Source organism: Pseudoalteromonas aurantia (genome assembly GCF_005886875.1).
Taxonomy (GTDB): domain Bacteria; phylum Pseudomonadota; class Gammaproteobacteria; order Enterobacterales; family Alteromonadaceae; genus Pseudoalteromonas; species Pseudoalteromonas aurantia_A.
Window position 1 is genome coordinate 57672 of sequence record NZ_PNBY01000009.1, and the last position, 57671, is coordinate 115342.

The window sequence follows — 57671 nt, forward strand, 5'->3', positions numbered from 1 at the left end:
TTATTCACACTGCTATTTGCTAATTCTAATGCTCTGTCTAACGAAAGGCCTGCTTTTAACATTAAAGCTAACCCACTATTAAAACGAATTCGCTCTAAAGTTATTGCTGCACTAGATATAATTGGTAACTTTAGAGTTACTTTATCTTTGATTGGCTTCAAAGTACTGGCTTTTAAAGATACTACAACTAAAAATGGTAATACACACAAACATAAAAGTACCAAAACTTGATAATTCTGCATAAACTCACTGATGCTGAGCATTAACTCGGTATACCATGGCAACTCTTTAACTTGAGCAAACATATCAGCCATTTTAGGAATAATGACATTAAAGATAAACAAAACACTCAGCATGCATACAAAAAGAATAACCAGTGGGTACGTTAAAGAGCTAATAACCTTACTACGTAGCTCCCTTCTGAATTTAAGATCTTTTGCTAACCCTTTAAATACTGCAGATAAATCTCCAGTCGACTCTCCCAGTTCGACTAAGTTACAATATAAGTTATCAAATACTGTTTCATGCTTTCTCAATGCCTGAGACAATGTATTACCGTTCTGAATATCTTTACTAATGGTTCGAAGCATTGTTGCCAATATAGGTTTAGCTTTTGTTTTAGCTATTATTTCCAAACCTTTATCAACCCTCACTCCTGTGGTTAATAGTAAACTCAGCTCGGAGGTAAATAACTCTAAGTCACCAAGGGAAACCTTTTTAGTGCGGAAAAATAAACCGCTTCTTTCACTACTTACATTGATATTCGAAGGAATCAAATCCAATGCTGATAACTGATCAAATACACTATTCCGATCTTCAGCTTCAATAACCCCTTCTACTTTTGCCCCCGACTTATCATATGCTTTGTAATTAAAACTAGGCATTACCCTGCAACCCTAATAACTTCTTCAATTGTAGTTAAACCTAAAACAGCCTTGTACATACCATCTTGCATTAACGTACGGCGCCCCAAAGCAGCGTTATGTTCTTTCGCAACAGCAATAAAATTACTGTCCTTTGGAGTTGCCCTAACCTGCTCATCACATGCTAAGTACTCTGTGATTGCGACTCTGCCTTTATAGCCTGTATTTGCACAACTAGGGCAGCCAGCCCCTTTTTGTAAGTTGATACTCTGTAAATTATATTTGTCTGCGACTTCTCGTAAATTGTATTTATCGATTAACTCTAAAGCACCACTATCAGAAATAGAACAATCACTACATACTTTCCGAACAAGCCTTTGTGCAACAACAGAAACTAATGCAGCATTTAACAAAAACTCTTCAACTCCAAGGTCCAGTAGCCGAGTATACGCACCTGCAGCATCATTTGTATGTACTGTAGAAAACACTAAATGCCCTGTAAGTGCCGACTGCAAGGCTATTTGTGCTGTTTCTTTATCTCTTATCTCACCAAGCATAATAATATCAGGATCTTGCCTCACTATGGAGCGCAATCCAGCAGCAAAGTCAAACCCAATAGCTTTATTAATTTGTACTTGATTTATTCCAGGCAATTGATATTCGACCGGGTCTTCTAATGTAATTATTTTTACATCATCATTATTTAATGCATTCAAAAATGTATATAAAGTTGTTGTTTTTCCTGAGCCTGTAGGCCCTGTCAATAAAACAACTCCAGATGTTTTTTTTATATCGCATAATAATGATTCTTCAACGTCTTTCGAAAGTCCCAACACATCCATATTGTACTTTACATTGTCTTTCCGTAAAAAACGTAAAACCATAGACTCTCCATCGTTTAACGGTAAAGCCGAAACACGAATATCCAATTCTTCATTAGATATTTTCATTTCAATTTTTCCATCTTGCGGTCTACGCTTTTCGGCTATATCCATACCCGATAAAATTTTTAATCGAGTAATGATAGGTAGCTGCATTTGCGCTGCTATATATTCCGCATCATGTAGCACTCCATCGACCCGATAACGGGCACGATATCTCCCATCGAAAGGCTCTAAGTGCATATCTGATGCGCCTTGTCGCAACGCTCGGCTGATAAGTGAATTAAGTAAATTGACAACAGGCGCTTCTGATGCCAGCTCTTTCAAATTGACTTCATCTAAACTTTCTTGGATAGGAGAGCCTAAATTATCAACTCCTAGTTCTGACCTTAACCACTCAATATCTTCATCTTTCGCAATATACATGACCACATCGGTTTGTTGCTCAAGCCAATTGTTAAGTTCTAAATCTAGGGGATCTTTTGCAGCAATTAATAGTTCGTTGTCGCGTTTACCAAATAAAAAAGCATCTTTTTTAATTAAGAAGTCCAACATTTCAAGTTTTTCAGATGCATCATTCACTTGAAATAAAGTTCTTTCAAACAAAGGTATATTGAATATCTTACTGAGTAATAGTGGAACTTGATCTTCAGACAGACTTCCCATATTTATCAGTATCTGATCAAGCCTGCCACCGAATTTATCTTGGATAACCCTCGCCCTATCAAAGTCTACTTCAGAAATATTAAGCTCATCTAAAAAAAAAGAGTTCATATTAGAAATGTTCAATGTCTTCATTATTGCCTTCCCCCCCTTCCTTCCCATCACTTCCGTACGACTTTAGAGAATAAGGAGATGCACCAATTCCGGGTGTTGTATAAATATACGGTGTTCCCCATGGGTCTAGAGGAACAGCCTTTGGTAAATAAGGCCCATTCCAACGCGGGCTTTTACTTTCCGTAAGCTCTTCTAATTTATTTGGGTATTTTCCAACATCGAGTCTATAAGTGTCTAATGCAGTTTCAAATGCCGACATTTGAGCTGCAGCGATTTTTCTTTCTGATGAGCTTAATTGCGAAAAAAACTTTGGTGCTACTAAAGACATTAGCAACCCTAAAATAACGATAACAATCAATAGCTCCATCATCGTAAAGCCTGAATTCATACGACTATTTATTTTCATTTAGATCTACCTTACGTTTATTTGTTATAGATAAGTATTTACGAATAAACCTAGCGACTTTCCATGCATGTTGAATACACATAGAGTAACTAACAAAAAAAGCGATGAATAAAGCAAACATTATCCACTGTGGTACAAACAATAGCTCTCCGAGAACACCTATAGAAGCAAGCATTAACCCAAAAATACAAATGCTAATTAGCGCTTTGTGAGAGCTAAAGCCTATCCTCATGAATACATGATGCAAATGATCTCTATCAGCCTTAAAAGGTGATTGTCTTTTTTTCAGGCGACGAATAATAATTGCTAGCATATCCATTAATGGAACTGCAATTATCCATAATGCGGTAACTGGCCGGAAAGTACTGTTGTTCTCAGGCTGGGTCGATATCATGAGTAACCAGATGACACTCAAGCCAATAAACATTGAGCCAGCATCTCCCATAAATATCTTCTTTCCTTTATGCCCAGAAACACCCAAATTAAATGCTAAATAAGGCACAATTGTTGCTATGATGATTAGAGGTAAAACACTAAGTTCACCTCCATTGACGGCAATTAATAGTAAGATAGCAGAGAATGTAATGATGCTCATTGCTCCCGCCAACCCATCTATACCGTCAATCATATTAAATGCATTAATTGCTGCAATAACGGTAATCACAGTGAATGGGATGCCAAACCAACCTAACTCAATACTGCCAAGACCAAATATATTACCCAAATTATGGATATATAATTCAGATCCCCACATCATAATTAACGCTACAATACTCTGCACACATAACCTAATTTTCACACCTAATTGACGATAATCATCAACAACGCCTAATACAACAATGGCAGCCGCACACCCTAGATATATAAGTAACTTTTTTTCAAGTGGCACAAAAAACATTATTGAAATTAAAACAGCGCTAAAAATCGAGACCCCTCCAATCAATGGAATCGCGCCTACGTGCTTTTTTCGACTGTCAGGCAAATCGACTAAACCAATCTTTAATGCTAGCGGTTTAATCATAAAAATAGAACAATAAGATGCTAACAATGCAAAAACTATAACCATGTATCTAAACTCTACCCATCGGCTTTAAGTGTGAAACTTGAAATTATATCTGATCTCAAGCTAGGTTTATATAACACTACTGTAAACTATTACTTATTAAGCGTAGCAATTGACGCAGCAGCCAAACCTAATTGGTAAATAATCTGTGTCGCAGTGCTCCACAAGGTCAAGCTGTCTAAATGTTGAGAATCAAGCGGCACAACAATAGTATCGCCTGGTGAAAGCTGGCTGCCAACTTGGTTTACTGCAAACCATGAACCGCTGTCATTTGGTAACTCAACTGAGCCATTGGCTTTAATGATATAAATGCGGTCTTCATCTGCTTTTTGCTTAAATCCACCGCTGGCCTTGATATACCCATTCACATCTTTATTCGCATCATAAATATGGGTTGATGCGAGGTTCACTTCACCAATCACACTAACCGAATCTTGAATAGCAGGAATATAGAGCGCATCTTGACCTTCCAGTTGCAGGCTTTGTGACGAAGGGTTGTCTAAATCAATCACCAGTCGTCCTACGGCTTCAAGTTTTGATAAGTCTTTCAAAATTTGGTCTAAATTTTCATAAGGTAATTCTGCACTAGCGGTCTTGCTTTGACGTTGAAAGCTATTGGTGACAATATCTCGTCTTAGCTCTTGCGTTAATCTCTGGATTTGCGATTTTTCTTTACGCTTGATTGACTCACGCGTAAAAATTGCGGCTTCTTTATGGGCAAATTCACTGAAACCACCAGCTCGCTTGACTAAGCTCTCTAACGTTTCCCCTCTTTGAATTGTGTAAGTACCAGGGAACATCACTTCACCCACTACTTCTACTTCTAATCGCTCATGCCAATTTGGCTTAGGGAATATATTAACAGTATCTTTGCTTTGTAATGTGTGATTGGCAGCACTAAGCTCAGCACGTGCATTAAATTGGATATGCTCTACTTGCTTCAGATCATTGCCGTAAACCCGCGTAAGCTCTACCTTTTCTAGATAGGCTGATTCTAAAAAGCCCCCTCCGGCTGCAACAGCCATGGTAAAGTTGGCATTATTTGGTAAAGGGTACACACCCGGAAATTTAACCCTGCCATTTACGGCAAACAATTTTGCTGGATCTGAAGCAGTCGCTTGCTTTTGTAGCTTAGCAATAATCGGCTTCAAAAGGTTATGACGACTAAAAACGGCATACTCTTCTTCTTTGACTTCGTCATCTTCTTCAAACAACGCATTTATACTGCTAATGACTTCCTCTTCCTCTTCGGAAAAGTCAAATTCATCATCTTCTTTTACGCCAATGAACTTAAGGAACTCGTCACGTTCGTACTGCTCCCATAACTCTATGTTTTCTTTTAGCTTGAGCTGTTCTTGACTATAAGCCAAACTTTTCAACGTGGCTTCTTCATCAGCTTTTAGATCATATCGGCTAAATACAATGATCGTATCGTTACTTTTCAGTTCTAGATTAGATTCATTATCCACTAAGATGTTTTCTGGAGAAAACTGTAAAACCTCAACATCTCCTTCCAAGTTAACTTCACGAATAACCAACGCATACGAGAAGTCAGCTATTGGTAAAATGTCATCTCTTGGACTGGTAAATACGTCACGTACTGTTTTACCTTTATGCCACTCATAATTACCAGGGCTTGTTACTGCCCCAATTAACGTGATGGTATTTTTCATCCGTTGTGAAGCTGGATTAACAACAATCTCATCGCCATTCATTGGCTTATACTGTGTTGCATTATTAAAGTTCACATTCAATGTAACCCGAGAGCCAAACCCATTAAAACGCGATACAACCACTTTATTTTTGTTTGCACTGGCTTTAAAGCCGCCCGACATCGCAATGACACTTTGTGCGTCATCCGTCTCAACAAGCTCGAAAATAGCTTTACGCGTTACCTCGCCCTTAATTTTAATCTTTTTCGAAGCAGGTGGGATAAATACCACATCCCCTGGTTTTAAGCTTACGTCTTTTGAGCTGTCCCCAAACAACAATAAGTCATAGAGGTCAAATGTCGTGATCTCTTTACCTGCGCGCTTCACCTTAATCTTTCGCAAAGAACCCAATTCATTAACGCCACCGCCGACAAACAACGCATGAGTTACCGTTGCCAAAGGAGACACGGTGTAACTGCCAGGCTTATATGCTTCACCCACAACCATTATGCGCATGGCGTTAAGCTGCCCCATACTGACAAAGGCTCTAACACCTATCATTTCTTCAGATATTTTATTTTTAACGAGTTCTTTTAACTCACGAAATGATAGACCAATTACGTGTACAGGCGATAAATTTGGGATCGCTAAACGCCCTTCGCGATCAACCTGAACTTCATGCTCTTTACTGGTTTTACCATACAAATTAATTTTAACTTTGTCACCAACCCCAATTAAATAAGTATCTGGGATCGCGGCAAGCTCAGTCGGAATAAACGTGGTCGGCTCACCTTCAAAAAGCTCATAACCAAATGGTTTTAACTCATCTTCTTTTGGCTTAAACTTTTCTTCTAATTCATCCGCTTCAATTTCTTCTTTACTACGCGGTTCAATCGTAGACTCAGGAAGCTCAGTATTTTTATCATCGCTTTGCTTTCCTTTTAAATCCTTTAGATTAAAGCCATATTTTTTTGCAAGTGCCTCTTGCTGGGCTTTTGGTAGCTTTTTAAATTGCTCCATTTGCTGGGCGCTCGGAGTCGCAGCCACAGCTTCCTCCATGTTTATATAAATGAATGAAAATAACAGCGTCGCAATAACGACTAATTTACTGAACTTCACAAATATACCCTTATAAATTAAGTGCGTGAGTTAACCGACGCATCATACCGTATTTTCACTATAAAAAAAATGGGGCCAACGGCCCCGTTTATGTATGAAATTGTAATAATTAAAAGCTATAAACTAGGGTCAATGACATTTCTGTGTCGGTATTTTCTTTACTATCATCAACGTCTGAATTGTGGATGATGTTATAGGCAACCTTCATCTGTAAAGAACCGTTGATCTTAGTTAGCAACGCAGACTCCGAGATACTCTTCGTATTGGTGCTACCCGTTTCTACCGCAAACAATTGAGTAAACTTTGCATTATCTGAAATTTGCCAATCGTAATTTGCTTTAGCAACACCCACAAATTCACTGTCAGACTGGCCTTCAATTAAATTGCCTTTTTTATCTTTGGTGTCTCTGCCATGCTCAAACCACTTCATACCTGGGCCGATTTCAAAGCTCAAATTCATATTGTCACTATCAAGCAATGTAAGACCGTAACCAACCGATGCCAGTCCTTCGTTACGATATGCACCAAAATAGTCTGACACATAAGAGCCTAAAACAAATAAATGACTGCCTTTAGTGCCTAACTTGTAGTTACCTTGTAACGACAACCCATACTTTTCATTTGTACGTTTGTCTATTTTACGGCCGTCACTTTCAATTTCATCTTCTTTATAGATGCCATTAACTTTGTATTCGTTATGCCAATTCTCTAAGTGATGCTTAGCTTTTAATCCACCTTTTAACGTGGTGGTTTCCGTATTACCGCTGGTAATAATCGCACCAACTTCACTGGTCACATCCCATGTTTTTTGCTCTTTTGTATCCGCAGCTTGTGCCGATGTCACAATGGCCGCACAAACACACAGAGATAACAATTTAACTTTCATTACTAAATAACCTTACTGTTGAGAATCTTTATGAAGATGAACATCCATTTGCGGAAATGGAATGGCAATACCCGCATCATCAAGGGCGAGTTTAATATTTTCCACCAAACTGAAATACGTTGGCCAATAATCCGATGTATTAACCCAAGGGCGTACCACAAAATTAACACTTGAATCGGCAAGTTCTGATACGGCTACGGTATAAGCGGGGGTTTTCAGTAGTCTAGGCTCTTCATCTAATACATTTTGCAGAACCTGTTTCGCTTGTTTCAGATCAGCCTCGTAACTCACACCAATAACTAAATCGATACGACGCGTTTTCTCTCTAGAGTAATTTACAATGGCACCAGACATAATGGCTGAATTAGGCATGATGATCACTTTGTTATCTGGTGTACGTAATTCAGTTGAGAATATCTCTATCTTTTCAACACTGCCTGATTTACCGCCAGCCTCAATAAAATCCCCTGACTTAAACGGTCGCAGCATAATGATTAATACGCCTGAAGCAAAGTTCGATAGTGAACCTTGTAATGCTAAGCCTACGGCTAAACCCGCAGCACCCAAAATAGCAATAAATGAGGTAGTTTGAATTCCTACTTGAGAAAGCGCCATCAATATGGTTGCAGCGAATACCAACGCATAAATGATATTGGCAACAAAGCCGCCCACAGCTTTATCAATGTTGCGTTTTGCGAAAGCCTTTTCAGTGAGGCCCGAACAGAACTTAGCAACTTTCACACCGATTAGTAGAATGATAACTGCGAGAATAATTTGGATCCCGTAGTGTACCAACACATCAGAATTTTCATTTATCCAGTTGACGATGGTTTCCATAGAGCCTCCTTAAGAGCGCTTATAATAGTTTTGATTGATCTTACATAGCCTATATGAATATTTGCTGTATGGGATGACTTTTTTGGTTTTTTCCTTTTTTGGAAAAAATTGCATTTTTCTCTTTGCAAGACTCAAAATATTATGTATTATGCGCGCCACACCAAACGAGGTGTGTTGTGGCGGCTGTAGCTCAGTTGGTAGAGCCCTGGATTGTGATTCCGGTTGTCGTGGGTTCGAGCCCCATCAGTCGCCCCATCTTTTCTTTTTATTAGAATCCACTCTAATAGCAATTATAAAATAAAATTCCTTTCTATACCTTCATGAGTTCTCTATCAATTACCAAAAAAACACTGATTTTGTTAGTTTTATTCTCCTGCGTATTTATTTTTTATAATATTACTCCATTGTGAACACCTTAGGCTGCGATAGATGCGTTTTTGCTTCGTGAAAAGCTAAACAACGGTTCAATAAGCTAAGTAACAACAACTCTATTAATTTTGTGTCCTAATTGCACCACCTTGCTTCTTTTTATAAAAAGCGCGTAACTCCCCTTAAAATGCAAAAGCTCAGACACATTGGTTTTAAATCTCTGCTCGCTAAAGGGCACATACTCGAATACACCTAAGCCTAAAGGCATTAAAACAGGTTAAGTAAAGAGCAAATAAAAGACAGTCGTTCACTATTTTTATGCTATTCGTCATACGGTTAAATCGATCAGCATAACAAATAGTGTAGTCCGATTACGCTGGCTCCTAACCTGCCTGAGGAAGACAAAAGTAAAAAGGATAGAGGGCGCAGCTACGCTAGTTCATGACCTACATCACGAAGATAAGAATAACGAACCTAAAAAGATAAAGATGAAAAGTAGAGAGTATAGTTGCTCTTGTTCCTACCCCAGATCAGAAAGACAAAAATGAAAACAGTGAAGAATGGAAGGATTAAAAAAACGGTGAGCGCAGCTGCACAAGCTCTAGACTTACATCAGAAGCTTAAGCAAGTGAGCAATATCTCATTTAAGTCGTTTCGGGTAAAAATAGCTCCCTCTGATAGCGGTATCTGAGCCTGTAACAAAGACTGAGCCTGTAACAATCCCTGTATGACTGCCATTTAAATAAATCTCATACCTAAATAAATACACCGTCTCCCTGAACTGGTTTCAGGGTCCATAGCTTTCACACCAATTCCATACATCTAAACTCACTGTTATTTGAACAGTAAGCGTCAGACACTTGCCAATAGCAGCCTTAAAGCCTTTAACCCTGTGATTGAGAGCAACAACCAAACTTGGAATAAATTAATTGAAAGAATTAATAGCATTAAAAGTCTACACGCGAAAAGATGCCTCAAAGGTAGGTTAAATTAGTATAGTTGGTATCAAGCAAGGATGCACAAAATACACTCTCTTTTTAATTTAATCCTTTGTCTTAATTAAAAAGAGAGACCATCGTTACCTCAGCAAGACCGACTTGAATAATAACTTTGTATTTGTCAAAAAAAATGCCACCTAAAAGGTGGCATTACACACGGGATTATTTCTATTTACAGATAGAAATTCAGTTATTTCCAGCTCGTCATTTTATGACCTTTAAGAGCATAGAATAAAATAAATAGGTAACTAGGTATCATTAAGCTATATGCGCCTTGTGCGCCTAAGCCTGCAACATTACCTAGACCAATCAATAATGGACCTAGCGCACCACCGGCAATACCCATGATCAGTAAACCAGATGCGGTGCCTGTTAAGCGGCCTAATCCATTTAGCGCCAGTGGCCAAATTGCAGGCCAAACCATCGCATTAGCAAAACCAAGTAGTGCTATACACAATAACGGATCTGGTAATTGAGGTCCACCAAATGGTACAAGTAATATGTTTGAAATTGCAAATGACTCGTTACTTCCCGTAACGACAGCTAATACTGTAACGATACCTGCGATCCCAGACATAACCAATGCATTTTGTTGCGACATGAAACGTGGAATAAGTGCAATACCTATAGCATAACCAATAAGCATACATGCCATCGTATAAGAGGTCATCACAGAGTAATCCGCAATACCAAGCTGTAATGCATAAGATCCAATGGTATCGGCAGCAATAACTTCAACCGCAACATACAATGCGATACCAATAACACCCAACACCAAATGTGGGTGACTCAGTGCTTCTTTTAATTCACCTTTACCATTACCGCCTGACTCTTCAAAAACCAAGTCAGGAAGAGGAGCTACTTTAGCAAAAACTGCAAATAAGAAAATAAGACCCGCTACACCGATGTAAGGCATAATCAAGCTATTCGCCATCACATCTTTTTGCTCTTGAGATAATTGCGCACCTGGCTCTACTACACCACTTACCACAACCGCCGCAAAGATAATTGGTACAATTACACCCGCAGACTTATTAAGCAGCCCCATAATACATACACGCACTGCAGCTGACTTTTCTGAGCCCATTTTAACAACATATGGATTAACTGCCGTTTGCAAAATAGTTTGCCCAACACCAATCATCAGCTGCGCGAACAAAAATATTTCTATCATCTGCAATTTTGCAGCAGGAATATACATAAGTGCTGATGCCGCCATCACAATACACCCAAGCGCCATACCATTTTTATAGCCTACGCGCTTAATTAGCATCGCCGAAGGAATACCAGCCACAGTCACAGCAATATAAAAAGAGGAAATGATGAAAGAAGCCTGTAACGGCGTTAATTCAAGCATTTGCTGTAAAAATGGGGTGATCGCACCGTTAAGCCAGGTAATACACCCTAGAATAAAAAACATTGACCCAGCGAGCACCATAGGGAGCCAGATACTCTGCTTCACTTTATCTTCAATTTCCACTGTCGCTTCCATAAGTTTCTTCTTGTTGCTAATTAATATACTACAGATCTACCTTGTGGCAGATCTAGGAATAAGTTCAGAATATTTTCTGTATAGTTATTAGGCACCCATATTTCAGTCAATCAAAATTGAGGCTTTTTAAGGCTGCCACAAAAATGACAGCGCTGACATTTAACTTTACGTTAAAATTTAACTTTTTACTAGCTAGAATTTAACCACTCAGTTCACTAAAAAAGGACCAAACGGTCCTTTTTTAGTGTTCATCAGCGTAAATTTAATTTAACTCTGTGATTCTACTTGTATTTTTATCATCTAATCGGGTTCTTAATAACACGGCAGCGTTATTGCTTACACTGATCGGATCTGCATAATTTACCCAAGTCGCCCCGTTATCTAGGCTATATTCGATGCTTAAGTAAGGAAATGCACTATTCGCATAGACTGTATTACCTTTTCGAATGGCACCCGGGACAGGTAAGTTCACATCAACCCCAGCTGAAACTAACTTTGGGATTTCTTTCACAGCTAACGCCGTAGAAAAACTCAACCAATCCTTCGCAAAAGGTTTTACAGCGATTTTACCTCCTTCCCAACTCGCTTTATGCCAAGCACGCTCCGCCACTGAGAGAATACGCGGGAAGATCATCGCTAACACCTGCTCTTCAGTACGAATGGTTTCACTCCATACTTGGCCTTGCATACCCAAAATATTTTCTGGTTTTTCAAGCTTTGGCATGGCTCTGCCAACTAGCGCTTCAAGGTTCACAATAGGCTCTCGTGTACGGGTAAAATCTGCATTGGCGTATACGTCATCTGGCATGTAACTAAATGCTTTTTTAGTGTCGATAAAACGCGTTGCCCAGTAATAACCGCGCTCTTCAGGGTGAGCCTCGTAAGGGTGATCAAAATAAAGGTGTGTGCCGTGTGACAAAATAACCTGATAACCATCATTAGCTAAACGGTAAGCGCGATCAGCAACGCCCCATTCCCAAATATTGTCCCAAACGTTTGCTGTAAAAGTTTGATTTGGAAACTCATCTCGTTTGAATGGATTAACTCTGTCGTACATTAAGCCATCTTCCCAAGCCCCAGGAGAGATCCCGCGCTTGGCTAAGATATGCGCCACTTTTTGTGTAAAGTAAGGTTTTAAGTCTGCCGCGCCTGCTATGCCGTTATTTGCATCGCTAAATAAGGTCTCGCACGCAGGAGATTTTGTCCACGACCCACTGCCAACTTCATCACCACCAAAGTGTAAATTAGTCAGGCGTGTGCCGGCATCACGGTACATTGCTTGTAATTCATAGGTCACTTTTTCAATAAAGGCATAGGTCGAATCGAGGCACACATTAAATGAATTATCAGTGTAATTTTGCACCGTGATATATTCTGACTCATCATTCGGATCGGTTAATAGATATGCTTTGGCCTGTTCAAGTTTACCTTGCGCCTTTAATGTATTATAACGAGCCTCCATAGATTTAATGGCAGCACGCGCATGGCCTGGGCCTTCAATTTCAGGAATGATCTGAATATGGCGTGCATGCGCAAACTTAATCAATTCGACAAAATCTTCTCGAGACAAGTAGCCATTACCTGAACCAGATTTGAACGGACCCGTGCCAAGTTGGGTGAGTAAGCATCGCTGCTCCTCTAAGTCAAAACAACGATGAGCGCCAATTTCCGTCAACTCTGGTAAGCCAGGGATCTCAACACGCCAGCCTTCATCATCTGAAAAGTGCCAATGAAACTTGTTCAGCTTATAGCGTGCCATTTGCTCTACTAATTTAAACAGCGCATCTTTGCCATGATAATTACGTGCGTTGTCATAGTGCATACCACGCCACACAAACCTTGGCGTATCTTCAATTTCAACATTAGGCACAGTGATGGTATTTTTGCTCCCTGCTGGGAAGAGCGCTAATAAACTTTGAATACCGTAAAAGACGCCAGCGTTATCGCTACCAACGATCTCTATTTTATCATCATCTATTTCTAGCTGATAACTTTCAGCAGCCCCATCAGCCAGGCTTTCATCAACTTTTAAGTAAATGGTAGGCGCTTTAGAAGCTTTAATATGGTCAGCTTTACTCTCTAGCTCTAATCCATAATTGGCTAAATCAGCTTTAAAAACAGCGACCTCAGATGTTAAGCGACCTGCAAAACGCAACTCCCACGTTGAATCAATCACCGTGCTGCCACGATTAAAGTCTACTTTTTGTGGTTGAGGAATAATACGTTTTAACGCATCTTCTTTTGTTATCGACACTGATGAAAGATTTCTTTCGTAGCGCAATTTAGCAGATGCTAACTGAGTTTTATCAACAGGGTCATTATATCGTCTGAGCTGGTTTTCTCGCTCAAATGGTGCAATATATTGCTTAAAATCTTCTGTGTCTGTATTCGCAAAAATAGCAGGGGTATTTTGCTGTGACACCATAAATGCGCGAGGCATAAAGTCACTATACGCTGCAACCCACACAGCAGCTTCAAATTCTATTTTGATGCTTTCGCCAACTGCTAAACCCGCAAAATCCTCATTGGGAACAAATCGATGTAAATCACCATTAATGTGCTCAATGTCAAACCCAGCTGCAGACTTGCTATGTATTTTACGCACAGAGTGTATATATATTTGCCAGTCAGACTTGCCTTTACCAAGCGCAATATCCGAGTCATTAGTCAAAGTCATTGACGCAATAAGACTCGAGGCACCATTATGAAAATTATCTTCTACGGCAAATACAAGTTTTGTGCCTTGTGTAAAAGAGTCCAGTTGAGACTGTGATAGGTTAGCGTTGGCGAACAACGGCGTCGTTATCAATAGACTCGCTAGCATGTGTTGCTTAAAGGTCATTGGTTTGCTCCTTGGTAAACACCTTCACTCTCAATTATTCGATATTAAAATATGAGCGTAAAGTGTTCAGTCACTATTAACATTAGCTTCATCATATAAAAACAAAAATGACAGCGCTATCAATATTTACTGTACAAAACTGCAACTGCAAAATAATTAAAAAAAAGCCCACTAAACAGTGGGCTATGGCAATTAAATTTTATTAAAGTATGGAGGCTACCAAATTTTAACGCGCTCTTCTGGAGCGATATACATTTGGTCGCCCGCTTTTACGTCAAACGCTTTATAAAACTCAGGCATATTAGGTAGCACTCCAATGACACGATAATGACTCGGGGAATGAGAGTCCGTCATCAACCTAGAGCGAAGCTCTTCCTCTCTGTATTGACGACGCCATATTTGCGCCCAGCCCATAAAAAAGCGCTGTTCACCCGTGTAACCATCAATCACAGGCGAAACTTTACCGGCTAAAGCTAACTGATACGCTTTGTACGATACAGTCAAACCGCCCAAATCACCTATATTCTCACCTAATGTCAACTCGCCGTTGACATGGGCATCTTCGAACGGTTTGAACTGGGCATATTGTGCAACCAGTTTATTACCGCGCTTTTCAAACTGAGTTAAATCAGACTCACTCCACCAATTGCGAAGATTTCCTTCACCATCATATTTTGCACCTTGGTCATCAAACCCATGCCCAAGTTCATGACCTATTACAGCGCCAATTGCACCATAATTAACGGCATCATCGGCTTCAAGATTGAAAAAAGGAGGCTGTAAAATAGCAGCAGGAAAAACAATTTCGTTATTTACAGGATTGTAATAAGCATTCACTGTTTGCGGTGTCATAAACCACTCAGAGCGATCTACTGGTTTGCCAATTTTAGCGGCCATATCAGCATAAGCCCACTGTGTATAACGAACATAATTTCCAAGTAAATCATCAGCATCAATATTTAATTGAGAATAATCTCGCCACTTATCTGGATAACCAATCTTTGGGGTAAATTTACTTAACTTCTCTTTGGCCGCAACTTTTGTTTCTGCGCTCATCCACTCAAGGTCATCAATCGCATAGTCGAATCCCTGAATGACATTATCGACTAACTCAGTCATACGCGCTTTTGCTTCAGGGGGGAAGTAAGTTTCTACATATATTTTACCCAGTAGCTCACCCAACACTTCATTGCTGGCGTCTACGGCTTTTTTCCATGTAGGCGCTTGTGCCTGCACACCGCGTAATGTTTTACCAAAAAAGTCAAACTTCAGGTCCACCATCTCTTTATTTAATAACGCAGCATGATTGTTTACAAAGTGGAAAGTCAGGTACTGCTGCCATGTAGTCAGTGAATAATCATCGACAACTTGCGATAACTGCGCAATATACGACGGTTGGTTTACGACCAACTCATTCACCTTTAAACCCGCAGTTGATAAATAGGCTTGTAAATCAAATGCGGGGATCAATGCATTGGCATCATTTAACGACAACTTATTGTAGCTTTTAGTGGCATCACGACTCGCTACTCTCGACCACTGTGCAGTCGCTATTGCCGTTTCCAGTTTTAGGATGCGCGCAGCAGCCGCTTTGGGCTTTTGTTCACCGGTGCGAAGTAACACTTGTTCTATATATTGCGCGTACTGCGCTCTAATATTGGTAAACTTGTCACTGTCTTTTAAATAATAATCACGGTCAGGTAACCCTAAACCGCTTTGATATAAATAGAGCGCATTCTCACTAGAATTCTTTGCATCATTATTTACATACCAAGCAAATGGGTTGGTTCCACCTTGAAGCAGCAACTTGGCCATGACATTAGGCAGTTGGGCTTTATCTGTCAGTGTTTTTACCGGTTCTAAGTAAGGCTTTAAGGGCGCTAATGCCAATTCTTCTCTAGCCGTTTCATCAAGATAACTACTATAAAAACCGGCAAGCTTTCGTTCATCATCACTTTGTTCCATAGAAGCATTCTGAACAGCGTTCTCTAAAACAGTACGTAACGCTTTTTGCGAATCATCATACAACGCAGTAAATGATCCATAGTTTGATTTATCAGCCGGTATCTCTGTTTTTTTAAGCCAATTGCCATTTACATGGTAATAAAAGTCATCTTGTGCGCGTACCGACTTATCCATATTGGCCAATTCAATGCCTGAATTGAGTGTAGGTTGTGGTTGTTCAACCGCAGTTTTTGATGCGTTATTTTCTACAGGGGGCTCACTACAGCCGATCAAACCTAATGCGAGTGCAATACCAAGCGCCGCTAACGAGGCATTTTTCATAACATCATTCCATTTAACCTTTTTATTCATAATAAACCCCGACACTCATAATAAACAACCTTCTCATTGTAAAACCGGTTATCCGTGGCAAAAAATATAGGTTTATCAGTATTTATTCTAAATAGTAGTGTGAAGGCGGCTGATAATTTCCTGATTCGCTTCTGGAAAGTCATAATTAGTCAATTCGTTAATATCTACCCACTGGCAAACTTGTGACTCTAACCCTTTCGCTTCGCCAGTGAAATCTTCGACTATATGCACCATCAATCGCACTGACTTATCTGTATAATCATGCTCTATTACTTGTAATTCAGTAGAGCTTACGACATCAATATTAACTTCTTCTTTTAACTCTCTCTTTAACGCAGCAAATACCGTTTCGCCCGCTTCGATTTTACCACCTGGGAATTCCCATAAACCACCTTGGTGCTGCCCGTCATGACGCTTACTAATGAAGATTTTATTGTTTGCCTTTATAACCCCAACAGCAACTTCAACGACTTTTTTCATGCTAATAATTCTCCGATAAAAAAAGCGACTCAAGAGTCGCTTTTTACTAAAACAATAATGTCTATGACTACTTTAATTTACCACAACATTGTTTAAATTTTTTGCCTGATTTACAAGGACAAGCTTCGTTTCTACCCACCTTAACATCAGTTCTTGCAGCAACAGCGACACCTTCAGGTACTTCGCCACCAACATGTTCAGCTTCAGCATGCTGATACTCTTTAGGTGCTTGCTCACTGCGACGATGTTGCTGTTCGACTTTCTCAACATCTTCTTCAGCACGCACCTGTACTTTACTGAGGATCCCCACAACATCTACTTTCAAGTTTTCAAGCATTTCAGAAAATAGCTCAAAAGACTCACGCTTATATTCTTGTTTAGGGTTTTTCTGTGCATAGCCGCGTAAATGAATACCTTGACGCAGGTGATCCATCGCCGCTAAATGATCTTTCCAGTGTTGATCAAGGCTTTGTAGCATGATTGCCTTTTCAAACTGACGTAACACATCTGGGCCAACCATTTGCTCTTTATCTTTGTATGATTGCTCGACTTCTTCATTTATGCGGTCACGCAGCTTCTCTTCATACAGTTTTTCATCATCAGCTAACCACTTTGCAATTGGCAGCTCGATAAGGAAATCACCTTTAATACGCTCTTCCAGCCCTTTAATATCCCACATCTCAGCAAGGCTCTGCGGTGGAATAAACTGATCGATAGTGCCATTAAGCACATCACCACGAATAGCATTAATGGTTTCTGAAATGTCGCCTTCTTCTAGCAACTCATTCCGCTGCTCGTACACTACACGACGTTGGTCATTCGCCACATCATCGTATTCAAGTAATTGCTTACGAATATCAAAGTTACGTGCTTCCACTTTGCGTTGCGCGTTTTCAATTGCACGATTCACCCAAGGGTGTTCGATGGCTTCACCACGCTGCATCCCTAACTTACGCATCATGTTTGTCATGCGCTCACCAGCGAATATACGCATTAGCGCATCATCCATTGATAAATAGAAGCGGCTTGACCCCGCATCACCTTGACGACCCGATCGGCCTCGAAGCTGATTATCTATACGGCGTGATTCATGACGTTCAGTACCAATAATGTGTAAACCGCCAGCAGCTAATACAGCATCGTGCGTTTCTTGCCACTTGCTTTTCACTTGCGCAATTTTGTCTTCTGATGGGTTGTCTAATTTAGCAAGATCACTCTGCCAATTACCACCAAGTACAATATCGGTGCCACGACCAGCCATGTTAGTTGCAATAGTCACTTTACCCGGTAAACCCGCATCAGCAACAATATCGGCTTCTTGTTCATGGAACTTCGCGTTTAGAACATTATGCTCAATCTTCTCCTTACGTAAGAAATGCGATAAGTACTCTGAGCTTTCAATCGAAACGGTACCAACAAGAACTGGTTGACCACGCTCCTGACACCCTTTGATATCCTCAAGAATAGCTTCAAACTTTTCTTCTTGAGTTAAATAAACTAAATCGGCTCTATCATCACGAACCATTGGTTTATTTGTAGGAATAACAACCGTGTCTAACCCATAAATGGATTGAAATTCGAATGCTTCAGTATCAGCGGTACCTGTCATACCCGCTAACTTGTCATAAATTCTGAAGTAATTCTGGAAAGTAATAGAGGCCAGCGTCTGGTTTTCGTTTTGAATACGAACACCTTCTTTCGCTTCTACCGCCTGATGTAGACCTTCAGACCAACGACGCCCTTCCATTGTACGACCGGTATGCTCATCAACAATAATGACTTCATTGTCTTTGACTACATAATCAACGTCTTTTTGATACAATTTGTGTGCGCGAAGTGCTGCGTAGACATGGCTTAATAACGTAATGCTGGCTGCTGAATAAAGTGAATCACCTTCTTCAATAAGCTTATGTTCAAGTAATAATTCTTCCACATTGACTTGGCCACGTTCAGTTAAATGAACCTGCTTTGATTTTTCATCAATTGTGAAGTCGCCATCGCCTTCAATCCCTTCTTCATCTTCTTTTTCTTGTAAAATAAGAGAAGGAACAATTTTATTTATTTGCGTATAGAGCGCTGAGCTGTCTTCTGCTGGGCCTGAAATAATGAGTGGTGTACGCGCTTCATCAATCAAAATTGAATCCACTTCATCCACGACCGCATAATACAGAGGACGTTGAACACGCTCTTCTATGCTAAATGCCATATTGTCACGTAAGTAATCAAAACCAAATTCATTGTTGGTTCCGTACGTGATATCTGCTGAGTAAGCTTGCTTTTTTTGCTCCGGCATCATGCCGGGTACATTACAGCCAACACTCAACCCTAAAAACTCAAATAATGAACGGTTTGTTTCTGCATCACGCTTGGCTAAATAGTCGTTTACAGTGATGACATGAACGCCCTTCCCCGTTAAACCATTTAGGTAAGCGGGTAACGTCGCGGTTAGCGTTTTACCTTCACCGGTGCGCATTTCAGAGATTCGGCCTTGGTGAAGCACAATACCACCAATCATTTGCACATCGAAATGACGCATTTTATAAACACGTTTTGATGCTTCACGCACTGTTGCAAATGCTTCAGGTAGAATATCATCTAAACTAGTGCCTTGCTCGAAACGCGTTCTGAACTCCGCTGTTTTAGCTTTTAGTTGTTCGTCGGTCAGAGCTGCATATTGCTCTTCCAAGGCATTAATTAAAGCAACTGTCTTTCTTAAGTTTTTAATAGTGCGGTCATTGCGACTACCAAAAATCTTGGTAAAAATATTAGCTATCATGTTAAAACCGTTTTCACTCTATTGATGGCTGACCTTACCTATGCGTATACGTCATTGGGTACTGAGGCCGCACTGCTTCCTGTCGGCGACAAATGCTTAATTGCGTTTGCTGTATGCCAAATTCAATTTATTACCCCTATCATACCAGACTCTACGTAGCTGCAAACCATTGAAGTCAAAACAGCGAGGTTTTCCTGATAAAAAGCGGCTTTACGTACATTAATGCTGCTATTTTCATTAGCAACAAAAACCTAATTTAGCAACAAATTGAAACATAATCGAGATTAACCTTAGATATGGTGATATTTAGCGATAAATCAAGCTTCCTGCTTTTATTTAACTGTTGTTCACTTTCAGGCACCGCTATACTAGGAAGTGTGTTTCGTAGACTTTGAAAAATAACAATGGCAAAGAATCGGTATGCTCCTAAGCAACTCAATGAGTTAATGGGAAAGTGGTCTAACAAGATGGTCAGTTATACAGAAAAGTCACAAGCGATGGCGCAATGGCAAAGCTGTTTAGAGAGTGCCGTAGGCCCCGTTTTAATTAAAAAATGCCGTGTGGGTAACTATCGAGAAGGAACATTGGTCATTGAAGCCGCATCAGCCACCCTTGCTACTCGTTTAAACTTCTTAAAAATGGAGATTCTATCTCAATTTAGAGCTGCTGGAATGATAGAGTGCGCACAAGTAAAAATCGTCACTAACCCCGAAGCACAGCAACGATTAACGCCTAAACGAGATGACCAAACTCGCCCTGAAAAACAGAGCGAGGGCCGAGTTATGAGCGCACAAACAGCACAGCAGCTAACTGAAATCGCAGGGAATGCCCCACCCAGCCTACAAGCCAAATTATTAAAACTTGCTCAACACGCGCAGAAAAATAAGCAAAAAAAATGACGCTATCGCGTCATTTCTTAGAATTTTTTGCCGTTCATGCCGTGGTTACTTCCATGCCAGGCGCTGGCATGCTAATAGGCTCTTCAAATGTAGCCCATTCCCACGCGCTTTCTGATGCCATAATCTCACGTAGCAGCTTATTATTAAGGCCATGACCTGACTTGTAACAAGTAATTTTACCTAAAATGTTATGACCAGCCATAAACATATCACCAACACAATCGAGTATTTTATGCTTCACAAATTCATCTGAATAGCGCAGCCCGTTTGGGTTTAATACTTTATATTCATCCAATACAACCGCGTTATCCATACTACCGCCCAGCGCTAGATTATTAGCATGCATGTATTCGATGTCTTTCATAAACCCAAAGGTACGTGCTCTACTAATTTCTTCAGTAAAACTTTGTGCTGTAATATCAAGGCCTATACGCTGACGACTGTCATTAATTGCAGGGTGGTCAAACGCAATTTCAAAGTCAATATGGAAGCCATCATAAGGGGTGATCTCAGCCCACTTATCGCCGTCTTCCACACGTACCTTTTCTTTGATACGAATAAAACGCTTCGCAACGTTTTGCTCTTTAATACCGCCTTTTTGTAATAAATAAATAAACGGTAATGCACTCCCGTCCATTATCGGCACTTCAGCACTGTTGAGCTCTACCACTAGGTTATCAATACCTAGCGCAGCAACAGCCGCGATTAAATGCTCAGTAGTCGAAAGACGAATTCCGTCTTTGTTTGTTAAACACGTACATAATTGCGTATCACCAACAGCATCAGGTGTGGTTTCAAAATCCACCACAGGGTCAAGATCAACGCGGCGAAATACCACTCCGGTATTTTCACTCGCGGGTCGGAGAGTGATCGTAACTTTTTCACCCTTGTGAAGCCCGACACCCGTTGCTTTAACAACTTCAGCAATTGTACGTTGTTTAATCATAGCTTCGCCTACTTCAAATTACACTTAGACGGCGGATTGTATCACAGATACGACCACCTGCCAATTGTTTAATTAACAGCCAGTTTAGTCTGACTGTTTGCGTAAAAATGCAGGGATGTCAAAGTAATCCCCTTTCTCTTTGTCCTGTTCAGCAGGTTTCGCTGAAGCTTGACTTTCTGGCGCAGGCACATTGCTCGTTTGTGCTGTACTTACGGTACTCGGTACCGTGTCTTGTGCCGTTTCTGACTGTGTAAAGCTCGGAACAAACATGCCTGCAGATTGACTGGTTGCAGTACTTGCTGTATCACCACCGGCCGCTTTTTTAAAGCCATTATCTACAATACCAAACTGAGGTCTGCGCTCACCACCTAAACCCGTCGCAACCACAGTCACTCGTAATTCGTCACTCATTTCAGGATCAATGACCGCCCCCACAACAACCGTTGCATTTTCTGATGCCAAAGCCTTTACATGATTACCGACAATCTCAAATTCTTCGATGGTGATATCCATACCCGCTGTTATATTAACCAAGATACCTTTTGCACCTGTTAAATCAACATCTTCTAATAATGGGCTTGAAATAGCTGCCTCAGCGGCTTCTTGAGCACGATCTGGACCCGACGCAGACGCTGTTCCCATCATTGCTGTGCCCATTGCTGACATAACTGTTCTTACGTCGGCGAAATCCACATTGATCAATCCTGAACGCGTTATTAGTTCAGCAATGCCTTGCACCGCACCATAAAGTACGTCATTTGCCTTTGCAAAGGCATCGAGTAATGTAGTGCCTTTACCTAATACTTTCAGTAATTTATTGTTTGGAATTGTAATAAGTGAATCTACAATTTCTGACAATTCACCAATACCTTGATCCGCAGCAGCCATACGCTTTTTGCCTTCAAGATCAAAAGGTCGAGTGACTACCGCAACCGTTAAAATACCAAGCTCTTTGGCTACGCGAGCAACAACAGGTGCTGCACCTGTACCTGTACCACCGCCCATACCCGCAGCAATAAAGATCATATCAGCACCTTCTAATGCTGTTTTAATCGTTTCTATGTCTTCTTCAGCAGATTTACGACCCACTTCAGGATTCGCACCTGCACCTAAACCAGAAGTGATCTGTGTGCCGAGCTGTACCGTAATATCTGCAGATGATTTACGTAATGCTTGTGCATCCGTATTCGCAGCAACAAATCGCACACCTTCGATCTCTTGTTTAACCATGTGCTCAACGGCATTACCACCACCGCCACCTACACCAATAACTTTAATAACAGCTTCTTCGCTGTGTTGTTCCATTATATCAAACATCTTTCACTCTCCGACTTGAGCTTAAAACTCGCCTTGGAACCATTTTGTAACGCGGTTCCACCAATTTCCTTCCGACTCTGATTTCGACTTCTGTGCATTCATCGACTGCAGAGTACGGCCATATTGTAACAAACCTACTGCGGTTGCGTATGCAGGATCGTTCACATAATCTGTTAATCCAGTAACTCCGATGGGTTTTCCTACTCGTACTGGCATTTGGCAAATATCTTCGGCCACTTCTAATGCGCCGGCCATTTTACCACTCCCTCCGGTTATAACCAGCCCAGCGGCGATTTGATCTTCAAACCCTGAGCGACGTATTTCTTCCAACGTCAATTCAAGTAACTCTCTATACCGTGGCTCAACAACCTCAGAGAGAGTATGGCGTGACATTAGCCTCGCCGGTCGACCACCCACACTTGGCACTTCAATGGTTTCTTCACTACTGGCCATTTGGCTACTTGCGCAAGCATATTGCACTTTTAATGACTCAGCGTGAGATATCGGTGTACGGAATATTTTTGCAATATCACCTGTCACTTGATTGCCTGCAACGGGGATCACAGCAGAATGGCGTAAAGCACCATTTAAATAAATGGCAATATCCATGGTGCCACCGCCCATATCAACAACGGCAACCCCTAATTCTTTTTCATCTTCTGTCAGCACTGAATAGCAAGATGCCAAGGCACTGAACGTCAACTGATCGACATTAAGACCACATCGCTCAACGCATTTTTCGATATTTTTTGCCATATCATTTGAGCACGTGATGATATGTGCTTTTGCTTCCATTCGCACACCGCTCATACCCAACGGGTTTTTTATTCCTTCTTGCATATCAATGCTATATTCTTGCGGCAGTGAATGCAGCATTTTACGCTCAGCAGAAATCGGCACAGAGCGTGCAATATGGATCACATTGGCTATGTCGTCATCTGTGACTTCTGAGTTATTGATCGCAACCACGCCACTTTCGTTTTGGCATTGAATGTGTTTACCCGAGATACCAAGATAAACAGAACTAATACGGCAATCTGCCATCAATTCAGCTTCATCAATTGCACGACGAATTGACTCAGAAACCAAGTTCAAATCATTCACACCACCTTTGTCCATACCGTGAGAGACTTGGTTACCGACACCCACAATACTAAGCTGATTATCTGCGGTGATCTCACCCACGGTTGCTACCACTTTAGAGGTACCAACATCGAGCCCTATCACTAAGTTTCTTTCTGCTGACTTCGTCATGCTTTACTCTTATTTTGTTGTGCTTCAACTTGCGGATACTTCCAACTCACCGCAAGTCCTGTGTCGTAGCGTAAATCTATCGCGTCAATTAACGCACCTTCCGGCCTTTGCATTTGCGGATATACATCAATAAAACGCTGTACTCGCTTTGCTTTTTCTTCGCGCCCTAAATTTAAGCGCATGCCATTGTCTAACCACAACTGCCATGCAAATCGCTCTGATAAAGCCAAGCTGACTAAATGAAATTGATTAACTTCCAGCATGGCCTTCAACTGCAAAAAAGTGTGCCATGCCTCTGTTTCACTGCCTTCAGGGCCATATAATTGCGGCAATTTATTGGTTAAACTTTCATTTGGCGCTTGAAAAACCTCACCTTCTTCATTCAATAATAAGTCGCTATTCCATATTGCCACGGGTTGGTGTTCAACCACATATACATGCAGTTGATCTGGCCACTGCTTGCGCACCGATACACTCGCAACCCAAGGCAGCGACATGACCGACTGCTGAACCGCTTTTACATCCAGTTCAAAATAACTACTTGAATCAACTCGCTTAATGGCAGATATAATTTCTTGCTCACTACTGTAATAAGGTTGACCTAATACGGTTAACTTTTTTAACTGAGCATCTTGGTGCTCTACTAGCCAATCACTGATCCAAAATGTGCTCTTTGTCAGTGATATAATGACAGCAATGAAAAAACCAACACCAAATATAAAAGACCAATTGCATCTTTTATGTAGTCTTTTGACTTTTTCAAAAAGCGCACGCATCTTAAAGCGTTTGCTCCAAAATGCGAACAACTAATTGCTCGAAACTCACACCTTGTGCTTTAGCAGCCATTGGCACCAAAGACTTTTCAGTCATGCCCGGAACCGTATTTACTTCAAGTAAATAAAATTGGCCATGCTCATCTTGCATCGCATCAACTCGACCCCAGCCTGTTGCACCAACCAGCTCAAACGCATGTTTCGCCATGACCTGTAGCTGTGCTGTATGTGCTTCACTTAACTCTGCCGGGCAATAATATTCTGTGCTATTAACCTGATATTTCGCTTCATAATCATAAAAGCCACGCGGCGTTTTCATCTCTATCACAGGTAAAGCCTCATCTGCGAGCATCGCCACAGTAAATTCCCGACCTGTAACCCATTGCTCAATGAGTACTTCATCATCAAATGCAAATGCTGCGGTAAGTGCATCAGTTAACTCTTGTGCCGTACATGCTTGTGCCATCCCGATACTAGAGCCTTCATGGCTTGGTTTAACCATGACTTTACCAAAATCGGCAATAATTGCTGCGGCATCAACGCCCTCTTTTGCATTCGCAACCCTATACGCTGCTGTACTCAACTGCGCTGCGCGAAATAAGTGCTTACTGCGAATTTTATCCATAGCCAGCGCACTGCCCAAAACCTGACTGCCTGTATAAGGTAATGACATAAACTCAAGCGCTCCTTGAATCGTACCATCTTCACCACCTCGGCCGTGTAGCGCAATAAACACCCGGTCGACATTAAGCGTATTAAGCTCAAGGATATTGCGCTGCGCTGGGTCAAACGCAAAAGCATCTATGCCGGCCTTGATCAACCCATTCAGCACTGCTGCACCAGATTTTAATGACACTTCACGCTCTGCAGAGTTTCCGCCTAACAAAACGGCGACTTTACCAAACTGCTTCATGCATCACCTTGCTTTAACGTATTAATCGACATATTTGTCGCCGCTATTTTTTTCACTATTTGACCTATATTTCCCGCACCCTGTGTGATCACTAAATCATTATCAGCCAGCGTATCAGCCAAAATACCAAATAACTCATCTTGGTTTGCAACATGAATGGGCTCTATCCCTCTTTGACGTAAGCTGCGACACAAGCTTTTACTATCCGCACCAATAATGGGACTTTCACCCGCACTATATACATCTAATAAGATTAATTGATCAACTTCAGCTAAAACTTTCACAAAGTCTTCATATAAATCTCGGGTACGAGTGAATCTATGCGGCTGATAAATCATCACTAAGCGCTTATCTTGCCAACCCGCTCTCGCAGCTTCAATGGTCACTTGAACCTCTGATGGATGATGCCCGTAATCATCAACTAACATCACCGAACCACACTCATTTTCAAATTCACCATAGTGTTGAAAACGACGTCCAATGCCTTCAAATTCAGCCAGAGCCTTTAAAATAAAGTGGTTTTCAATATCATGATCTTTGGCAACCGCAATCGCAGCGGTAGCATTGAGTGCGTTATGCCTACCAGGCATGTTTAACTCCACATCAATACATTCACCTTGTTTGGTGATCACAGAAAACTTGCTGCTATTCACTGACTGAGTAAAATTCACCATTTTATAATCAGCCGCTGCGGCCTCTCCATAGGTGATCGTAGGACGAGCAAAACGCGGAATTAACTCAAGTGCGACAGGTGAATCTATGCACACAACAGCTAAACCATGAAAAGGCAGATTATGAACAAACTCAACATACGTGTCTTTTAACTTTTCAAAATCACCACCGTAAGTATCCATATGATCCGCTTCAACATTCGTGATTACTGACACCATGGGCTGTAAATGTAAGAATGATGCATCACTTTCATCTGCCTCAGCAATCAATACATCACTTTTCCCTAGCTTAGCGTTGGTACCGGCACTATTTAATAAGCCACCAATCACAAAAGTCGGATCTAATTGCGCTTGTGCAAAAATACTGGCAATTAAGCTCGTGGTCGTGGTTTTACCATGTGTACCGGCCACAGCAATACCATGGCGAAAACGCATTAGCTCAGCAAGCATTTCAGCACGCCTAACAACTGGAGTTCTTGCCGCCTTAGCAGCAATGATCTCTGGATTAGTTTCATCAATTGCCGTTGATACAACCACCACATCAGCATCTTTTACATTACTTTCATGATGTCCGATAAACACTTCGGCACCCGCCTTTATGAGTCGCTCTGTCATCGCATTATTGGCAATGTCTGATCCCGTAATTCGATAGCCTTCAAACGCAAGTACTTCAGCAATTCCACCCATACCAGCACCACCAATACCAATAAAGTGAATGGTGTTAATTCTTCTCATCGCTCGGCGTTTACTTGATTCTTTCACTACACACTCTTTAATCATCTATTTATTCAATACACTATCGGCTTATCTGTGCACATACTTGGGCAACTGAACGTGTTGCATCTAACCTGGCTAAACTTTTGGCTTTCACTGCAATCTCAGTGATAAGCTCAGGCTGCAACATAAATGGCCGTAATAAGTCGACAATAGCGTCTAATTCAAATTGAGATTGCGGCATGATCAATGCTGCTTTATCTTTTACTAAATAATCAGCATTCGCAGTTTGATGATCATCAACAGCATGCGGATAAGGCACAAACAAGGCCATTTTCCCCGCAGCAGCAATTTCACTCACCGTAAGTGCACCTGACCGGCAAATCACGATATCAGCCCACGCATATGCTTTATCCATGTCATTAATAAAGTCGCTAACAGAGGCTTGTACACCCAAATCGAGATAATTCTTATCCAAGTGTTCACTTTGGCCTTTTCCACTTTGATGCCTCACAACTAAGGGCACTTCAACGTCGCTTTGTAACTTAGCGAATACCTCAGGTAGTGTATCGTTCAGCACTTTTGCACCTAACGAGCCACCAACAACTAAGCAGTTAATCGTTTGCTTTGCCTGCTTAGGCTGTAACAGAGCAACCGATTCACGTACCGGATTACCAACAACCTGGAAACGTTTATCAGAAAAAGCGCTTGGAAAAGCGCCCAATACCGCATTGGCTACTTTCGCCAGTAATCGATTACTCATACCAGCCACTGCATTTTGTTCGTGGATCACCAAAGGAACAGACGACAACTTAGCTGCAATACCTACCGGCCCTGTCACATAGCCGCCCATCGCCAAAATCACATTTGGCTTGCGGTGTTTTATAATTTTTCTTGCTGCAAGTATGGCCTTTAACACAGTCACTGGGGCTGTAAGTAATCTTTTTATGCCATTACCACGCACACCTTGAACATGAATAAAGTCAATCTCGATATTATGCTTTGGTACGACCTCAGACTCCATACGATCGGGCGTTCCTACCCATGATACATCCCAGCCTTGTGATTTAAGATCATTTGCAACGGCGATCCCGGGAAATATATGCCCCCCAGTTCCCCCTGCAACGACTAATAAACGTTTTTTCATCGCCTTCCTCCTCGCGACGTTGCTTGTTTAGTCGACATCTTTGTTTCAAAGTCCACTCGCTGTAACACACCAGCGGCAACAATCATCACTAACAAACTGGACCCCCCATAAGATACAAACGGCAACGTTAACCCTTTCGTCGGTAGTATTCCGGCACTCGCACCAATATTTACCATGGTTTGAAAAGCAAACCATATCCCTATCGCAAGGGCAAAGTAACCTTCGTATTCTTTACCGTGCTTCAGCGCTTTTTGACCAATAAGAAGCGCTCTAAACACTAGGCATCCTAATAGCAGAATAATACTGACCACTCCGATAAAGCCGAGTTCCTCAGCTATTACCGCAAAAATAAAATCATTATGTGCCTCTGGCAGATACTGTAATTTCTGTACGCTATTGCCTAGACCTTGTCCAAACCAACCACCCTGCCCATAAGCCATAAGTGATTGAACTAATTGGTACCCCTTGCCAAAAGGGTCATCCCACGGCTCCAAAAACCCCACAACGCGCGCCATACGATATGGCTCAAAAATAATGAGTAACACCACTAAAAAAATACCCGTGAGGATCAAAGCAAAAAACTGCCATAATTTAGCGCCCGCCAAAAAAAGTAAACCCACAGTGGTCACAAACATCACCACCACAGTGCCTAAATCTGGCTGCATTAAGATAAGAAAGGCATAGACTGCAAACACCGCAATCGGTTTAGCAAACCCCTTTAGGTTTTCTTGTACTTCTTCTTTTTTACGCACCAAATAACCAGCGATATAACTGAAAAAGAACAATTTCGCTAGCTCAGCCGCTTGCACGCCAACCGGACCAACAGGGATCCAACGTTTAGATCCATTAACTTCACGACCAACCAATAGCACTAAAATCAATAGCCCAAAGCCAAGTAACAGTAAATAAGGATTGCACCGTTTCCACCATGCCATAGGCGCACTCGTAGTGGCCCAAAACAAAAAGAGCCCCATCCCTAAGAACATGCCATGACGGATGCTAATATGGTAAGGGTTGTTAAATAATCGCTCAGCAACTGGCATAGACGCGCTCGTTACCATAACAAAGCCGACGCCAATCAAGCACAGCATACTGTAGAATAGAGGCACATCGAATAACGCATCAGATTGACGAGGCGTTAAAATCAGCTTGAGCGGAGCGAAGCTGGTCATCCTTTTAGCTCCGCAACCAAATTACAAAAAGCTTCACCACGCACCATATAATTGGCATACATATCAATACTTGCACACGCTGGAGCGAGCAAGACACTATCACCATTACATGATAATGCTGCTGCCTGTTGCACTGCAGCATCTAAACTGTCTACTAAAAAGGCCTGTTCATGTAGAGCTAAAAACTGCTCTCCATCTTGACCAAAACAAAAAATCGCTTTGCAATAGCGTTGGAGTGGCACAATTAAAGGCTTCAAATCAGCGCCTTTTGCATCACCACCAAGAATGAGTAAAATTTTTCCTTGCTCACGCGCTAGGCTTTCTAATGCGGCAACCGTTGCACCGACATTGGTTGCTTTAGAATCGTTGAAATACCTCACACCTTGAAATTCAGCGACCAACTGACAGCGATGTTCAAGCCCTTTAAATGACTTAAATGCGTGTTTAAAACTCTCTATAGGTAGATTAAAAGGCGCAAGTAATGCCATGACTGCTAAAGCATTAAACTGATTATGTCGGCCAACAACACGCAACGAATTCACAGGCAGCAAAACTTCACCATGAGCCGAAAAATACGCGGTATCATTGTCAGTCAATACTCGATAATCACCCGAATCAACTGACACGCTTATCCCTTGTGTACTATCAGAAAAAGTATTTTCATCATCGGCATTAAACACTAACTGCTCTACATGTTTATAAATCCGTTGTTTGGCCGCACAGTACCCTGCAAAATTAGGGTACCTATCCATATGGTCTTCGGTAATATTCAAGATCATCGCCGAGCGACATACCAAACTTTCTGTGGTCTCCAATTGAAAGCTTGATAACTCCAAGACATAAACATCATGCGACTCATCAAGTAATGCCAAAACGGATGTGCCAATGTTGCCTCCTAGCCCAACTTTTAATCCAGCAGCTTTACATACCTCAGTTGCAAGGCTCACCACTGTTGATTTACCATTTGACCCTGTTACTGCAACAACCGGCGTGGTATTTAAGCGTGCAAATAATTCAATGTCTCCAATGACTTCGACCCCTTGAGCAATTGCGTGCGCAACACTGCTTTCGTAAAGGGCGATACCAGGGCTAATGATCACCATCTCAGCATAAGATAAGCCAGCTTCCGCCAATGGACCAAAAACAGCCTCACATTCTGGGGCATTATCTGCCAACCAGTCGGCTCCAGGAGGGACTGCACGACTATCAACCACTTTAGGTATAATCTGATGCGACAATAAAAAACGCACAATGCCCAGACCGGTTACACCGAGCCCGAGCACTGTTATTTTCTTATTTTTAAGCACTTTTAAATATTGCATTTATCTGATCTTTAACGTCGCTAATCCAGCTAGAACTAAGATAATAGAAATGATCCAAAACCTGACTATCACTCTTGGCTCTGGCCAACCCTTTAGTTCATAGTGGTGATGAATCGGTGCCATTCTAAAAATGCGTTGCCCTCGTAATTTATACGAGCCAACTTGTAAAATAACCGAGAGAGCTTCCATAACAAAAACACCGCCCATGATAAGTAACACCAGCTCTTGGCGGACTAAGATAGCAATGATCCCTAACGCACCACCCAAGGCTAACGAACCTACATCGCCCATAAATACTTGAGCTGGATATGTATTAAACCACAAGAAGCCTAACCCAGCGCCCACGATTGCGGTACAAACCACTACCAATTCTGATGCCAAAGGTATGTGAGGAATATGGAGATAAGATGAAAAATTCACATTACCAGTAACATACGCAATAATTGCAAGTGCCGCAGCAACTAAAATAGTTGGCACAATCGCTAAACCATCTAAACCATCCGTTAGATTCACCGCATTTGACGTACCAACAATGACAAAGTAGCTCATCACTAAATAGAACAAACCTAACTGAGGCATCACATCTTTTAAAAATGGTACGACTAAGACCGTTTCTGATGCAGAATGAGAAGTAAAATACATAAAACTGGCAACACTGATAGCAATAACAGACTGCCAAAAGTACTTCCAACGTGCGATCAAGCCCTTACTGTCTTTTCGGATCACCTTACGGTAATCATCTACAAAGCCAACAATACCTAAACTACCAATCACAAATAGGGTAACCCACACATATTTATTATCTAAATCCCCCCACATCAACGTACTCACAAAGATGGCAGCTAAAATGAGTAACCCACCCATGGTAGGAGTGCCTGACTTAGATAAGTGAGACTCAGGGCCATCATCGCGTATTGTTTGTCCTATTTGCATACGTTGTAATGCACGTATTAACTTGGGCCCAAAGTATAGTGATATAAATAATGCCGTTAAAATACCTAAAATAGCGCGCAAGGTTAAATATGAAAAAACATTAAAACCACTATAATATTGGGTTAAGTACTCAGCTAACCAAACTAACATACTGATGCTCCATCAGTGCCTGTTTTACGGCCACTGTCTACTAAATCTGCTACTAATAATTCCATACGAGAACTGCGCGATCCTTTTACTACCACAGTACAATGCCCTAACTGCTTAGAAAGGCTTAACTTTACAGCTTCTAATAAATGCTCTCTTGTTGAAAAGTGTTGCCCTGACTGCTCAAATACATCACTGGCATAGCGGCTTAATACCCCTAAGGTAAATAGCTCATCAATGCCTTTCTCACGCGCATACTCTCCAACTTCTTCATGGTATTCTCGTGCTTGCTCACCAAGCTCCCCCATATCGCCTAACGCAAAGATATGGTGCCCCGGCATCTTAGTTAAAAGATCAATTGCAGCCTTCACTGATCTAACGTTCGCGTTGTACGTATCATCCACCACCGTCAATGATTCATGGACCTTAATTAAATTTACTCGGCCTTTTGGAGCGTTCATTTGGGACACTCCCTTAGCGACATCCTGTAAGCTTGCACCTAATTGCGTGGTTAATGCAGCGCAAATAAGCGTATTCATCACATTGTGCTCACCAGGTAATGGCAATGTTACCGACACTCGTTCATTTTCAGTGCATAATTCGAAACTGGCGTACGCCATGTGATCGAGTACAACGTTTTCAACCCAAATGTCTAACTTTTCTGTCAGTGAAAAGCGCACTTGCGATTTATCACCCAGCCCACTTTGCCACATACCAGCAAATTCACTATCGCTGTTAATAACTGCTACACCGCTGGCTTTTAATCCAGAAAAGATCTCGCCTTTTGCTTGGCCAACGCCCTCAATTGAGCCAAACCCTTCAATATGCGCAGGCGCAACATTGCATACCACAGCAACATCAGGTTGTGTTAATGCGGCTGTGTACGCAATCTCACCGATATGATTCGCCCCTAATTCAATCACCGCATACTCATGATGCTCTTCTAATCTCATTAAGGTTAAAGGGACACCAATATCATTGTTAAAATTGCCGTTAGTCGCAAGTACATGACCTCTGCGAGCAAGCACTACGGCGCACATTTCCTTCACCGTCGTTTTGCCAACACTGCCTGTTATTGCGATAGTCTTTGGCGCAACTTGGGCCATGATCGCTTTACCGATTGCGCCCAATGCTAAACGTGTGTCTTCTACGACAAATTGTGGAATATCACAATCAACCTCGGTCTCAACAATTGCTGCAATAGCCCCTTTTTCTTGTGCCTGTTGGACAAACTTATGACCATCAAAATTAGGGCCTTTGAGTGCAAGAAACACCTCATTTGTTGTTATTGTTCTTGTATCGGTATTAATATTACCGACCAGTTTGCTTTCCCCATTAAAAGAGGTATTTAGTGCATCAGCAAGCCAAGTGAAATCCACTTTGATCATGCTCCTTCCCCCTCTAAAATTGTTTTAACCCATTGTCTATCGCAAAATGCGATACGCTGCTGGCCAATGATCTGGTAGTCTTCATGACCTTTACCGGCGATGAGAATAACGCTGTTACTCGGTGACTGCTCAATCGCATATTTAATTGCTAGTGCACGATCTTTCTGGCAGTAAGCATACTGAGGTTGACTGAGCCCAGCCTTAACATCTGCAATGATTTTGTCTGGATCTTCGCTACGAGGATTATCACTGGTGATAATCACTTTATTGGCATATTTTTCTGCCGCTTGTGCCATTAATGCCCGTTTGCCAACATCCCGATCACCACCACATCCAAAGACACAAACCACATTACCGGGAACATGCTGTTGCAAGGCTTTTAACGCTAATTCCAGCGCATCTGGTGTATGAGCATAATCTACCACACAGGTCGGTTTGTTTACGGTAAACGTCGCTTCCATTCGCCCAGCAACGGGCTTTAGCGCACTAACCGCTCGTAGCAGCGCTTTCAGGTCATAACCTAACATCAATAAAGTCGCTAATGACGCCGCTAAATTGTATAAATTAAATAAGCCAAATAATGGTAATTCAACGTCTGTATCGCCCCAACAAGTATGAATTTTTGCGCGAATGCCACATTGAGAGCACTGCACATCATCAAACCAGACATACTGACTGAAATTGTGCTGTGCTGGCTTAAAACCATACACAACTAAATGATTGAAAGTGTGTTCATCCAACCACTGTAATGCATATTCATCATCAATATTCAGCACACTCACTCTTGGCTGACACGTCTTAAAAAGCTTAAGTTTCGCATTTGCATACGCTTGCATGGAACCATGATAATCTAGGTGGTCGCGCGAAAGATTTGTAAAAACGGCGGCTTCAAAGTGACTCTGATCCACTCTATCTTGCTCTAAACCGTGAGACGATACCTCCATTGCAACGAGTTGCGCTCTTTCTTTTAATGTTGCCAAAATACGCTGTAAGTCAATCGAAGATGGCGTGGTATTCGCTAAAGGTGTTAACTGCTCGACAGGTCCATAACCCAAGGTACCAATCATCGCTGATGGGGTATCACATAGTTGCGCTAAATTAGCAATCATCGCAGTGGTGGTTGATTTACCATTGGTACCCGTTACACCCACTAAGCGCATTTTTTCACTGGGCTGTCCATAAAAATCAGCCGCAATTTGCGCTATGCGTTTTTTAAGATCCGTGACTCTAATAACACGGCTATCTTCTGGCAACACATTACTTTCTCTGTCAACCAAAACACATTTTGCACCTTGTTCAAATGCGGCATGCACATATTCCTCACCATTTTGGATATGGCCTCGCAGCGCAATAAAAGCATCTCCAGACTGAATTTCTCGACTGTCTATACGTAAATGCTCAACTATCAGAGCCGAGCATGTAACGCCTAATGGACTGAGTATTTTTGCGAGATCACGCATCGTTTTTATCCTCCGATACGCGTGCTACACGGCCTTTATCGGGTGCAACATTGAGAATACGTAAAGCACTAGACATGATTTCTGCAAAGGCGGGGCCTGATGTTTGGCCCCCATAATAAATATCATCACCAGGCTCATTCACCATGACAACCACAGCAAGTCTAGGATCACTTACAGGAGCAACACCGGCAAAATAGCCAACATATTCGTCGCCATAACCACCGGCAACTGCTTTCTCAGAGGTTCCCGTTTTGCCCGCCGCGCGGTAACCATCCACTTTCACATTGGCTGCTGTCCCCCCTTTTTCAAAAACTGACTCCATCATCGCAACCACAGCTTTTACATGTTCTTCTTCAAACACACGTTGACCTTCTTGAGGCTTTTCTTGCTTCAAAATAGTAAGGGGACGCGAAATACCACCAGCACCAAATGTTGCATACAAACGCGCAATTTGTGCTGTACTTACCGAAACAGCATATCCGTATGAAAGTGTCGCTATTTCAAAGTCAGACCAACGACGGTTTGGGTAAAATAGCCCGCTACTTTCCCCCACCATTAACGTCCCCGTGTCCTGTCCAAAACCAACTTTTTGATACAGTCCAACCATATATTCTTTGGGTAGCATTTGGCTAATTTTTGCCACTCCCATGTTGGAGGAGACCTTCAGTATTTCTCGTAAAGACATTTCACCGTGGTTGCGGGTATCTTTCACTAAGCTGCCACCTAAACGCATCCAGCCAGGATAAGTATTAACTGTATCATCAGCGTCAATTGCACCATAATCCAGCCCCGCCAATATCGCTAATGGTTTGAGTGTTGAGCCTGGTTCAAATAAATCTGTGATGGCGCGGTTTCTACGTTTATAGGGCGCCGCATCTCGCATGTCATTGGGGTTAAAGCTCGGGCTATTTACCATCGCCAAGACTTCACCTGTGGTCACATCCACAACCATCGCAGAACCCGACGTTGCTTTGTAACTGAGTACCGCACTTTTTAATGCTTTATACGCGATGGCTTGAATTCGTAAATCAATACTGAGTTCAATATTTTCAGGCTCTACTCGCTGCTCTTCAGATAAAACTTGTACTTCTCGGCCTTGGGCATCTTTTCGAATAGTGCGGCGGCCTTCTGCGCCTGTTAAAGCATTCTCGAAAAGCTTTTCAATGCCTTCAATTCCTACACCATCAATATTGGTGAAACCTAAAACATGTGCAGAAACTTCACCACTGGGGTAAAACCTTTTTGATTCATCAAGTAAGTGAATACCTGGCAGCTTAAGTTGGCGAATGTAATTTGCAACTGCAGGGGTTACTTGACGCTTTAAATAAACAAAACGACGACTGGTATTTCCCCGTAAACGCGAATCTACTTTGTCATTATCGATTTGTAATACATCAGCAAGCTCTCGCCAGCGTAAATCTTGCGCGTACCATTGTATTTTCCTCTCGTTCAAAGTCGCTTCATCTAGCGCGAGTGCTTTATGGTCTTCACCATTTTTACGTGCAGCTCTAAGTACTTTTTTAGCAATCGACTTGTCTAATGCCAGAGGATCGGCATAGACACTTACAACCGGAACGCTGACCGCTAACTCTTTACCATTGCGGTCAAAAATCATACCTCGTTGAACTGTTAACGTTTCCACGCGAACAGTTCGCTTGGCGTTTTCAGCACGGGCTTTATCTGGTTCAATGACCTGTAAATAAGCTGCTCTGGCCATTAAGGTAACAAAGACCAATACCAGCACCACACACACAAGCGCAAACCGCCAAGTAATCAGGTTTACGGGAGCACTTTTGGGTTTCATCATGGTAATACCACCACTTGCTCATCTTTGCTGGTTGGGCGTTTCATTTTAAGCTGGGTTTTGGCAACTTCTTCGATGCGGGCATGTTGCGAATAAAATTCTTCCTCAACCAATAAATATCGCCACTGTAGATCAAGTTCGTCACGCTGTTGTAATAAGACATCCTGATCAATTAATTGTTGTCGAGCAAAATGCGTGACTTGTACCACGACCAACGCGGAAACAAAAATCAACAGCAATAGTAAAAACGTTAGCTTGTTGGCAAACAAGCCAGCTAACATTTCTGAAAACAATTTAGGTTGTCTATCTACAACTTTGTTCATTACAGCTTTTGCGCCACCCTGAGTACTGAACTGCGTGATCTCGGATTTTCGTTAATCTCTGCAATGCTCGGCTTAATCGCTTTACCTACCGCTTTTAATGTTAAATTCTGTTTAAGCTGCGCGTCGGTTAAAGGTAACCCACGAGGGAGTGCTTCGCCCTTACTTTGCTTTTTAATAAACTGCTTAACAATGCGATCTTCCAACGAATGAAAAGAAATAACAACCAGTCGCCCACCAGGCTTTAAAACATCCAAAGATGCTTGCAAAGCCGTTTGGATCTCTTCTAGCTCACTATTTATGTAAATTCGAATAGCTTGAAATGTGCGGGTTGCTGGGTGCTTATGCTTGTCTTTGATTGGAACTGCTTCATCAACTAAATCAGCAAGTTGCTTTGTAGTTAAAATGGGCGTTTCGTCACGCGTTTCTAAAATCTTATGTGCAATTCTGCGACCAAACTTCTCTTCACCATATTTTTTGATAACAAACGTAATATCTTCAAGTTCAGCTTCAGCTAACCACTGCGCTGCGCTGCGCCCAGATGTCGGGTCCATTCTCATATCTAATGGGCCATCTTTCATAAAACTAAAGCCACGGTCAGCATCGTCAAGTTGAGGTGACGACACGCCTATGTCGAGTAGGATACCATCGACTTTACCCAATAAATCGGCATCTTGCGCAACTGTATGAATATTTGAAAATCGGGTGTGTGCTATCGCAAAGCGTTTATCATCAGCAAACTTTTCTGCCGCAGCAATGGCTTGGGGGTCTTGATCTATCGCTTGCAAGCGACCTTGCTCACTTAATCGTGCAAGTATTTGGCCTGAGTGACCACCCCGCCCAAACGTCCCATCAATATAGGTGCCATTTGGATCGATATCTAATGCATCAAGTGTTTCTTGCATCAACACTGATACATGTTGAAATTGTGCAGTCATGCTCACATTTTGCCTTTCAGTTTTTACAGCGAAAAATTATCAAGTTCAGGACCTGACTCAAACTCTCCACTGCGCTCTAATTCAGTATCAAGCTGCATCTGTTGATGCCATCGTTGTTCATCCCAAATCTCAAATTTATTTAGTAGACCTACCAGCATTATTTTTTTACTCAACCCTGCGTGAGTACGCAGTGCCGGCGCCAGTAAGATACGACCATTTTTGTCTAATTGATATTCAGTAGCGTGGCCCAATAACATACGCTGTAAGCGCCTTGCTCTTGGGTTCATATTGGAGAGTTTTTGTAAACGGGCTTCGATTTCATACCATTCACTCATTGGATAAAGCCACAAACAAGGCTCATTAATGGCAATAGTGCAAATAAGTGAACCTTGTTCTTCAGACAGGAGTGGCTGGCGGTATTTAGTTGGTACCGCAAAACGCCCCTTTTCATCCAGACTCAGTGAACTCGCACCTTTAAACATCTTCGCCTCTATCCACGAAACTCTATCGTGCTTTAAGATCCAATATGATCCACTAAAAACCACTTTTTACCACGATAGTACAGTTTAGGGCTTGACAGCTGTTTTTGTCAAGTGAAAGGCCCCCTGATAAGCCCCTAAAAACCCAGAAAAAATGCGGCTTTGATGAAAGCCTATGAATTCGGTGGGAAAAAGTGGAATTGCTGTATATTTATTAAGAGATAACAGAAAAATTACAAATTAACACGAGAAAAAAAATAATAAATTATACGTTTGTGAAGATAAGAATAAGTCATAACCCCGTACTGAATTACCATATTTAGTGATTATTTAGCAGTATTTATTTGCCCACCTGCCTTAGGTTTTTGTATTATGTTACACCATAGTAAAGACACGCGCAGGTGTGATTATTACCAATTTATCAATAACGTACCGGTTTTACCGATTATTAATCATAATATGTGTGCCTGGACTATTAGTAATTTTGGCGCAATTGCTGGATGAACACTCAGAAATATTGCAACAGAGTGAATTTAAAGCCCTGCTGCTCGCTGAACAAATAGCAACGGTACAACAAAGTGATATTAATGAGACTAAAGAGCTTCTGACTCTTTTAGCACATCACCCTGAGCTGAAAACAATCAAGCCAGGTGAATGCCCTGCTATTTTAACCTACGCACAAGCCCTTGCGCCAAGAATTGCGAATATTGGTATAGCCTCCCCAAATGGTCATGTTTTGTGCACTGTTTTAAATTCCGCTAATCACATTGATATAAGTGACCGACTTTACTTCCAAGACGCGAATCGCACTAAAAGATTCAGCGTTGGTCAATTTCAACATGACCGCTCAATTAATAAAGCAACCGTTAACTTTGCTATTCCTGTATTAAACGATGATAAACAAGTACTACATACCCTTGTTGTCGCTCAGTCTCTTACTAAATGGAGCTATGCGCTTGCGAAACTCCCTTTGCCCGCAGGGAGCAAAGTCATGATCAGTGATAAACAGCACAATATTATCGCGCAATACCCCTTTAAACCTGAGCAACTCGGACAGCCACTTAAACTCTCTTGGCCAAGTTCATCACACAAAGCAAAAGTTGCCGAAGATCAGTTTGGTCAAAATAGGATATATCTGCAGCTTCCTCTTGAGCCAAATAAACCACATACTAGCTTACAGATCCATTTTTCATTGCCATTTGAACAGGCCATTAACGCAGCAAATCAAAAAGTGGCAACCACCCTTTCTTTATTTATTTTGGCGATTGTGATCATAATCTGGCAAGCAAAGTGGCAACTTAATCACGTTTTACTCAAGCCGCTTAAGTCGTTGCAAAATGCTATGTCACAATTTACCAATTCAGAACCGGTAAATTGGGGAAAAGATCAATCAAGCCCTGAATTTTTAGCTATTACGCAACAATTTGAAATTATGGCGAATACGCGGCTAAATGCAGAGCAAGCACTGACACATAAACATGCTGAGCTCATCGCACTTCTTACGGCTTTACCCGACAGTTATTTGCGCATCAATCAATCAGGCGAGATATTAATGAGTCATGGCCCTTATTCTCAGGGGGCCAAAGTCATTCAAGATATTTTCCCAACCCATGTTTTTAAGCGTGTTCTCGCACAGCTCGCGCTCTTAGAAGAGCAACCATACAGCCAGCTCGAATTCTCTCAGCTTGCTGATGACAATATCCAACATGTGTATGAGTGTCGGATAAACCATATATCCGAGCATCAACAAGCCATCTTAATCATTCGAGATATTAGCCAACGTAAGCAACATGAAGAAGCCATTAGCCTTGCTGCCCTCGTATACAAAAATAGCAGTGAAGGCATGGTTATTACCGACGCCAATGGCTTTATTCTTGATACTAACCCAGCATTTAGTGAGGTAACGGGGTTTAAACGCGAAGAAGTCATTGGTAAAACAACCAATATATTAAGTTCAGGTAAACATAATAGACAGTTTTACTCGCAAATGTGGCAGCAAATTTCTGAACAAGGCAGATGGCAAGGCGAGATCATAAACCGCCGTAAAAATGGCGAGCTATATACCGAATGGCTCACCATTAACAGTGTTTACAATGCACATAATGAAGCCTATCGTCGTGTCGCTATATTTACAGACATTACCGATCGCAAACGTAAAGATGAATTGATTTGGCATCAAGCACATTTTGATCAGCTTACAGAGCTTGCCAATCGCATTGAGTTAAAGCGACACTTAAAATACCAGTTAGAAGATAAACAAGCTAACATCGGGATCTTATTACTCGATCTTGATCACTTCAAAGATATCAACGATACATTAGGTCATTATTTTGGAGATCAGTTACTTACAGAAGTCGCAGACCGGTTAGTATCACTGCAATCAGAATGTAGTTTGATCTCCCGAATCGGTGGCGATGAGTTTGTGTTAGTCACCACATACAATGACTGCGAGCAACTTAGTAAGACTGCAGAAAAAGTCTTACAGTTACTTAACCCCAGCATTTCACTCGGGCAAGAACTGTGTCATGTAAGTGCCAGTATTGGTATTGCACATGCGCCACGTGATGGGGATACCAGTGAGCTTTTGCTAAAAGCAGCTGACCAAGCGATGTATCAAGCTAAGCAGCATGGTCGAAATGGCTTTGCATTTTTTAGTGCTCATATGCGTGAACAAGCAGAACATCGTATGGCATTACTTAAAGACTTACGCATCGCTTTATCTCAGCAGCAGTTTATTTTGTATTATCAACCAATCGTTGCCATGAAAGATCAGTCAATTGTTAAAGCTGAGGCCCTGATCAGGTGGCGTCACCCTGAAAAAGGGATTGTCAGTCCCGCCCTATTTATTCCTTTGGCTGAAGAAACTCAGCTCATACATGGGATAGGTGAATTTATATTTTCAACTGCCTGCGATACCCTATGCGCACTCAATCAATTGGGTCATCACTTGCAGTTGAGTATTAATGTATCGCCCGTGCAATTTACAGCAAAACACAGTGCACTCAACGACTGGCATCAACAGCTAACAGATAAAGGTTTAACAACAGAACAATTTGTCATTGAAATAACCGAAGGTTTAATGATGAATGCGCTGCCACGCACTCAACAGCGTTTAACCACACTCACCAAACAAGGTTTTGCGCTAGCACTCGATGATTTTGGGACAGGCTATTCTTCCCTTGCCTATCTAAAACAAATGGATACAGATTTCATTAAAATTGATAAACGTTTTGTAGATGGCATTGCCAACAATGCGGACGATTTAGCTTTATGTGAAGCAATGATAATGATGGCACACCAGCTAGGGTTAAAAGTCATTGCTGAGGGGATTGAAACTGCTACCCAGCATCAATTACTTCTCCAAGCAGGCTGTGATTTTGGGCAAGGGTTTTATTACGCAAAACCCATGCCCAAAGATGAATTAGTAAAGTTACTTAATACTGGCTAAGTAAGTATAGCCTCGATTACTCATTCAATAATAGGCCTATTCGGCAAACCCGAATGCGGTCATCATTTTCTGAGAAATCTCAACATGATGCTGCATAGTAGAAAACTGTTTAGTGACACCTTCAGGCCCAACAGCATAGACTGGAACTGGGGCAGCCGTATGCGTACCTGTACCCCATACAACATTTTGATCTGCTGCCAAAGCTCGTCCTACCTTTGCCGCATGATCTTCATCCGCATAGACATAAAACTCCTTAAAATCAGAAAACCTAGGTACTATATCTGCACTTTGATATTTATGGTCAGCAACAAAGTAATCATTCACTTCCCGCTCACCAATCTCCGCAGCTTGATCGATGTTAATTTTGTACTGACTATATTGGTTTACAGCATTCATCCAATCTTCTGGTGTCGTTGCCGCAAAATCCCAATCTGCATTTGCAGCATTCATCATGTCAAAAAATGTACCGGTCTGGTTATAAAGCTTGTCTAAATGAGATAATGCACCGAAATTGAAATTTGGTTTATAATCAGCTCCCTGCATACCATCTCCTGACAAAGTTTGTGCTTCTGGAAGATTTTTACGAGAATAACTAAACCCAAAACTACCCGTTTCATGATCAGCAGTTACCACTACGAGCGTATCATTACGGTCTTTAACCCAGTCATGTACCGCAGCCACCGCTTCATCAAACTTTAATAGCTCATTCAACATCCAGCCAGCATCATTCGCATGACCTGCCCAATCAATTTGGCCACCTTCGATCATCAAGAAAAAGCCATCTTCATCTTTTGATAAAATATCCAGTGCCTTAACTGTCATTTCTTTTAAAGAAGGCTGTGTACAGCTATTGCTTGCCTGACATGCTTTGTACGCGATGCCATCATCCATCCCTGAATTAGCAAATAGCCCAAGTAACTTGTCAGTATCGCTTGCTAATAGCTGCGCCTTATCAAAAGCCAGTGCATAACCGTATTGCTCTTTTGCCTCTAAAACGATATTTCTGTCATCACTTCGTTTTGACTTTTTATATACACTGGCTGGCATACCTAGATCAGCCAGTACCTTTTGATCGGCTTCATCTGTTTTTATGTCTGATGGAATAAATACCCGTGCTCCACCTGATAATAAAACATCTACCATACCAGTATTCACTAACTGCTCTGCAATCTCAGGTTCCATAGAACGGTGTGGTTGGTGAGCGGCAAATGCAGCCGGTGTTGCATGTGTAATACGCGTATCAGAAACAAGCCCTGTGGCTTTTCCTGCTTTTTTTGCTTTTTCTAAAATGGTTTCTACAATATTACCTTGCTCATCAAGACCAATCATTTCAGAACCTGCAGCCAGACCTGTTGCTAACTGGGTTGCAGAACACGCTGAATCTGTTACCAACATGCCATTTGCTCCATGTGGCGCGTTAAGCGAAAGACCCATATGTCCTGCATCAGCAAGTTTTGACAAAGCGGTTTGATTGCCTCGTGTATTATATGTCGAGTTTGGTGCTCTTCGCGCATACTCCTCTAATAAGCCAACTTGCTGCGCTCCCATGCCGTCACCAATCATTAAAATAACATTTTTTACCGAAGTCACGGGGGTTGGTGCAACTTCCTTAATGACCTCCTTTTCTACTTCTTTGATCACTTCGACCGTTTGGGTGTCGTCGTTGCAAGCACTCAACAAGACTGCTGATACTGCTAATGTTATTAATTTCTTTTTCATGGGATTCCCGTAACGTATGAGCTAATTAACTGTGTAATTAAAAATTAGAGGCTCATTTTAGGGACGAATAATGTCTTTTTTATTTCAATATAATGACATTTTGAGCACTCACTCTAATCACTTAAAGCTCAAGGAAATCGGGCGAGTTGACACGCCATGCATAAATATACTCAGCAACACAGTGTAAACCGCGGCCTCAATAATGAGGCTAACGTCACTGTTCATAGTTGTCATTAACATCAATATAAACACCACAGATGCAAGCCCCTTTGGCCCAAGTCATACGCTCGTGTAATCGTGTGTCACTGCGCATCAAGCACAGTATAATCGGTAAAGTTCTAATCAAAATAATGGCAAAGACAGCAAATATAAGGGCATCAATATTCACCCCTTGTGAGAATAAATTTAACGATATCATCCCAAATAATGTCCAAATAAGTAAGGTTGCAAAGTCAGCGATATGTTCACTATCTTTAAGCAAAGTATCTTTAATCGGGTCGTCATAGAATCTATCAAACAACAAACCACACACAAATGCAGCGATAAAACCGCTTCCATGCAGAGCTTGTGTGAGTGAAAACACCAAGGTAGCCACGCCAATAAATAAAAAGGGACTGGTTGTTGTCGCAAATAAATGATGCGTTTTGGCTTTTCTCATTAGCACAATGCTTATCCAAGTCACCACAGTAGCAATCACACACGCTATGCTTAATTCTCGAAAGAACAACCACGATAAAGCCGACAGCGTCGCATTCTCACCATGAACTACAACAGGCAATGAAAACAAAAAAATTGGCACGCATAAGCCATAGTTCAAACCACTTTCAACATTAATGGCTTCTTGTAATCGAACCGGGACCCGTGGTTCACTTAAAAAGCCTTTGCACAATGCCGCATCTGTGGGAGAAATGATCACCGCTAATAAGGTTGCACCTATCCAACTTAATGGTAATAACCAATATGCAAATATAGCCCCGAATAAAATGGTTAATGGTAACCCAACCAGAAGGAGCCTTAGGGTAATTGATAAGAGTCATACAATACGCGAAGCCGTGTTCTGGCTGCATCGCTAAATAACACCACAGCCAAAATAACTTCAACTACAGGCAACATGATATCGCTATCTAGTTCCATGATCACAGCTTCTTTGCCTACAAAGTAGCTAATGACAGCCCCTAACGAAACAAACAAAATAGGCGCCGTAATTTCAGCTTTTACAAGCTGGCGGACACTAATAGAGTATATAAACAGAACGCGGCCAGCACTGGCCAAGATGTAATAAATCATCATAATCCTTATCAAGCAGTCTGTTTCTACTATTAATGAATTATGATGATAATCAAGTTAAATCACATCTCTTTACTAGGGTGTGAGTTAAGACTGAGGGTTTACCTTTGAATACTACTGTGCTTTTGGCGTAGGCGCTGAAAAACGACGGCGTTTAGGCTTGGCATTGGTCGGATTATCAATGGCAGCTTTAACCTGAGATTTCCCCTGATTGCCACCATTTCCTCGGGGCTTATGTTTTCCTTGACCTGGCCTCGCTTTTTTAGGCCCATTTGAGCCTTGATTTGGTTCACCTTGCGGCTTTGCACTCTTTGGTTTTTTCGCTTTTTTTGGCTTCACTGGTCGAGTATCTAATGCCACTTCAGGCACTGGATGTTGAGGTACAAATCCCTCTTCGTGTGCGCGTGGGATCAAAGCACCAATAAAACGTTCAATGCCATATAAATCTGCGGCATCATCCACGGTCACGAATGACACGGCTTGACCATCACTTCCAGCACGCCCAGTACGGCCAATGCGGTGTACATAATCTTCATAAATATTAGGCAAATCGTAGTTAACAACATACGGTAACTCAGCGATATCCAGTCCTCGCGCCACGATATCTGTGGCCACCAATACGTTTACGTCGCCGGTTTTAAAGCCATTCAAAGCTTTTACTCGCGCTGATTGTGACTTATTACCATGAATTGCTGCGCCAGTAATTTTATCTCTTTCTAACTGTGTCACTAAACGGTTTGCACCATGTTTAGTGCGACAAAATACCAATACTTGCTGCCATTTTTTAGTGCGAATTAAATGACTCAACAACTTGGTTTTTTGGGGTTTATCGACAGCATAAGCAAACTGAGTAACGGTTTTTGATGCTGCATTCTTAGGCGTAACCGAAATTTCAATCGGAGACACAATAAGCCCTTTCGCTAAATCTCGAATTGGGTCTGAAAATGTGGCTGAAAACAGCAAGTTTTGACGTTCTTTTGGCAACACTTTAATAATGCGCTTAATGTCATGAATGAACCCCATATCCAACATACGATCGGCTTCATCAAGCACTAAGGTACGAAGTTGATTAAACTTCACGGCGTTTTGACTATATAAATCAAGCAAGCGACCCGGTGTTGCAATCAAAATATCCACGCCTTTGCGTAGCTGGATCATTTGAGGATTAATTTTTACGCCACCATACACCACCGCAGAACGTAGCCGAGTTCCTTGACTGTAGGCCTCAACATTTTCTGCTATTTGTAATGCAAGCTCACGTGTTGGTGCTAAAACAAGGGCCAACGCTTGGTTTGAACGGGGGCGATCTTCTTTTAATAATTGCTCAATAAGCGGCAGGGTAAACGCCGCAGTTTTACCGGTACCTGTTTGTGCTGCTGCCATTACATCTTGGCCAGACAATACCGCAGGGATCCCTTTTTCTTGAATAGCCGTCGGTGTAGTGTAACCTTTATCTGTAATACTTTGCACGATTGATGGAGACAAACCCAAATCTGAAAACGTCATTTAAACTCTCATGTGTTGGGGCTTATCTTCAACAAATAGATAGGAAAACCACAGCGGCATAAGCCCTAGCAAATGACATTATGTTAACGACACTTGCTAAGCCGACTGCACTTACACAGGCTGCTAAGTGACACAATGCGCTGGTAAGGCAGTCAAGTATAACAGATCACCACCTGATCCCCTATTTTATAAGCTTCTCGGCAATAAAAGCGCAACATGTACATGAAAATGTTACAAGAATACAATTGATCAACATTTATCTTACATATATGCTGAACTATGCTTTTGAGCAAAAACAACACAACAGTAAAGGAAAATGACATGACATTAAAATTCACTAAGGGGCTGCATAGTGCAGTACTCGGGCTATGTGCCCTCCCCTTTTATTCACAGGCTTATGATTGCCAAGGCATTGACGCATGGTCAAGTGTTAATACCTATGTAACGGGCAATCTTGTTACACAAAATAATACCGCCTACCAAGCAAAGTGGTGGACGCAAGCACAATCTCCAGCAGATAACTCCACACCATATGCTGTATGGGATGATTTGGGTACCTGTGGTGGTAATCAGGCCCCAACAATTAACCTAATTACACCCGCAGATGATTCGACTTTACCGATAAATGACAGCGCTATTTTCAGTGCCCAAGCTAATGATTCAGATGGTAGTATCACTCAGGTCGAATTTTTCTTAAGTGGTCAATCTGTGGGTATCGATACACAAGCTCCCTATGAAGTAACATGGCAAACCATCGCAGGGCAGTATCAAGTTAACGCAATTGCCACAGATAATAATGGCGCAAACACCACCAGCAATACCGCACAACTAACAGTTACTGATGGTATGCCAAATGCCAGCCCAACCATAGAACTCACAGCACCGCTTAATAACAGCCAATATAAAGTGGGCGACCAAGTCAGCATTAGCGCTACAGCCGCCGACGCTGATGGCAAAATCACCGAGATCTCATTTTGGCTCAATGGTACTTTGCTAAGTACTGATACTAGCGCACCGTATCAAACACTATGGAGTGCCACTGCTGGTAACCAGCAAATAAAAGCGATTGTCAAAGATAATAAGAATGCCACAGCAAGCGCAATTGCTAATATCGTCGTCTCAGAGACTAACTCGGGCGGTTGTAAAAACGTACCAAATTATCAAGCCGGTGGAAGCTATAAAGCGGGTGATGTTGTTGCTCATAACAATCATAAATATCGTTGTGATATAGGTCCTTGGTGTAGCTCTGATGCATTATGGGCGTACGAGCCTGGCACAGGTCAAGCGTGGACTGATGCATGGACAGATCAAGGTGTATGTGCCATTAAGCCCGTCGTGAACTTTACCTCGCCAGCGGCTAATAGCACCTTACTACAAGGCAATAATTACGATATTGCACTCAATGCCACAGACGCTGACGGACAAATTAGTCAAGTAGACATTTATGCGGGTAACACGTTATTAAGCAGCTTAAACCAAGCACCATTTAAAGTCAGTTGGCTGGCTCAGCAATTAGGACCTATCGAGCTCAGTGCGATTGCCACGGATAACGAAGGAAACCAAAGCAGCAGCGCCCAAGTCGTTACTGTTACAGATAAAGTGATTGTGAGCTCCATAACTTCCCCAAGCGCAGGTAGCCAAATAACATTAGGCAGTGCAACACAACTGACGGCAGACGCATCAGCATTGCTGGGACAAATCACCGAGGTTAGCTTTACAGTTGATGGTGTCTTAGTCGCCACAGATACTAGTGCGCCTTACGCCACACTGTATACACCTGCAAGCTTAGGCAATAAAACCATCACTGCGATTGCAAAAGGTAACTTAGGCAATCAAGCAACTAGTGAAGGCGTTAGTATCAAAGTGATCGATGCCCCCATAGGGAAAACCCATAAACTAATTGGGTATTGGCACAACTTTGTTAACCCAGCCGGTTGCCCATTGCCATTGAATCAAATTTCGCCAGCATGGGATATTATCGATATCGCATTTGCCGATAACGACCGTAATTCAAACGGAACTGTACACTTTAATTTATTCGAAAAAGACATTCGCTCTACTTGCCCAGCAATTGACCCAGTTCAATTCAAACAAGATATGCAAGCCCTTCAAGCGCAAGGAAAGGTTTTTGTTTTAAGTCTTGGTGGTGCAGAGGGAACTATCACACTCAATACCGACTCAGATGAAGCTAATTTTGTCGCAAGCTTAACGGCTATTATTAATGAGTGGGGCTTCGATGGCTTAGACATTGATTTAGAAAGTGGCTCAAACCTTATGCATGGCACGCAAATTCAAGCGCGCTTGCCACGTGCGATAAAACAAATAGAACAAAATATCGGAGGCAATATGGTGTTGACGATGGCCCCTGAACACCCTTATGTGCATGGTGGTATGATAGCTTATACCGGTATTTGGGGTGCCTATATCCCGGTTATCGATCAACTGCGTGACACATTAGATCTGCTACATGTTCAGCTTTATAATAATGGTGGATTACCCAATCCTTATGAGCCTGGCAGCGCACCAGAAGGGTCTGTCAATATGATGGTCGCCCACGCTAAAATGTTGTTAGAAGGCTTTGATTTAGCGAACGGCACACGTTTTGCTCCGTTAAGAGACGACCAAGTCGCGATTGGCTTGCCATCGGGTCCTAAATCTGCAAACTCTGGACAAGCGCCCATCGCTAATATTACAGCGGCATTAGATTGCTTAATTAAAGGCACAAGCTGCTCAACCATTGTGCCAATTAAGACCGCCCCGAATTTCGGTGGGGTGATGACATGGTCAATAAACTGGGATAAATTTGATGGTTACAATTTCTCAAAACCAATTGGTGACAAGCTAAATAGTTTAAACCAAGGTAAGTAGAATTCTCGCTCATTCTATATAAAAAAGCCCCTCTCAGATATCACAGGGGCCTTTTTAACACTTTAATTGGCAATATGGTGTGCCAATAAATATATACTTAGTAAGCTGGTTCACAAATGCGAACACGACGAGTTTCAGTTGTCATAGTATGCCTATCAACTGAACCGCCAACATTTTTCCTTCACGCCACCAGTAATTACATTGCTCGCCATTTACAGGGTAATAACTTTCTCACGTATGAGACATCCAGCGCGTTTCACAGTATGGACGTCAACTTGCTGATTTTCATACCTGCAATACTTAGGTACACGCTATTCAGTAATAACCAAGACTTTCCTTGACAATAAGGCCGTAGCCAGCCCCATTAGCAATGTATTTTTTAACATGATCATTTCTTTTCTTATTTAAGTTGATTGAACAAAAATAGTACTACAGAAACTTTATATTATTAATATATCATAAATAACACAGCAATCTGTTCATCTCAAAATCCGGTACAGGCACCTGCTTTTACTGACATATCAATCGCACTATTTAACCTCAGATTTGGATAAAGGGTTTGGAATAGCAAGTGTTTTGAAAGCAAACATACGTACAATCCAATGATGATATTTTTTGAATATCAAGGCGTTTTTACGCAGTAATAGCGGGCTATTACAAATGAAAGCAACGCCAAGCGTGAGAAAAATAGCTTTATTGGGCAAATGCGCTTATCCAGAGCTGAGGTTATTTATAAATAGTGCTCAGCTTATCGTGTATTACAAACCTGATGATATTGCAGAACCTTCAGTGACAAAATAGAAGGTGACGGTCTCTTAATTAAAAAATCACAATGTTCAGCTCGAATGATAAAAAATATTTTAATAACAATGGGAAAGGTAGATGAAAATCAGTCAGCCACATTGAACACACAGAGTGCCCTCTGTGTGTTACTCTTTACTCACCCTAGATAAAGGTGATGAAATACACGATGGAATAGCAAACAACAGCTTTAAAGAGGTATTAAATAACGCTCATGGCTCTAATTTAGCTAAAAACGGGTCAATTAAACGCTGGAATAATTAAGGGGTAATAAAGATATAATCTTGAGGGGTCAAGCGTAAGCACCTAAATAAAGTAGATGCTTACGCTTGAGTTTGAGTTTGAGTTTGAGTCAACCTATGAGACAACTGAAAAAACTGTAACTATCTGATTTTATGTAAGGCTTGAAATCTGAAGACTAAAATTGAGTGTAACCGTGTACCATTTTTATCGGTCACTATTCTGAAATGTGGGATTTTAGAAAACCGCTTGAAAGATCGAACGGTTACTAAAATCGGCGAGTCAACCTGTAAGACAACTGAACAAAATTGAAACTATCTGATTTTATTGAAAACTTGGGATCTGAAAACTAAAGTTGAGTGCAACCGTGTACCAGTTTGGTCGATCACGATTCTAAAATTTAGGGGTTTTATAGCTGGTTCAAAATAAATTGCGATAGTCCAGTGCTTAACTGTGTGATTCATAGAGATCGTTTCAATTTTGCGATCTATAAATCCCTTCTGTAATTAGATAACTGAACACGTTCATTATGCTCTTGATAGCACCCCTCAATTTCATCTGAAAATGGCGTTTGTTCACGAACTTCAAAGCATTTCTTCAATTACAGACTCTAAAAAGTCAATGGTATTAGTGGCACTACGTCGTTTATAAAGCCTTAACACTCGATAGCGTGTACAGTCATCAATAGCTGTGTACTGGTATAAATTAGCGGCTATTTTGCAAGTGTCCATTTGAACTCTTTCGCCAGGAATAGGCTTAGAGTATCTTTTGAAGTCTGGCTTTTTACGATAAATAACAATAGGGTCAACTTTGTGCTTTTTAAGCACTTTATGAATAGTAGCTAGCCCTAACTTAATTTGCTCATTTCTAAGCAACTCACTTTGGATTCTTCGAGCGCCTAAGTTTCTAGATTTTCTTAAAACTAAAATCTTAGCTTCTAATTCTGGAGATACTTTTTGATTTGGTGAACTGTGGGGTCTTTTACTCAAACTTTTAAGGCCATCAAGACCTTGCTCTTGATACCTAGACCACCACTTTCGTAATGTTGGTCTAGATATTCCACAACGCAGGCAAACCAAACCTGCGTTGTTTGTTTCTTGATAAAGCGTTATCCACTTAAGTCTTTGTTGAATTTCATCGTTCATAACATCCAAGTATAGAAAGGATGTCTATGAATCACACTCTCTCTATAGAGTAAATTGAGATAGGCAGTTACACAAAATTAGTTACAGTTTCATTTAAAACGTTAGGTTAATTTTCTTTGTTTTCTAAAACGACAATGCTGAACCAAATACACAACAATTCCGCTACTCCATCAAATATCTTTAGACGTTAGAACACCAGCCTAAAAGACCGTTCTTTCCATGCATTATTCCTCAAATAGTCAAATATTACTTAGGGCAGTTGCCATTTAAGAAGATAAAAGTAACTTTGTTTTCAATGTTTACCAACACACCGACCAAAAAACTATAAGAGTATTAACGTTTATACCAAAAAACAGGGGAATGGTGACAAGATATTATTTGTTGTGCATGGCATGTCGAAAAACGTAGAAAATTATCTCGATAACTGTATCAAATAAGATATCATTTAAAGCTTTGGTCCCGTTTAATTTCATGTTGAATCAACTTTTTATGCAAATATGAGCGATCTAATGCCAATGATGCAGCAACTTTTGTGATGTTACCTTGGTACTCTTCCAACCGTTTTATGATCAATTCTCTTTCAACAAATCGTAAATGATCCTTTAGTGAGAGTTGATTGCTTTCTGATACTTTCCCTGAACTTATATAAACTATTTCATGGGGTAGATCGGCACAAGTTAAGGTCTTACCGCCCATAATTAACATGCGCTCTATAGTATTATGTAATTCACGAACATTACCTGGCCAGTCATAGCTAGTTAACATTGATAAGCAGCTTGGTTCAATTGTTCTATTACTCATACCATGACGTTGGCTAATTTGGCGGACAAAATAATTAGCGAGAAGGATTATATCGCTTTTTCGCTCTCTTAACGAGGGCGATTGTACAGGGATAACATTTAACCGGTAGTATAAGTCTTCTCTAAAGTTTCCCGTCTCGACTAGTTCTTTTAAGTTTTTATGGCTTGCAGCAAGTAAACGAATATCCACTTTGGTTACTTGATCAGAACCCACCTTTTGTATTTCTTTATATTCTAAAGCTCGCAGTAAAGTTGCTTGCACTGATAAGGGGATGTCAGCAATTTCATCAAGAAATAACGTCCCTTGTTCAGCCATTTCAAAATACCCTTTTTTGTGTTTATCAGCGCCGGTAAATGCGCCTTTGATATGACCAAATAAAGCACTTTCAAACAAGTTTTCTGGTATTGCTGAACAATTTACTATTACGATATTCTGTGTCGCCCTTTGACTATTGTCATGGATCGCTTGTGCTATTAATTCCTTGCCTGTACCACTTTCTCCTGTAATTAACACATTGACATTATTGTTGGCCACTTTTTTAATGGTGGTTCTTAATGATTGTATCAGTTTATGTTCACCAATTAATGCTTGTTCAGCCTGCGTCTGTTCAAGCACATTTAACTTTGAGCGCATTTGATGAAAGGCCACACAGTTATTCACAGTGACAATAAATCTCTCCGCATTAAATGGTTTCTCTAAAAAGTCATAAGCACCTAATTTTAACGTACACGCTGCTTCGTCTAGTGAGGCATTCCCTGAAATAAAAATGGTTGGCAAATCAACTTGTTCTTGTTTCATTTGTTGATATAACTCGATACCACTTTTCTGACCAAGACGAATATCAATAATAGCTAAATCAAAATAATGAATGTGCATTGCTTTTATCGCAGCATTGGCACAGGTATGCATGGAGACATCATAACCTTCTGGTGTTAAACAGGCACTAACACTTTTACAGATATTAATTTCGTCATCAATAACTATGATTCTTACTTGCCCCATCACTACCTTCTTTCATTCACTATGTTTTACTAATAAGTAATGGTAATAACAGTTCAAATGCCGCGCCATCACTGCATGCAAGACACTGTATATCACCTTTATGATCTAAAATTATTTTTCTGACAATAGCTAAGCCTAAGCCCATATTTTCGCTTGAATCTGTTGACTTTTTAGAGCTGTAATAAAGTTTAAAAATACTATCTCGTTCTTTTTTATTGATGATTTTACCTCGATTAAATACCGTTAATTTTATCCAGTGTTTTTGATTGACCACCTTTTTGATGTTTACAGAAAATGTCACTTCTAATGGCTGACAATTTGGATTCGCTTGAATCGCGTTTTTAACAAGATTTAGTAAACATTGGTTAAGTAAGATAGCATCAGCCTCAATTAAAACTCCTCGCGATTGTTCAATATTATCAGCTATTTTCAGATCGAAATTTACACTCTGCCAAGCAGGGCTGTACTGTTCAATAAACAGTTCAAGGTGACTCAATAAATCTAAGCATTGAAAATTGGGTTCAGGTAACTTTGAAAATTTATTAAAGTGACTAACCATGTTTTTAAGTTTGTTAACTTCTTCTGAAACAACATGTTCAGTGTTATTTAAATTCTCAGCAAAACTACTCCTGTCTAATTTTTTATGCAGTCTTGGTAAATTACTCACCATCATTTGAATAGGCGTTAACGGATTATTAATTTCATGAGCTAATTTCCCGGCGATTATTTGCCATTCATCAAAATAGCATAATGCTTGTATTTTCTTTTCTTTAGTAATGTTACTCGATACCAACAGGTGGTATGACTTAGCTACTTTTCGACTTAAAAAAATAGCAGCAATAGTTGAGAAAATTAACACTGTAATAAACAAGATGAGGTAATAAGTTAAGTATGTATCACTTATCACCTTTTTTACCAAATCTGGCTGTTGAAAAATCAACAACTGTTCAGAGACAGTATTAAATTTCTTTTTGTAATCATCGGTTTCTTTAGGGTTAAGCTTTCTTAAAATTTTCAAATCTTGCTGGTAATTTTTTAATATTTGAGTGGTGCTAGGCTTTACCACCAAAGAAGTTGCGCTGTCTAATATTTCATTTAGTAATATATAAGAAGCTAAAAAAGGCAAAATAGCGAGAGTGAGAATAGCAGCAATTAAATAGTAACTAACAAGGTTATTTTTCATTATTTACCTGCTGACGCTTTATTGTTTTCGTTATAATTTCGCTTTTCCATAAAGAAACTATATCGCTAGGCCCTGAGTATTGCGATAATATTTTATCGAATAGCTTTTCGAACCTTGGCCTTACCGTTGTATTTTTGCCTTTCATAATAGACTTAACGGCCTTACCATTAATGTTAATTATACGGCTATAACTGCGGTTTTCACTCGCATGAATTACGTTGCTTTCACTCTTAGCTTTATGCCCTTGACTACTATTTATCCATGATTTTATTTTTTCAATTCGCTTATGTTCAACTGGATTAACAAACACCTGCGCTGTAATTCTAATGTTATTTTTTGCTTGCATCGTACTTAATGGACATTTTATTTCCTGATTTTTCAACAGACTATATACCTCTTGGACATCAGTAATGTTCCATAGAGAGATTAGTCCATAATCGTCAACTTTTTCAATACGGTAATGCTCATCCCATAAATCATAGGTTACGTTTAACGAATAAGAACAGCGTCTATATACTTCATCACCTTTTTTAAAGCTAATAATGGAATAAAAACGACTTTGTAAGCCACTATTTATCTCAGTGCTTAATAGTTCACTAGGGTAACGAATATCAGTGATTTTTAAAGATAGTTGGTGTTCCTCTTTGACGACCGAAAGTTCGATGGCATTGAGAGATTGGCTGCTGATAATAAAGCAAAATGTTATCAGCAATAATAACTTATTTTTAGCCATACTATGCTTATTGGCTCTCATTTAAACCAACTTTGAGAAAAAATCGGTAAATCATATTCTCAGTCTGATAGGTATAGCCAGCATCAAACTCAATAATGCGAAAATCTTCCTGTGGATTACTACCATACCAATCTTTTGTTCTCCTGAAGGTCGCTCCTAGCGACCAACCTGAGAATGCGCCAACTTTTGCATCTATCACCTTATAATTCGAATATCTTGCTGAAATTCCCACGTCTTCAATTTTTGAATAAAATTGTCTATTTGATTCTTTATAATAATCAGTATTTACTCCAAGAGAGATTGCACTATAGTCATCGATATTTACATGCGATATATAAGATAACTGGTAGCGATGACCGTTTGAAAGTGTGGTATAGCGCGTCGATAACTTTTCACCATATACCGGAAATAAAGTATCATTTTCACTGTTAAACCCATAGTTGAAGGAGTAATTCTCATCGATTTTTTCATCTAGATCACCGGCAATATCGAGTGAAACATAAGAGTAACGTGCAAACCTTTTTCCAAAAGAAAACCAACTTCGCTTGTTTAACGGGTTATTTTCGTGAGAAATTTCGCTGTTATTATCGTCTATTTCAGTATATTTAGATCGGCTCTTGGTTAATTCAATAGTTGCATTAAAATAATAGTAGGGTGAATTGAATAAATGCGGATCATAATAATCCAGAGATAGTGTATTGTGTTTGATAATATAACGGGTAAACCAACTATCAGTATCTGCTGGTTCGATTAATGACTGTTTAAAATGATCTGCATCTTTATCATATTTGTAACCAGAAACTCCAAGAGAAAGCTCTTTTCCTGAGCCAAGAAAGTTAAAATCTGTTGCCCTTGACGATATATATTGTTGCGTTTCAGATATACGATACTTATCTTTATCGCATAAATTAATGAGTGCTTCTTTATTGTCTGGCACGGTTTCACCAAAACAAGCATAAAAATCTTCTTTTGACTTTATTCGTTTTACGTCATAAGAAAGCTCGTATTGAAGATTACTCGCTTCTTCAATATCAAAAACAACGACCACATGACCGCGTTGTTTCCCTTTTCTCAAATAAACATCGATATGTTTAAATTGTATCAGAGTACCAAGCCTTAATTTAGCATCGATGATATCATCAGGATTAAGCTCGTCTCCAATCTGTTGATAGTATTTATTTCTTATAAAACTACAATGAGTATGGTCATTACCAATACAAATAATATCGTCAATAATGAGCGCAGTTTCTTTTAATGATGCGGCTAGAGGCGCTTGCTCGCTAGCATCAGAAGCATTAGTTTTCCCATAAACCGGTAACACAATAAAAATTAATGTTAGCCAAAACACAAAAGAAATATTAGTCAGTACTTTCAAATATTTGCCCTAGAAAAATCACAAAAAACAAAATCACTTTCAGTCCGTTTTTATTACGCGTAAGTGTACGAAAGAGGCAAAGAGCTGGCAAGCCTTTACCTCAGTTCTTTAACAAATACGCGTATTGTCTAACGAAAGAAAACTGCTACATTAAGTTTTATCAACCTTTGTTGCTGCCATCATATGCACTTTTTTTATACTCAGAACTAGTAATAAGAGCCAAATCGACATAGCGCCACCATTACTTTTTTGCGGCAATGGCTCAGACACTATTGGTTTTTTGGTTGGGCTAGTATTTACTTTATCTTCAACAGGCCAAGGCAAGTCTATTTGTTTTGGTAAATCACATGCAAGCTCTTGTTTAACTACTATAGGCACATACCCAACTTCAAGTCCTTCTGGTGGTGTTACAATCAAGTTATCGTCAAAACTAACCAGATTACCTTTAGAGGGGGGGGCTAGGTACTCATCTGTACTTTTCCAGTGAGTATGCATTTTTTCAACCATAGTTTGTAATTTATATTTTTCATCCACAGTTAAATTGTATTTTTTTATGCTAGGTTGGTCAGTAAATTTATACCAATAATAGGTCACCTTTGAGCAATCATTCAGTGTCGCCGTATAAGGGCCACTTGTATAGTCAGTAAATAGCTCTTGCCCAGCACTATCAACCTCATAAACCTCAGGGTTTCTGCTTGGTGCGGGTAGCTCTTCATTAATTAAGTTTGTCTCGCTCGGTACTTGGTTTTCTTTGATTGCCAGTAATGCATTGCCTTGCTGTTTGAAGTATTTTGGGTATAACCCCATGCCATTTTCTGGGGGGACATGCCACTGTAAACCAAAAGAGTTATCATCAAATATTGTGGGAGTTGCGCTATCGTGAAATGCGCTCGTGTAAATATCATTGATGCGCAGATCATTGAATGTATCTAACAGGATTGGTTTGCGTATGCCGTTAGCATCAAATTGTGTTGGAGAAACCTGATCACTTTGCTGCCAATGGCTAAATTTATGAAATAAAGCATCTTTACTGTATATCGTCAAATCTTGCATGATAGTGGACTGCCCATCACTATTCATTGGATATTGAATTTGTGGAATCTTATAAAACGTATCTCCTTTATTATCTTTTTGTTTTAATGCTCGGGTAAAGCCAAATTCCATAGTACCAGATTCGCCTAATAGTAATGGTTGATTGTCCAACCCTAG

41 protein-coding genes, 1 tRNA gene and 1 pseudogene (2 of these 43 cut by a window edge) are annotated in these 57671 nt (G+C 40.8%); 5 read left to right on the forward strand and 38 right to left on the reverse strand.

Features of this window, described 5'->3' with window-relative positions:
• From CWC18_RS01435 to CWC18_RS01465, 7 genes are all read right to left on the reverse strand, one after another.
• A protein-coding gene (locus tag CWC18_RS01435; protein ID WP_138674580.1) for a type II secretion system F family protein crosses the window boundary here: on the reverse strand, positions 1-884 show its 5' portion. Its footprint begins 316 nt before the window's first position; 884 of the gene's 1200 nt are visible here — the first part of the coding sequence; the start codon lies at positions 882-884; its stop codon lies off the left edge, out of view.
• Entirely contained in the window at positions 884-2542 is a 1659-nt protein-coding gene (locus CWC18_RS01440) for a GspE/PulE family protein (RefSeq protein WP_249930061.1), read from the reverse strand. The genes CWC18_RS01435 and CWC18_RS01440 overlap by 1 nt, the downstream gene beginning before the upstream one ends.
• Positions 2520-2927: a type II secretion system major pseudopilin GspG gene (gene gspG / locus CWC18_RS01445; protein WP_171041004.1), complete on the reverse strand. Its 408-nt coding sequence runs from the start codon at positions 2925-2927 to the stop codon at positions 2520-2522. Before gspG ends, CWC18_RS01440 begins: the two co-directional genes overlap by 23 nt.
• Positions 2914-3993 carry a UDP-N-acetylglucosamine--undecaprenyl-phosphate N-acetylglucosaminephosphotransferase gene (gene wecA, locus CWC18_RS01450; RefSeq protein ID WP_138674581.1) on the reverse strand — a complete coding sequence of 360 codons (1080 nt, stop codon included), beginning with the start codon at positions 3991-3993 and terminating at the stop codon, positions 2914-2916. Before wecA ends, gspG begins: the two co-directional genes overlap by 14 nt.
• Before the next feature lie 89 nt (positions 3994-4082).
• Entirely contained in the window at positions 4083-6701 is a 2619-nt protein-coding gene (locus CWC18_RS01455) for a polysaccharide biosynthesis/export family protein (protein WP_171041006.1), read from the reverse strand.
• 169 nt (positions 6702-6870) lie between these two features.
• Positions 6871-7647 (reverse strand): DUF481 domain-containing protein, encoded by a 777-nt coding sequence (locus tag CWC18_RS01460; RefSeq protein WP_138674583.1) that lies wholly within the window; start codon positions 7645-7647, stop codon positions 6871-6873.
• Between the two features lie 12 nt (positions 7648-7659).
• Positions 7660-8484, reverse strand: a complete 825-nt coding sequence (locus CWC18_RS01465; protein ID WP_138674584.1) for a mechanosensitive ion channel family protein — start codon at positions 8482-8484, stop codon at positions 7660-7662.
• A gap of 179 nt (positions 8485-8663) precedes the next feature.
• Here CWC18_RS01465 and CWC18_RS01470 point away from each other — a divergent pair.
• Positions 8664-8739 (forward strand) — tRNA-His (locus tag CWC18_RS01470).
• 1302 nt (positions 8740-10041) lie between these two features.
• On the opposite strand, the gene nagP is transcribed toward CWC18_RS01470, so the two are convergent.
• The 5 genes from nagP to secA all read right to left on the reverse strand — a co-directional run bounded on the left by nagP (position 10042) and on the right by secA (position 19757).
• Positions 10042-11343 carry an N-acetylglucosamine MFS transporter NagP gene (gene nagP / locus CWC18_RS01475; protein WP_138589948.1) on the reverse strand — a complete coding sequence of 434 codons (1302 nt, stop codon included), beginning with the start codon at positions 11341-11343 and terminating at the stop codon, positions 10042-10044.
• A 262-nt stretch (positions 11344-11605) separates the two neighbouring features.
• Complete coding sequence (locus tag CWC18_RS01480) at positions 11606-14185, reverse strand: family 20 glycosylhydrolase (RefSeq protein WP_138674585.1); 2580 nt, start codon at positions 14183-14185, stop codon at positions 11606-11608.
• Positions 14186-14401: 216 nt separating this feature from the next.
• Complete coding sequence (locus tag CWC18_RS01485; RefSeq protein ID WP_138674602.1) at positions 14402-16471, reverse strand: M13 family metallopeptidase; 2070 nt, start codon at positions 16469-16471, stop codon at positions 14402-14404.
• Between the two features lie 117 nt (positions 16472-16588).
• A complete protein-coding gene (gene mutT / locus CWC18_RS01490; RefSeq protein ID WP_138589950.1) occupies positions 16589-16981 on the reverse strand; it encodes an 8-oxo-dGTP diphosphatase MutT in 393 nt (130 codons plus the stop codon).
• A 67-nt stretch (positions 16982-17048) separates the two neighbouring features.
• A complete protein-coding gene (gene secA / locus CWC18_RS01495) occupies positions 17049-19757 on the reverse strand; it encodes a preprotein translocase subunit SecA (RefSeq protein ID WP_138589951.1) in 2709 nt (902 codons plus the stop codon).
• Positions 19758-20161: 404 nt separating this feature from the next.
• Here secA and CWC18_RS01500 point away from each other — a divergent pair, with 404 nt between their 5' ends.
• Positions 20162-20656 (forward strand): DUF721 domain-containing protein, encoded by a 495-nt coding sequence (locus CWC18_RS01500; RefSeq protein WP_138589952.1) that lies wholly within the window; start codon positions 20162-20164, stop codon positions 20654-20656.
• Positions 20657-20690: 34 nt separating this feature from the next.
• On the opposite strand, the gene lpxC is transcribed toward CWC18_RS01500, so the two are convergent.
• From lpxC to mraZ, 16 genes are all read right to left on the reverse strand, one after another.
• Positions 20691-21602 (reverse strand): UDP-3-O-acyl-N-acetylglucosamine deacetylase, encoded by a 912-nt coding sequence (gene lpxC, locus CWC18_RS01505; RefSeq protein ID WP_138589953.1) that lies wholly within the window; start codon positions 21600-21602, stop codon positions 20691-20693.
• 84 nt (positions 21603-21686) lie between these two features.
• A complete protein-coding gene (gene ftsZ / locus CWC18_RS01510) occupies positions 21687-22919 on the reverse strand; it encodes a cell division protein FtsZ (RefSeq protein ID WP_138589954.1) in 1233 nt (410 codons plus the stop codon).
• Between the two features lie 21 nt (positions 22920-22940).
• Complete coding sequence (gene ftsA / locus CWC18_RS01515; protein WP_138589955.1) at positions 22941-24173, reverse strand: cell division protein FtsA; 1233 nt, start codon at positions 24171-24173, stop codon at positions 22941-22943.
• A complete protein-coding gene (locus CWC18_RS01520; RefSeq protein WP_138674586.1) occupies positions 24170-24949 on the reverse strand; it encodes a cell division protein FtsQ/DivIB in 780 nt (259 codons plus the stop codon). Before CWC18_RS01520 ends, ftsA begins: the two co-directional genes overlap by 4 nt.
• A 1-nt stretch (position 24950) precedes the next feature.
• The gene (locus tag CWC18_RS01525) at positions 24951-25859 is read right to left on the reverse strand and encodes a D-alanine--D-alanine ligase (protein WP_138674587.1); all 909 of its coding nucleotides are present in this window, start codon (positions 25857-25859) and stop codon (positions 24951-24953) included.
• The gene (gene murC / locus CWC18_RS01530) at positions 25856-27310 is read right to left on the reverse strand and encodes a UDP-N-acetylmuramate--L-alanine ligase (RefSeq protein WP_138674588.1); all 1455 of its coding nucleotides are present in this window, start codon (positions 27308-27310) and stop codon (positions 25856-25858) included. Before murC ends, CWC18_RS01525 begins: the two co-directional genes overlap by 4 nt.
• Before the next feature lie 16 nt (positions 27311-27326).
• Positions 27327-28391, reverse strand: coding sequence for an undecaprenyldiphospho-muramoylpentapeptide beta-N-acetylglucosaminyltransferase (gene murG, locus CWC18_RS01535; RefSeq protein WP_138589959.1), 1065 nt, complete (start codon positions 28389-28391; stop codon positions 27327-27329).
• The gene (ftsW, locus tag CWC18_RS01540; protein WP_138589960.1) at positions 28388-29563 is read right to left on the reverse strand and encodes a cell division protein FtsW; all 1176 of its coding nucleotides are present in this window, start codon (positions 29561-29563) and stop codon (positions 28388-28390) included. The genes murG and ftsW overlap by 4 nt, the downstream gene beginning before the upstream one ends.
• Positions 29560-30885: a UDP-N-acetylmuramoyl-L-alanine--D-glutamate ligase gene (gene murD / locus CWC18_RS01545; RefSeq protein ID WP_138589961.1), complete on the reverse strand. Its 1326-nt coding sequence runs from the start codon at positions 30883-30885 to the stop codon at positions 29560-29562. Before murD ends, ftsW begins: the two co-directional genes overlap by 4 nt.
• Complete coding sequence (mraY, locus tag CWC18_RS01550) at positions 30886-31968, reverse strand: phospho-N-acetylmuramoyl-pentapeptide-transferase (protein WP_010361404.1); 1083 nt, start codon at positions 31966-31968, stop codon at positions 30886-30888. It abuts the gene before it with no gap.
• On the reverse strand, positions 31962-33353 hold the full coding sequence (locus tag CWC18_RS01555; protein ID WP_138589963.1) for a UDP-N-acetylmuramoyl-tripeptide--D-alanyl-D-alanine ligase: 1392 nt from the start codon (positions 33351-33353) through the stop codon (positions 31962-31964). The genes mraY and CWC18_RS01555 overlap by 7 nt, the downstream gene beginning before the upstream one ends.
• Positions 33350-34813, reverse strand: coding sequence for a UDP-N-acetylmuramoyl-L-alanyl-D-glutamate--2,6-diaminopimelate ligase (locus CWC18_RS01560; protein WP_138674589.1), 1464 nt, complete (start codon positions 34811-34813; stop codon positions 33350-33352). The genes CWC18_RS01555 and CWC18_RS01560 overlap by 4 nt, the downstream gene beginning before the upstream one ends.
• Positions 34806-36620, reverse strand: a complete 1815-nt coding sequence (locus CWC18_RS01565) for a peptidoglycan D,D-transpeptidase FtsI family protein (protein ID WP_138589965.1) — start codon at positions 36618-36620, stop codon at positions 34806-34808. Before CWC18_RS01565 ends, CWC18_RS01560 begins: the two co-directional genes overlap by 8 nt.
• Positions 36617-36940, reverse strand: a complete 324-nt coding sequence (ftsL, locus tag CWC18_RS01570; protein WP_138589966.1) for a cell division protein FtsL — start codon at positions 36938-36940, stop codon at positions 36617-36619. The genes CWC18_RS01565 and ftsL overlap by 4 nt, the downstream gene beginning before the upstream one ends.
• The gene (gene rsmH / locus CWC18_RS01575; protein ID WP_138589967.1) at positions 36940-37875 is read right to left on the reverse strand and encodes a 16S rRNA (cytosine(1402)-N(4))-methyltransferase RsmH; all 936 of its coding nucleotides are present in this window, start codon (positions 37873-37875) and stop codon (positions 36940-36942) included. Before rsmH ends, ftsL begins: the two co-directional genes overlap by 1 nt.
• Positions 37876-37898: 23 nt before the next feature.
• Positions 37899-38357 (reverse strand): division/cell wall cluster transcriptional repressor MraZ, encoded by a 459-nt coding sequence (gene mraZ, locus CWC18_RS01580; protein ID WP_119860971.1) that lies wholly within the window; start codon positions 38355-38357, stop codon positions 37899-37901.
• A gap of 460 nt (positions 38358-38817) precedes the next feature.
• Between mraZ and CWC18_RS01585 the strand changes: the two genes are divergently transcribed.
• Positions 38818-41802: a bifunctional diguanylate cyclase/phosphodiesterase gene (locus CWC18_RS01585; RefSeq protein ID WP_138674590.1), complete on the forward strand. Its 2985-nt coding sequence runs from the start codon at positions 38818-38820 to the stop codon at positions 41800-41802.
• Positions 41803-41838: 36 nt separating this feature from the next.
• Here the strand turns inward: CWC18_RS01585 and CWC18_RS01590 are convergent, their stop codons facing one another.
• The 4 genes from CWC18_RS01590 to CWC18_RS01600 form a co-directional block, all read right to left on the reverse strand.
• Positions 41839-43521 carry an alkaline phosphatase gene (locus CWC18_RS01590; RefSeq protein ID WP_138589969.1) on the reverse strand — a complete coding sequence of 561 codons (1683 nt, stop codon included), beginning with the start codon at positions 43519-43521 and terminating at the stop codon, positions 41839-41841.
• Between the two features lie 214 nt (positions 43522-43735).
• The gene (locus CWC18_RS21360; RefSeq protein ID WP_349666238.1) at positions 43736-44545 is read right to left on the reverse strand and encodes a cation:proton antiporter domain-containing protein; all 810 of its coding nucleotides are present in this window, start codon (positions 44543-44545) and stop codon (positions 43736-43738) included.
• Complete coding sequence (locus tag CWC18_RS21365; protein ID WP_249930062.1) at positions 44536-44808, reverse strand: hypothetical protein; 273 nt, start codon at positions 44806-44808, stop codon at positions 44536-44538. Before CWC18_RS21365 ends, CWC18_RS21360 begins: the two co-directional genes overlap by 10 nt.
• Positions 44809-44922: 114 nt before the next feature.
• Positions 44923-46314 (reverse strand): DEAD/DEAH box helicase, encoded by a 1392-nt coding sequence (locus CWC18_RS01600; RefSeq protein WP_138589970.1) that lies wholly within the window; start codon positions 46312-46314, stop codon positions 44923-44925.
• Between the two features lie 321 nt (positions 46315-46635).
• On the opposite strand from CWC18_RS01600, the gene CWC18_RS01605 reads away from it, so the two are divergent.
• Both CWC18_RS01605 and CWC18_RS20930 read left to right on the forward strand, forming a co-directional pair.
• Entirely contained in the window at positions 46636-49182 is a 2547-nt protein-coding gene (locus CWC18_RS01605; protein ID WP_138674591.1) for an Ig-like domain-containing protein, read from the forward strand.
• A gap of 924 nt (positions 49183-50106) precedes the next feature.
• Positions 50107-50247 carry a hypothetical protein gene (locus CWC18_RS20930; RefSeq protein WP_171041005.1) on the forward strand — a complete coding sequence of 47 codons (141 nt, stop codon included), beginning with the start codon at positions 50107-50109 and terminating at the stop codon, positions 50245-50247.
• Between the two features lie 566 nt (positions 50248-50813).
• Here CWC18_RS20930 and CWC18_RS01610 read toward each other — a convergent pair.
• From CWC18_RS01610 to CWC18_RS01635, 6 genes and pseudogenes are all read right to left on the reverse strand, one after another.
• Positions 50814-51368 (reverse strand): annotated as a pseudogene (locus tag CWC18_RS01610) (helix-turn-helix domain-containing protein); the annotation flags it as partial.
• A gap of 441 nt (positions 51369-51809) precedes the next feature.
• Positions 51810-53171: a sigma-54-dependent transcriptional regulator gene (locus tag CWC18_RS01615; RefSeq protein WP_138674592.1), complete on the reverse strand. Its 1362-nt coding sequence runs from the start codon at positions 53169-53171 to the stop codon at positions 51810-51812.
• A gap of 19 nt (positions 53172-53190) precedes the next feature.
• The gene (locus CWC18_RS01620) at positions 53191-54354 is read right to left on the reverse strand and encodes a sensor histidine kinase (protein ID WP_138674593.1); all 1164 of its coding nucleotides are present in this window, start codon (positions 54352-54354) and stop codon (positions 53191-53193) included.
• Positions 54344-55087 carry a hypothetical protein gene (locus CWC18_RS01625; RefSeq protein ID WP_138674594.1) on the reverse strand — a complete coding sequence of 248 codons (744 nt, stop codon included), beginning with the start codon at positions 55085-55087 and terminating at the stop codon, positions 54344-54346. Before CWC18_RS01625 ends, CWC18_RS01620 begins: the two co-directional genes overlap by 11 nt.
• A gap of 7 nt (positions 55088-55094) precedes the next feature.
• The gene (locus tag CWC18_RS01630; protein WP_138674595.1) at positions 55095-56462 is read right to left on the reverse strand and encodes a hypothetical protein; all 1368 of its coding nucleotides are present in this window, start codon (positions 56460-56462) and stop codon (positions 55095-55097) included.
• A 150-nt stretch (positions 56463-56612) separates the two neighbouring features.
• On the reverse strand, positions 56613-57671 hold the 3' portion of the coding sequence (locus CWC18_RS01635; RefSeq protein WP_138589976.1) for a hypothetical protein. 777 nt of this gene lie beyond the right edge of the window; 1059 of the gene's 1836 nt are visible here — the last part of the coding sequence; its start codon lies off the right edge, out of view; it ends in the stop codon at positions 56613-56615.

Excerpts from the sequence above, each read along its gene's own strand:
- CWC18_RS01440 (WP_249930061.1), bottom strand. The coding sequence starts at position 2,542 with ATGAAGACATTGAACATTTCTAATATGAACTCTTTTTTTTTAGATGAG.
- gspG (WP_171041004.1), bottom strand. The coding sequence starts at position 2,927 with ATGAAAATAAATAGTCGTATGAATTCAGGCTTTACGATGATGGAGCTA.
- wecA (WP_138674581.1), bottom strand. The coding sequence starts at position 3,993 with ATGGTTATAGTTTTTGCATTGTTAGCATCTTATTGTTCTATTTTTATG.
- CWC18_RS01455 (WP_171041006.1), bottom strand. The coding sequence starts at position 6,701 with ATGGAGGAAGCTGTGGCTGCGACTCCGAGCGCCCAGCAAATGGAGCAA.
- CWC18_RS01460 (WP_138674583.1), bottom strand. The coding sequence starts at position 7,647 with ATGAAAGTTAAATTGTTATCTCTGTGTGTTTGTGCGGCCATTGTGACA.
- CWC18_RS01465 (WP_138674584.1), bottom strand. The coding sequence starts at position 8,484 with ATGGAAACCATCGTCAACTGGATAAATGAAAATTCTGATGTGTTGGTA.
- nagP (WP_138589948.1), bottom strand. The coding sequence starts at position 11,343 with ATGGAAGCGACAGTGGAAATTGAAGATAAAGTGAAGCAGAGTATCTGG.
- CWC18_RS01480 (WP_138674585.1), bottom strand. The coding sequence starts at position 14,185 with ATGACCTTTAAGCAACACATGCTAGCGAGTCTATTGATAACGACGCCG.
- CWC18_RS01485 (WP_138674602.1), bottom strand. The coding sequence starts at position 16,471 with ATGAAAAATGCCTCGTTAGCGGCGCTTGGTATTGCACTCGCATTAGGT.
- mutT (WP_138589950.1), bottom strand. The coding sequence starts at position 16,981 with ATGAAAAAAGTCGTTGAAGTTGCTGTTGGGGTTATAAAGGCAAACAAT.
- secA (WP_138589951.1), bottom strand. The coding sequence starts at position 19,757 with ATGATAGCTAATATTTTTACCAAGATTTTTGGTAGTCGCAATGACCGC.
- CWC18_RS01500 (WP_138589952.1), top strand. The coding sequence starts at position 20,162 with ATGGCAAAGAATCGGTATGCTCCTAAGCAACTCAATGAGTTAATGGGA.
- lpxC (WP_138589953.1), bottom strand. The coding sequence starts at position 21,602 with ATGATTAAACAACGTACAATTGCTGAAGTTGTTAAAGCAACGGGTGTC.
- ftsZ (WP_138589954.1), bottom strand. The coding sequence starts at position 22,919 with ATGTTTGATATAATGGAACAACACAGCGAAGAAGCTGTTATTAAAGTT.
- ftsA (WP_138589955.1), bottom strand. The coding sequence starts at position 24,173 with ATGACGAAGTCAGCAGAAAGAAACTTAGTGATAGGGCTCGATGTTGGT.
- CWC18_RS01520 (WP_138674586.1), bottom strand. The coding sequence starts at position 24,949 with ATGCGTGCGCTTTTTGAAAAAGTCAAAAGACTACATAAAAGATGCAAT.
- CWC18_RS01525 (WP_138674587.1), bottom strand. The coding sequence starts at position 25,859 with ATGAAGCAGTTTGGTAAAGTCGCCGTTTTGTTAGGCGGAAACTCTGCA.
- murC (WP_138674588.1), bottom strand. The coding sequence starts at position 27,310 with ATGATTAAAGAGTGTGTAGTGAAAGAATCAAGTAAACGCCGAGCGATG.
- murG (WP_138589959.1), bottom strand. The coding sequence starts at position 28,391 with ATGAAAAAACGTTTATTAGTCGTTGCAGGGGGAACTGGGGGGCATATA.
- ftsW (WP_138589960.1), bottom strand. The coding sequence starts at position 29,563 with ATGACCAGCTTCGCTCCGCTCAAGCTGATTTTAACGCCTCGTCAATCT.
- murD (WP_138589961.1), bottom strand. The coding sequence starts at position 30,885 with ATGCAATATTTAAAAGTGCTTAAAAATAAGAAAATAACAGTGCTCGGG.
- mraY (WP_010361404.1), bottom strand. The coding sequence starts at position 31,968 with ATGTTAGTTTGGTTAGCTGAGTACTTAACCCAATATTATAGTGGTTTT.
- CWC18_RS01555 (WP_138589963.1), bottom strand. The coding sequence starts at position 33,353 with ATGATCAAAGTGGATTTCACTTGGCTTGCTGATGCACTAAATACCTCT.
- CWC18_RS01560 (WP_138674589.1), bottom strand. The coding sequence starts at position 34,813 with ATGCGTGATCTCGCAAAAATACTCAGTCCATTAGGCGTTACATGCTCG.
- CWC18_RS01565 (WP_138589965.1), bottom strand. The coding sequence starts at position 36,620 with ATGATGAAACCCAAAAGTGCTCCCGTAAACCTGATTACTTGGCGGTTT.
- ftsL (WP_138589966.1), bottom strand. The coding sequence starts at position 36,940 with ATGAACAAAGTTGTAGATAGACAACCTAAATTGTTTTCAGAAATGTTA.
- rsmH (WP_138589967.1), bottom strand. The coding sequence starts at position 37,875 with ATGACTGCACAATTTCAACATGTATCAGTGTTGATGCAAGAAACACTT.
- mraZ (WP_119860971.1), bottom strand. The coding sequence starts at position 38,357 with ATGTTTAAAGGTGCGAGTTCACTGAGTCTGGATGAAAAGGGGCGTTTT.
- CWC18_RS01590 (WP_138589969.1), bottom strand. The coding sequence starts at position 43,521 with ATGAAAAAGAAATTAATAACATTAGCAGTATCAGCAGTCTTGTTGAGT.
- CWC18_RS21365 (WP_249930062.1), bottom strand. The coding sequence starts at position 44,808 with ATGATTTATTACATCTTGGCCAGTGCTGGCCGCGTTCTGTTTATATAC.
- CWC18_RS01600 (WP_138589970.1), bottom strand. The coding sequence starts at position 46,314 with ATGACGTTTTCAGATTTGGGTTTGTCTCCATCAATCGTGCAAAGTATT.
- CWC18_RS01605 (WP_138674591.1), top strand. The coding sequence starts at position 46,636 with ATGACATTAAAATTCACTAAGGGGCTGCATAGTGCAGTACTCGGGCTA.
- CWC18_RS01615 (WP_138674592.1), bottom strand. The coding sequence starts at position 53,171 with ATGGGGCAAGTAAGAATCATAGTTATTGATGACGAAATTAATATCTGT.
- CWC18_RS01620 (WP_138674593.1), bottom strand. The coding sequence starts at position 54,354 with ATGAAAAATAACCTTGTTAGTTACTATTTAATTGCTGCTATTCTCACT.
- CWC18_RS01625 (WP_138674594.1), bottom strand. The coding sequence starts at position 55,087 with ATGGCTAAAAATAAGTTATTATTGCTGATAACATTTTGCTTTATTATC.